General features: G+C 68.5%; 60 protein-coding genes and 1 tRNA gene (1 of these 61 cut by a window edge). 21 read left to right on the plus strand and 40 right to left on the minus strand.

Features of this window, described 5'->3' with window-relative positions; genetic code table 11:
• Both BLR21_RS19425 and BLR21_RS41680 read left to right on the plus strand, forming a co-directional pair.
• Positions 1–251: the end of an acetyl-CoA C-acetyltransferase gene (locus BLR21_RS19425; protein ID WP_090007246.1), read on the plus strand. Its footprint begins 970 nt before the window's first position; 251 of the gene's 1,221 nt are visible here — the last part of the coding sequence; its start codon lies beyond the left edge, outside the window; it ends in the stop codon at positions 249–251.
• Positions 252–414: 163 nt separating this feature from the next.
• Complete coding sequence (locus BLR21_RS41680; protein ID WP_143027773.1) at positions 415–624, plus strand: hypothetical protein; 210 nt, start codon at positions 415–417, stop codon at positions 622–624.
• Here BLR21_RS41680 and BLR21_RS19430 read toward each other — a convergent pair.
• Positions 621–1,031, minus strand: a complete 411-nt coding sequence (locus tag BLR21_RS19430) for a GNAT family N-acetyltransferase (protein ID WP_256334795.1) — start codon at positions 1,029–1,031, stop codon at positions 621–623. The genes BLR21_RS41680 and BLR21_RS19430 overlap by 4 nt on opposite strands.
• 92 nt (positions 1,032–1,123) lie before the next feature.
• Positions 1,124–1,930 (minus strand): Bax inhibitor-1/YccA family protein, encoded by an 807-nt coding sequence (locus BLR21_RS19435; RefSeq protein WP_090007247.1) that lies wholly within the window; start codon positions 1,928–1,930, stop codon positions 1,124–1,126.
• A gap of 319 nt (positions 1,931–2,249) precedes the next feature.
• Between BLR21_RS19435 and BLR21_RS19440 the strand changes: the two genes are divergently transcribed.
• The 3 genes from BLR21_RS19440 to BLR21_RS19450 all read left to right on the plus strand — a co-directional run bounded on the left by BLR21_RS19440 (position 2,250) and on the right by BLR21_RS19450 (position 5,546).
• A complete protein-coding gene (locus BLR21_RS19440; protein ID WP_090007248.1) occupies positions 2,250–3,638 on the plus strand; it encodes an MSCRAMM family protein in 1,389 nt (462 codons plus the stop codon).
• On the plus strand, positions 3,623–4,327 hold the full coding sequence (locus BLR21_RS19445) for a class F sortase (protein ID WP_090007249.1): 705 nt from the start codon (positions 3,623–3,625) through the stop codon (positions 4,325–4,327). The genes BLR21_RS19440 and BLR21_RS19445 overlap by 16 nt, the downstream gene beginning before the upstream one ends.
• A gap of 70 nt (positions 4,328–4,397) precedes the next feature.
• A complete protein-coding gene (locus tag BLR21_RS19450) occupies positions 4,398–5,546 on the plus strand; it encodes a polysaccharide deacetylase family protein (protein WP_256334796.1) in 1,149 nt (382 codons plus the stop codon).
• Here the strand turns inward: BLR21_RS19450 and BLR21_RS19455 are convergent.
• Positions 5,543–6,577: a PQQ-dependent sugar dehydrogenase gene (locus BLR21_RS19455; RefSeq protein WP_090007251.1), complete on the minus strand. Its 1,035-nt coding sequence runs from the start codon at positions 6,575–6,577 to the stop codon at positions 5,543–5,545. The genes BLR21_RS19450 and BLR21_RS19455 overlap by 4 nt on opposite strands.
• Positions 6,578–6,868: 291 nt before the next feature.
• Here BLR21_RS19455 and pqqA point away from each other — a divergent pair, with 291 nt between their 5' ends.
• The 6 genes from pqqA to BLR21_RS19485 all read left to right on the plus strand — a co-directional run bounded on the left by pqqA (position 6,869) and on the right by BLR21_RS19485 (position 11,150).
• Positions 6,869–6,991 carry a pyrroloquinoline quinone precursor peptide PqqA gene (gene pqqA / locus BLR21_RS41685; protein WP_143027774.1) on the plus strand — a complete coding sequence of 41 codons (123 nt, stop codon included), beginning with the start codon at positions 6,869–6,871 and terminating at the stop codon, positions 6,989–6,991.
• Between the two features lie 77 nt (positions 6,992–7,068).
• The gene (gene pqqC / locus BLR21_RS19465; protein WP_090007253.1) at positions 7,069–7,764 is read left to right on the plus strand and encodes a pyrroloquinoline-quinone synthase PqqC; all 696 of its coding nucleotides are present in this window, start codon (positions 7,069–7,071) and stop codon (positions 7,762–7,764) included.
• On the plus strand, positions 7,761–8,039 hold the full coding sequence (gene pqqD, locus BLR21_RS19470; protein ID WP_090007254.1) for a pyrroloquinoline quinone biosynthesis peptide chaperone PqqD: 279 nt from the start codon (positions 7,761–7,763) through the stop codon (positions 8,037–8,039). Before pqqC ends, pqqD begins: the two co-directional genes overlap by 4 nt.
• Positions 8,032–9,111: a pyrroloquinoline quinone biosynthesis protein PqqE gene (pqqE, locus tag BLR21_RS19475; RefSeq protein WP_090007255.1), complete on the plus strand. Its 1,080-nt coding sequence runs from the start codon at positions 8,032–8,034 to the stop codon at positions 9,109–9,111. Before pqqD ends, pqqE begins: the two co-directional genes overlap by 8 nt.
• Positions 9,108–9,983 carry a pyrroloquinoline quinone biosynthesis protein PqqB gene (gene pqqB, locus BLR21_RS19480; RefSeq protein WP_090007256.1) on the plus strand — a complete coding sequence of 292 codons (876 nt, stop codon included), beginning with the start codon at positions 9,108–9,110 and terminating at the stop codon, positions 9,981–9,983. Before pqqE ends, pqqB begins: the two co-directional genes overlap by 4 nt.
• Before the next feature lie 18 nt (positions 9,984–10,001).
• A complete protein-coding gene (locus tag BLR21_RS19485; protein ID WP_090007257.1) occupies positions 10,002–11,150 on the plus strand; it encodes a PucR family transcriptional regulator in 1,149 nt (382 codons plus the stop codon).
• On the opposite strand, the gene BLR21_RS19490 is transcribed toward BLR21_RS19485, so the two are convergent.
• Complete coding sequence (locus tag BLR21_RS19490) at positions 11,104–11,949, minus strand: SGNH/GDSL hydrolase family protein (RefSeq protein ID WP_176929701.1); 846 nt, start codon at positions 11,947–11,949, stop codon at positions 11,104–11,106. The genes BLR21_RS19485 and BLR21_RS19490 overlap by 47 nt on opposite strands.
• A gap of 117 nt (positions 11,950–12,066) precedes the next feature.
• Here BLR21_RS19490 and BLR21_RS19495 point away from each other — a divergent pair, with 117 nt between their 5' ends.
• The gene (locus tag BLR21_RS19495) at positions 12,067–12,807 is read left to right on the plus strand and encodes an inositol monophosphatase family protein (protein WP_218130908.1); all 741 of its coding nucleotides are present in this window, start codon (positions 12,067–12,069) and stop codon (positions 12,805–12,807) included.
• On the plus strand, positions 12,804–13,487 hold the full coding sequence (locus BLR21_RS19500; RefSeq protein WP_090007259.1) for an SDR family NAD(P)-dependent oxidoreductase: 684 nt from the start codon (positions 12,804–12,806) through the stop codon (positions 13,485–13,487). Before BLR21_RS19495 ends, BLR21_RS19500 begins: the two co-directional genes overlap by 4 nt.
• Positions 13,488–13,495: 8 nt before the next feature.
• Here the strand turns inward: BLR21_RS19500 and BLR21_RS19505 are convergent, their stop codons facing one another.
• From BLR21_RS19505 to BLR21_RS19560, 13 genes are all read right to left on the minus strand, one after another.
• Positions 13,496–14,596: an MrcB family domain-containing protein gene (locus BLR21_RS19505; RefSeq protein WP_090007260.1), complete on the minus strand. Its 1,101-nt coding sequence runs from the start codon at positions 14,594–14,596 to the stop codon at positions 13,496–13,498.
• Positions 14,597–14,896: 300 nt separating this feature from the next.
• Positions 14,897–14,973: transfer RNA gene (locus BLR21_RS19510), tRNA-Leu, on the minus strand.
• 118 nt (positions 14,974–15,091) lie between these two features.
• Positions 15,092–16,195, minus strand: coding sequence for an ATP-grasp domain-containing protein (locus BLR21_RS19515; RefSeq protein ID WP_256334797.1), 1,104 nt, complete (start codon positions 16,193–16,195; stop codon positions 15,092–15,094).
• Positions 16,192–16,314: a hypothetical protein gene (locus tag BLR21_RS43840; RefSeq protein ID WP_256238980.1), complete on the minus strand. Its 123-nt coding sequence runs from the start codon at positions 16,312–16,314 to the stop codon at positions 16,192–16,194. Before BLR21_RS43840 ends, BLR21_RS19515 begins: the two co-directional genes overlap by 4 nt.
• 199 nt (positions 16,315–16,513) lie before the next feature.
• Positions 16,514–17,839, minus strand: coding sequence for an NAD(P)/FAD-dependent oxidoreductase (locus BLR21_RS19520; RefSeq protein ID WP_090007262.1), 1,326 nt, complete (start codon positions 17,837–17,839; stop codon positions 16,514–16,516).
• Positions 17,840–17,981: 142 nt separating this feature from the next.
• On the minus strand, positions 17,982–18,443 hold the full coding sequence (locus BLR21_RS19525; protein WP_090007263.1) for a hypothetical protein: 462 nt from the start codon (positions 18,441–18,443) through the stop codon (positions 17,982–17,984).
• On the minus strand, positions 18,437–19,666 hold the full coding sequence (locus tag BLR21_RS19530) for a DUF58 domain-containing protein (RefSeq protein ID WP_090007264.1): 1,230 nt from the start codon (positions 19,664–19,666) through the stop codon (positions 18,437–18,439). The genes BLR21_RS19525 and BLR21_RS19530 overlap by 7 nt, the downstream gene beginning before the upstream one ends.
• Positions 19,663–20,604, minus strand: a complete 942-nt coding sequence (locus tag BLR21_RS19535; RefSeq protein ID WP_030482057.1) for an AAA family ATPase — start codon at positions 20,602–20,604, stop codon at positions 19,663–19,665. The genes BLR21_RS19530 and BLR21_RS19535 overlap by 4 nt, the downstream gene beginning before the upstream one ends.
• Positions 20,601–20,951, minus strand: coding sequence for a hypothetical protein (locus tag BLR21_RS19540; RefSeq protein WP_090007265.1), 351 nt, complete (start codon positions 20,949–20,951; stop codon positions 20,601–20,603). The genes BLR21_RS19535 and BLR21_RS19540 overlap by 4 nt, the downstream gene beginning before the upstream one ends.
• On the minus strand, positions 20,948–21,547 hold the full coding sequence (locus BLR21_RS19545) for a DUF4129 domain-containing protein (protein ID WP_090007266.1): 600 nt from the start codon (positions 21,545–21,547) through the stop codon (positions 20,948–20,950). Before BLR21_RS19545 ends, BLR21_RS19540 begins: the two co-directional genes overlap by 4 nt.
• A gap of 20 nt (positions 21,548–21,567) precedes the next feature.
• Positions 21,568–22,446 (minus strand): GSU2403 family nucleotidyltransferase fold protein, encoded by an 879-nt coding sequence (locus tag BLR21_RS19550; RefSeq protein ID WP_090007267.1) that lies wholly within the window; start codon positions 22,444–22,446, stop codon positions 21,568–21,570.
• Positions 22,443–23,576 (minus strand): type IV toxin-antitoxin system AbiEi family antitoxin, encoded by a 1,134-nt coding sequence (locus BLR21_RS19555; protein ID WP_176929702.1) that lies wholly within the window; start codon positions 23,574–23,576, stop codon positions 22,443–22,445. The genes BLR21_RS19550 and BLR21_RS19555 overlap by 4 nt, the downstream gene beginning before the upstream one ends.
• Before the next feature lie 41 nt (positions 23,577–23,617).
• A complete protein-coding gene (locus BLR21_RS19560; protein WP_338061057.1) occupies positions 23,618–24,232 on the minus strand; it encodes a uracil-DNA glycosylase in 615 nt (204 codons plus the stop codon).
• Between the two features lie 78 nt (positions 24,233–24,310).
• On the opposite strand from BLR21_RS19560, the gene BLR21_RS19565 reads away from it, so the two are divergent.
• The 3 genes from BLR21_RS19565 to BLR21_RS19575 are packed head-to-tail and all read left to right on the plus strand — an operon-like array spanning position 24,311 to position 26,753.
• A complete protein-coding gene (locus tag BLR21_RS19565; protein WP_090007269.1) occupies positions 24,311–25,768 on the plus strand; it encodes a S10 family peptidase in 1,458 nt (485 codons plus the stop codon).
• Positions 25,765–26,190, plus strand: coding sequence for a GNAT family N-acetyltransferase (locus BLR21_RS19570; protein ID WP_090007270.1), 426 nt, complete (start codon positions 25,765–25,767; stop codon positions 26,188–26,190). Before BLR21_RS19565 ends, BLR21_RS19570 begins: the two co-directional genes overlap by 4 nt.
• Positions 26,187–26,753, plus strand: a complete 567-nt coding sequence (locus BLR21_RS19575; protein WP_090007271.1) for a chloramphenicol phosphotransferase CPT family protein — start codon at positions 26,187–26,189, stop codon at positions 26,751–26,753. The genes BLR21_RS19570 and BLR21_RS19575 overlap by 4 nt, the downstream gene beginning before the upstream one ends.
• Positions 26,754–26,761: 8 nt before the next feature.
• Here BLR21_RS19575 and BLR21_RS19580 read toward each other — a convergent pair whose 3' ends face one another.
• The 15 genes from BLR21_RS19580 to BLR21_RS19660 form a co-directional block, all read right to left on the minus strand.
• Positions 26,762–27,757 carry an ABC transporter ATP-binding protein gene (locus tag BLR21_RS19580; RefSeq protein ID WP_090007272.1) on the minus strand — a complete coding sequence of 332 codons (996 nt, stop codon included), beginning with the start codon at positions 27,755–27,757 and terminating at the stop codon, positions 26,762–26,764.
• Positions 27,750–28,736 (minus strand): ABC transporter ATP-binding protein, encoded by a 987-nt coding sequence (locus BLR21_RS19585; protein ID WP_090007273.1) that lies wholly within the window; start codon positions 28,734–28,736, stop codon positions 27,750–27,752. Before BLR21_RS19585 ends, BLR21_RS19580 begins: the two co-directional genes overlap by 8 nt.
• Before the next feature lie 9 nt (positions 28,737–28,745).
• Positions 28,746–29,720, minus strand: a complete 975-nt coding sequence (locus tag BLR21_RS19590; protein WP_090007274.1) for an ABC transporter permease — start codon at positions 29,718–29,720, stop codon at positions 28,746–28,748.
• On the minus strand, positions 29,713–30,642 hold the full coding sequence (locus BLR21_RS19595; RefSeq protein ID WP_090007275.1) for an ABC transporter permease: 930 nt from the start codon (positions 30,640–30,642) through the stop codon (positions 29,713–29,715). The genes BLR21_RS19590 and BLR21_RS19595 overlap by 8 nt, the downstream gene beginning before the upstream one ends.
• A 119-nt stretch (positions 30,643–30,761) precedes the next feature.
• A complete protein-coding gene (locus BLR21_RS19600) occupies positions 30,762–32,387 on the minus strand; it encodes a peptide ABC transporter substrate-binding protein (protein ID WP_090007276.1) in 1,626 nt (541 codons plus the stop codon).
• A gap of 178 nt (positions 32,388–32,565) precedes the next feature.
• Positions 32,566–33,507: a Ppx/GppA phosphatase family protein gene (locus BLR21_RS19605; RefSeq protein ID WP_090007445.1), complete on the minus strand. Its 942-nt coding sequence runs from the start codon at positions 33,505–33,507 to the stop codon at positions 32,566–32,568.
• A gap of 2 nt (positions 33,508–33,509) precedes the next feature.
• Positions 33,510–33,683: a hypothetical protein gene (locus tag BLR21_RS42570; RefSeq protein WP_176929704.1), complete on the minus strand. Its 174-nt coding sequence runs from the start codon at positions 33,681–33,683 to the stop codon at positions 33,510–33,512.
• Positions 33,684–33,752: 69 nt separating this feature from the next.
• A complete protein-coding gene (locus BLR21_RS19615) occupies positions 33,753–33,911 on the minus strand; it encodes a DUF397 domain-containing protein (RefSeq protein WP_090007278.1) in 159 nt (52 codons plus the stop codon).
• Positions 33,912–33,924: 13 nt separating this feature from the next.
• A complete protein-coding gene (locus BLR21_RS19620) occupies positions 33,925–34,476 on the minus strand; it encodes a DUF5753 domain-containing protein (RefSeq protein ID WP_090007279.1) in 552 nt (183 codons plus the stop codon).
• 91 nt (positions 34,477–34,567) lie between these two features.
• Positions 34,568–34,756, minus strand: coding sequence for a helix-turn-helix domain-containing protein (locus BLR21_RS19625; protein ID WP_090007280.1), 189 nt, complete (start codon positions 34,754–34,756; stop codon positions 34,568–34,570).
• A 102-nt stretch (positions 34,757–34,858) separates the two neighbouring features.
• Entirely contained in the window at positions 34,859–36,139 is a 1,281-nt protein-coding gene (locus tag BLR21_RS42575; RefSeq protein WP_420843900.1) for a lytic transglycosylase domain-containing protein, read from the minus strand.
• A gap of 142 nt (positions 36,140–36,281) precedes the next feature.
• Positions 36,282–36,785, minus strand: a complete 504-nt coding sequence (locus tag BLR21_RS19645; RefSeq protein ID WP_256334798.1) for a DUF501 domain-containing protein — start codon at positions 36,783–36,785, stop codon at positions 36,282–36,284.
• Positions 36,761–37,255, minus strand: a complete 495-nt coding sequence (locus BLR21_RS19650; protein ID WP_245816708.1) for an FtsB family cell division protein — start codon at positions 37,253–37,255, stop codon at positions 36,761–36,763. The genes BLR21_RS19645 and BLR21_RS19650 overlap by 25 nt, the downstream gene beginning before the upstream one ends.
• A 13-nt stretch (positions 37,256–37,268) precedes the next feature.
• Entirely contained in the window at positions 37,269–38,555 is a 1,287-nt protein-coding gene (gene eno, locus BLR21_RS19655) for a phosphopyruvate hydratase (protein WP_030482071.1), read from the minus strand.
• A gap of 41 nt (positions 38,556–38,596) precedes the next feature.
• Positions 38,597–39,823 carry a cytochrome P450 gene (locus tag BLR21_RS19660; protein WP_090007283.1) on the minus strand — a complete coding sequence of 409 codons (1,227 nt, stop codon included), beginning with the start codon at positions 39,821–39,823 and terminating at the stop codon, positions 38,597–38,599.
• Between the two features lie 15 nt (positions 39,824–39,838).
• Between BLR21_RS19660 and BLR21_RS19665 the strand changes: the two genes are divergently transcribed.
• On the plus strand, positions 39,839–40,540 hold the full coding sequence (locus BLR21_RS19665; RefSeq protein ID WP_090007284.1) for an alpha/beta fold hydrolase: 702 nt from the start codon (positions 39,839–39,841) through the stop codon (positions 40,538–40,540).
• On the opposite strand, the gene BLR21_RS19670 is transcribed toward BLR21_RS19665, so the two are convergent.
• The 3 genes from BLR21_RS19670 to BLR21_RS19680 all read right to left on the minus strand — a co-directional run bounded on the left by BLR21_RS19670 (position 40,525) and on the right by BLR21_RS19680 (position 43,344).
• Positions 40,525–41,265, minus strand: a complete 741-nt coding sequence (locus BLR21_RS19670; protein ID WP_090007285.1) for an SDR family NAD(P)-dependent oxidoreductase — start codon at positions 41,263–41,265, stop codon at positions 40,525–40,527. The genes BLR21_RS19665 and BLR21_RS19670 overlap by 16 nt on opposite strands.
• 50 nt (positions 41,266–41,315) lie before the next feature.
• A complete protein-coding gene (locus BLR21_RS19675) occupies positions 41,316–42,833 on the minus strand; it encodes an AfsR/SARP family transcriptional regulator (RefSeq protein WP_176929706.1) in 1,518 nt (505 codons plus the stop codon).
• A 61-nt stretch (positions 42,834–42,894) separates the two neighbouring features.
• The gene (locus BLR21_RS19680; RefSeq protein ID WP_090007287.1) at positions 42,895–43,344 is read right to left on the minus strand and encodes an Lrp/AsnC family transcriptional regulator; all 450 of its coding nucleotides are present in this window, start codon (positions 43,342–43,344) and stop codon (positions 42,895–42,897) included.
• A 50-nt stretch (positions 43,345–43,394) separates the two neighbouring features.
• Between BLR21_RS19680 and BLR21_RS19685 the strand changes: the two genes are divergently transcribed.
• Genes BLR21_RS19685 through BLR21_RS19700 form a run of 4 tightly spaced genes read left to right on the plus strand, consistent with a single transcriptional unit; the run spans position 43,395 to position 46,704 of the window.
• Positions 43,395–44,549 carry a MalY/PatB family protein gene (locus tag BLR21_RS19685; protein WP_090007288.1) on the plus strand — a complete coding sequence of 385 codons (1,155 nt, stop codon included), beginning with the start codon at positions 43,395–43,397 and terminating at the stop codon, positions 44,547–44,549.
• Between the two features lie 11 nt (positions 44,550–44,560).
• Positions 44,561–45,454, plus strand: coding sequence for a DMT family transporter (locus BLR21_RS19690; protein ID WP_176929707.1), 894 nt, complete (start codon positions 44,561–44,563; stop codon positions 45,452–45,454).
• A 10-nt stretch (positions 45,455–45,464) separates the two neighbouring features.
• On the plus strand, positions 45,465–45,836 hold the full coding sequence (locus tag BLR21_RS19695) for a tetratricopeptide repeat protein (RefSeq protein WP_090007290.1): 372 nt from the start codon (positions 45,465–45,467) through the stop codon (positions 45,834–45,836).
• A gap of 49 nt (positions 45,837–45,885) precedes the next feature.
• On the plus strand, positions 45,886–46,704 hold the full coding sequence (locus tag BLR21_RS19700) for a lysozyme family protein (RefSeq protein WP_090007291.1): 819 nt from the start codon (positions 45,886–45,888) through the stop codon (positions 46,702–46,704).
• Positions 46,705–46,733: 29 nt separating this feature from the next.
• On the opposite strand, the gene BLR21_RS19705 is transcribed toward BLR21_RS19700, so the two are convergent.
• Genes BLR21_RS19705 through mfd form a run of 5 tightly spaced genes read right to left on the minus strand, consistent with a single transcriptional unit; the run spans position 46,734 to position 56,131 of the window.
• The gene (locus BLR21_RS19705; protein ID WP_143027775.1) at positions 46,734–47,462 is read right to left on the minus strand and encodes a hypothetical protein; all 729 of its coding nucleotides are present in this window, start codon (positions 47,460–47,462) and stop codon (positions 46,734–46,736) included.
• A 41-nt stretch (positions 47,463–47,503) separates the two neighbouring features.
• Entirely contained in the window at positions 47,504–50,674 is a 3,171-nt protein-coding gene (locus BLR21_RS19710) for a S41 family peptidase (protein WP_090007293.1), read from the minus strand.
• Positions 50,675–50,703: 29 nt separating this feature from the next.
• Positions 50,704–51,624 carry a nucleoside triphosphate pyrophosphohydrolase gene (locus tag BLR21_RS19715; RefSeq protein ID WP_090007294.1) on the minus strand — a complete coding sequence of 307 codons (921 nt, stop codon included), beginning with the start codon at positions 51,622–51,624 and terminating at the stop codon, positions 50,704–50,706.
• Entirely contained in the window at positions 51,621–52,562 is a 942-nt protein-coding gene (locus BLR21_RS19720) for a hypothetical protein (RefSeq protein ID WP_090007295.1), read from the minus strand. The genes BLR21_RS19715 and BLR21_RS19720 overlap by 4 nt, the downstream gene beginning before the upstream one ends.
• A gap of 14 nt (positions 52,563–52,576) precedes the next feature.
• Positions 52,577–56,131: a transcription-repair coupling factor gene (gene mfd / locus BLR21_RS19725; protein WP_176929708.1), complete on the minus strand. Its 3,555-nt coding sequence runs from the start codon at positions 56,129–56,131 to the stop codon at positions 52,577–52,579.
• Between the last annotated feature and the right edge of the window lie 25 nt (positions 56,132–56,156).

The following is a 56,156-nucleotide window of genomic DNA, read 5'->3' on the forward strand; positions in this document are numbered from 1 at the left end:
ACCTCGTGGAGATCAACGAGGCGTTCGCCGCCCAGGTCATCCCGTCCTACCAGGACCTCGGCATCGACCTCGACCGGCTGAACGTGAACGGCGGCGCCATCGCGGTCGGCCACCCGTTCGGCATGACGGGCGCGCGCATCACCACGACCTTGATCAATTCGCTGCAGTTCCACGACAAGCAGTTCGGTCTGGAAACGATGTGCGTGGGCGGCGGCCAGGGCATGGCGATGGTCATCGAGCGCCTGAGCTGAGCTTTCGCTCAAGATCTGCAAATTGAAGCTTGCAAGTGGCTCCGTATCACCCGAACGGAGCTACTTGCATGCCCCCTTTCTGCCGATGAGATGAATCGTCGCGCAATGGCGTCATCAGGCGAGGGGAAGTCCGTCCCCACTCACGAGCAAGGAGGGGTCGGACATGCCCTACGTGTGGTGGCAAAGCGAATACGACCTGCAATGTCATGCTTTCCCTCTCGATCAAGCCAACGGTTCGCGCAGCTTTTATGAGGCTGTCTGCGAACATTCGGTGCCCGACGAACGGGTGTCGCGCGCGCAGGCGGGCGCCCTCTGCATGGACTGCCTGATCAAGGTGGGCACCGAACTGCCGGACGTGCGCTGGCGGGCTTAGCGCCGCCACATCCCGATCGAGCTCGGTGCGCTCTCCACGAAGCCATGTCGTGCGTAGAGACGACGGCCGGGCGGATCGGCGAGCAGACTGACCTGAGCGCCTGGAGAGGATTCACGGATCCTCTCCAGCAGCGCGGTCATGATCGCGTCGCCGATGCCTTTGCGTTGATGCCGCGGCAGCACCGCCATGTCGATGATGACGAAGTACCAACCGCCGTCACCGAGCACGCGGCCCATGCCTGCGGTTTCACCTGATTCCACGTGAATGACACTGGCGGCGGCCCATGCGCCGTTGATGCCGTTCTCGGCTTCTTCCCTGGTGCGCGCGCTCAGCCCGGATTCCTTGCGCAGGCGCAGGTAGTCGTCGACTGACGGCGGTTGCATGACGAGCCGGTATGCGGAGTCCACGCATTCCCCCTGAAGTTGAGTTCTCCGAACTTCCCCGCAACGCCGAAGGGGCGCCCCGCCGCAGCGGAACGCCCCTCCAGCACACCCGGACGTCAGTCCGAGTTGAAGTACGACAGCAGGCGCAGGATCTCGGTGTACAGCCACACCAGGGTGACCGTGAGACCGAACGCGATCTGCCACGCGAACTTGGCCGGCACGCCGGCGCGGATCGCCTGGTCGGCGGCGTCGAAGTCGATCAGGAAGCTGAACGCCGCGAGGCCGATGCAGACGAGGCTGAAGATGATCGCGAGCGTGCCGCCCGAGCGGATGCCGAGGCCGCCGGTCGTGAAGAAGCTCATGATCAGGTTGAAGAGCATGAGGACGCCGACGCCGATGAGCGCGCCGGTGATCCACTTGGTGAACTTGGGCGTGACGCGGATCGCGCCCGTCTTGTAGACGACGAGCATGCCGAAGAACACGCCGAGCGTGCCGATGATGGCCTGGCCGATCATCACGACGCCCTGACCCGGGTTACCGGTCATGCGGTCGACCATGTTGCCGATGATCCCGCTGAACGCGCCGAGGAAGACACCTTCGACGGCGGCGTAGGCGATGACGAGCGGCGGGCTCGGCATGCGCTTGAACATGATGACAAGCGCGAGCACGAGGCCGATGATCGCGGCCGGGAACAGCAGGAACCACGCCTGCATGAGGTAGGTGACGACCGCGGTCGCTGCCACCACGGCGAGCGTGACGCCGGTCTTGGTGACGACGTCGTCGATCGTCATCGGCCGCTCGCTGGTCAGCGGCGGCGGGGCCTGCTGGTAGCCAGCCTGCTCTGGCTGGCCGAAGCCTGCGTAGCCTCCGTACCCGCCGCCGGTCGGCAGGTTACGGAAGGCCGGGTTGCTGCTCGAGCGCACCTGATCCTCCTGTGGCGTTGCTTTACGCCGTCACTGGGTTCAACGAGCACGCTCGGTGCCATGTTCCCCATCGGTAAAGGCGACTTTACCCCCGACGACGATCACACGTGTGCAAATACTGCGCCAACTCCAGAGCGTTATACGACTACGGCGTGTCGCGGCGTGTCCCACCCGAAGTGAGTAAGCCCCGTCACATTCCGATCACGTTCACACCCAGAGTAGCGAGAGACTTCCCCCTCGTGGCGGTTGTCCCCGGTGTGGGGGACCGACAAGCTCGCACGCGGGACATTCCGCAGGTCAGAGGGGATCAAGATCCATAATGGGCTGGAAACGTCTGGCCGCCGTGGCGATGGTTTCGGGGCTCGCGCTCCTGACCGTTCCCGCGACGGCGACAGCTGAAGGCGTCAAGGGCATCGGCCACAACGCGTCAGGGCTCCAGCCCAACGCCACACCGGGTAGCGAGTGGCACGGGTCATACATCTGGCAGGACCGGCAGGTGTGGTGCGTGCAGTACGCGCTGCCCGCGCCGGACAGCGGTGTCGGCTACCGCGAGGGTGACGAGCTGCTGACCAAGGCCGGCAAGAAGCTCGACGCCGGCATCGCGGCGAACATCTCCTACCTGCTGCTGCGCTACTCCACGACCAAGTCGCCGGAGGAGGCCGCCGCACTCGCGCACCTGCTGCACAGCTGGACGTCGGTGCCCGACGGCGACGTGCGGCTCGACACGACCGACCCGAAGTTCCTCGCCTACGACGCGCCCTTCTACGCCGCGCGGCTCGCTCCGCCGGTCATGGACGCGGTCGCGCGCCTGAAGGCCGACGCCGAGGCCAACCGCGGTCCGTGGACGCTCAGCGCCACCGCGCCGAAGGAACCGCTGATCATCGGCGCCGAGTCGACCTGGACGCTCGCGCTGGTCAAGGCCAACGACAAGGGCGTCACGAACGCGCCCATCACCTTCACCCTGACCGACGCCACGCTGCCGGACGGCAAGACCAGCGGCACGGCCACCACGGGTGCCGACGGCCAGCCGGCGACCGTGAAGATCGTCGCGACCGGTCCGAAGCCGTCGATCGCGGCCGTCGCGGACTCCCCCGCCGACCGGCCCGTCGTGCACTTCCCGATCCAGACGGCGAACATGCAGCGCATGGTCACCACCGGCGGCGAGAAGAAGCTGAACGCCGCCGCGAACGGCCAGGCCAGGACCGCTCCCGGAGCCGTGAGGATCACGAAGATCGACTCCGAGACGAAGAAGGCCATCCCGGGCGTCGCGCTGCGCGTCACCGCCAAGGACCAGACGACGGCGGCGAAGAAGCAGGACGACACCGACCTGGTCGGCACGGACGGCAAGCCGCTGGTGCTGCAGACCGGTCCCGACGGCACGGTCGAGGTGCCGGACCTGCGCACGCCGCAGGAGATCTGCCTCGTCGAGGTGACCGCTCCCAAGGGCTATGAGGAGTTCTTCGACCCGAAGGCGCCGCCGTCCGCGTGCGGCACGCTCGCGGCGGGTCAGACGCTCGCGCTCGAACTGGTGAACAAGCCGAACAAACCGGTCGTGCCGAGCACGATCCCCGCCGGCGCGGACGGCCAGACGCCGGTCGCCACCGCCTCGTTCGACATGGAGCTGCGTCCCGGACTGATGCTGGCGGCGGGTGGCCTGGTGCTGCTCGGCGCGGCGCTGGCAGGCTTCCTGGTGTGGCGCAGGCAGTGAGTCCCAAGGCTTTTCTGACCGGTGTGCTGGTGGCGGGTGTGGCCGCCGCCAGCGTGCTGGTCACCACGTCCGAGACCGTGGTCCTCCCCGGACGCGCGGTCGCGGACGAGATCCCGGTGGTGGGACCGGGGCCGGTCGCGGACAGCCTGAGCACCGGCCGCGGTCCCGACCTCACCGGGTTGATCGGCGGCGCGAACACGGCCAACGCCAGGCCCGCCGACCCCACCCAGCAACAGCCCGCGCCGCCCAAGGCCGGTCCGGGCTCGGTCCGGCTGCCCGCGGGCGGTTCGGCGACGCTGGTGCGCAGGGAGGTCAAGGACGGCGTGCTGCCGGTGCCCGACGGCATCGGCGAGGCGACCTGGTGGGGCACCGAGCTCGCGGGCGCCGAGGGTGCGACGGTGCTGGCCGGGCACGTCGACTGGAAGGGCGCGAAGGGCCCGTTCGCGGAGCTGTGGCAGGCGCAGAACGGCCGTGAGGTCGTGATCGCCGACAGCGCGGGCAAGGAGTTCAGGTTCCGCATCAGGCAGATCGAGACCATCCGGAAGGAGGAGCTCCCGGCACGCGCCGTCGAGTTCTTCGGCCCTCGCGGGCCGCACCGGCTGGTGCTGGTCACCTGTGGCGGCACGTGGGTCGGCGGTCAGCAGGGGTACGAGGCGAACCGAGTGGTCATCGCCGAACCCGTTCAGTGACCAATCGCGCACTTCGCGCAACCCGTTCGGGTAACCAGTCGTCTCCTAAGGTGTGAAACGGTGGGGATGGTTGACCACGGGCCTTGCTCTGGGACTGGTTCTGGCACTGGTGATGACGCTGGGGTCGCACGAGGGCCCGGCGAACCAGGCGGACACCGGCCCGTTGCCGATGGCACCGCGGCTGCCCGCTCCCAAGGACGCGGGTCCGACGCCGGCGGTCCCGGCGCCCACACCCGAGCAGGTCCAGAAGCAGCCGTGGATGCACAAGCTGACGCCGGGTGAGAAGCCGCCGCAGTTCGTGCTCTTCTCGTTCGACGGCGCGGTGTCGAAGCAGCACTGGGACAAGGTCCTGCCGATCGCGAAGGCCAAGAACGCGCACGTGACGGGTCTGCTGTCCGGCGTCTACATGCTGGCGGACCCGGACAAGAACCAGTACCAGCCGCCGGCGGGCCTCAAACGCGGCCTGTCCGACATCTCGTTCGGCGGCACCCGGCAGGACGTCGCGACCCGGATCGGTTACCTGAACCAGGTGATCGCCGACGGCCACGAGATCGGCACGCACTACAACGGCCACTTCTGCACCAGCGGCAGCCAGCCCTCGGTCGACAAGTGGGACACCGCGGCCTGGAACGCCGAACTCGCCCAGTTCAAGCAGATCGTCGACAAGGCGCGCGCCGCCGGACTCAACCTGCCCGCCGACGCCGTCCGGGGTGGACGGACGCCGTGCCTGGAAGGCGACTGGGACCAGGCTTTCCCGGCGATGGCCGCGAACGGGCTCGTCTACGACACCAGCAAGGTCGCGCTCGGCGTGCAGTGGCCGACCGTCCAGAACGGACTGTACGAGTTCCCGATGCCCGAGGTGCGCGTTCCCGCGCTGGGCAAGCAGGTCGTCATGATGGACTTCAACCTCTGGTACTCGCTCAACCAGGCGAAGGACGAACCCTCGCGCGCCGCGGACTTCGCCCAGATCGTCCTCGACACCTACAAGTCGGTGCACCAGGCCGCGTTGAACGGCAACCGCGCGCCGATCGTCGTCGGCAACCACTTCAACGAGTGGAACGGCAACGCGTTCTCGACGGCGATGGAGCAGTTCATGGAGTTCGTGTGCGACAAGCCGGAGACGGTGTGCGCCACCTACACCGAGGTGATCCAGTGGATGCAGCTGCAGGATCCGGCGGTGCTGGACCAGCTCCGCCGGATGCCCGCTGCCCGCAACTAGCCGTCGGTGGAGATGATCCGGTCGTCGTTCGCGCCCGGTGAGCCGTTGGCGTCCTGGTTCGACGTGCCCAGCCACAGCGTGCCGTCCGGCGCCGGAGCCACCGCGCGCACGCGGCCGTAGCTCGTGAACACCGCCTGCGGGGTGCCGAGCGTGGTGCCGCTCACCGGGATCTTCCACACGCGCCTGCCGGTGACGGCGCCGACGTACAGGGCGTTCTTGTAGAAGGCGATGCCGGTCGGACCGGCCTGGCTGGTGGACCACGTCTTGACCGGGTTGGTCATGCCCGGGGTGTTGCAGTTGCCTTCACACGTCGGCCAGCCGTAGTTCTTGCCGGCCTCGATCCGGTTGATCTCGTCGGTCCTGTTGTTGCCGAACTCGGTGGCGTACGCGGTGTTGCCGATCCACGTGATGCCCTGGACGTTGCGGTGACCGATCGAGTAGACGACGCTGCCGGCGCGAGGGTTGCCGGCAGCGGGCTTGCCCGTCGCGTCGAAGCGCAGGACCTTGCCGCCCAGCGAGTTCCAGTTCTGTGCGGTGCCGGTGTTCTGGCCGTCACCCGTGGTGGCCCACAGGAAGCCGTCCGGACCCCACTCGAGCCCGCCGCCGTTGTGGTAGCGGTTCTTGGGGATCCCGGTGACGATCGGCTGCGGTGTGCCACCGAGCTGGAGCTTGGCGACGCGGTTGTCGCTCGCCGTCGAGTAGTAGATGAAGACCGAGTTGTCGGTCGCGAAGCTCTTCGACACGGCGAGGCCGAGCAGTCCGCCCTCACCGCCGGTCGTCTGGGCCTGTTCCACCGTGTCCAGCTCGGTGACGGTGGTGCCCTTGATCTTCTTGATCTTCCTGGTGTCCCGCTCGGTGAAGATGCCGCTGCCGTCCGGCAGGAACTCGATGTCCCACGGGATGTCCAGCTTCGTGGCGAGTGTCCGTTCGGCGAGGACTGAGGGATCGTCCTGTGCCGATACGGGCATCGCGCAGAGGGTCGCGGCCATGGCAGTGCAGGCTGCCGCTGCTGCGATACGACGAGCACGCATGTGTGCTCTCCTTCGGGTCCGCTCGTGAGGGTCTGCGGCGGCGGCCTTGCAGGGCGTGTTTACGCAATCACAGATCGCACGCACCCGCAACAGTCGTCGGAGGTCCCGGTATTCCCAGCCGCCGGGCGAGTGAAACGGGACGGCATCGCTCCGATGACTTCAGGTCACTTTCTGTACGGTCTAGACCGTGGATGCCCTGACCACCTACCGTTGGGACGCCGCCGCGCCCCCAACGGAAAGCGCTTGCAGGCCCACTCGGGCATGCGGGCCGGACACCCGAGGAGTTGCGCCATGAACGTTGCCGTCACCACCGCCGAGACGAAGCTGCCCGAGGTCAGGCGCGAGTGGGTCAAGCCCGACTTCCGCGACTTCGAGACGCCGATGGAGGTCACCGCCTACGCGGCCCGCAGCTGACGTCAGGCATTGCGCCGGGGTTCCTGGCAGCCTGCCCGGAACCCCGGCCCCGCGCGTTCCCGGAGGAGTTCTCGCCCATGTCTGCCGTCGCCCCCGCGGAGTTCGTCGCCGAGCTGCGCGCCCTCGCACCCCGGTACTGGGACAGCCACCCGTTCCACCTGCGCATGCACGCCGGCCGGTTGAGCAAGCACGAGCTGCAGGCGTGGGCCGCGAACCGCTGGTACTACCAGCGTTGCATCGCGCAGAAGGACGCCGCGATCCTCTCCAACTGCCCGTCGCCGGAAATTCGGCGCCAGTGGCGGGAGCGGATCGTCTGGCACGACGGCACCCGGCCGGGCGAGGGCGGCGCGGAGAACTGGATCCGCCTCGCGGAGGCCGTCGGGCTGACGCGGGAGGAGGTGCTCGACGAACGTCACGTACTGCCCGGCACGCGCTTCGCCGTCGACGCCTACGTGAACTTCGCGCGCACCCAACCGTGGGTGATCGGGATCGCTTCCGGTCTCACCGAGATGTTCTCGGGTGCGTTGATGCGCAAGCGTTTGGCGGCGTTGCGGGAGCAGTACCCGTGGATCGCCGAGGAAGGCTTCGCCTACTTCACCGACCGGATCCAGGCGGTCGCCGGTGAAGGACAGGCCACTTTGGACATCGTGGTCGAGCATTCGGTCACCCGCGAGCAGCAGCTGGCTGCGGTGGCCGCGCTGTCGTTCAAGTGCGACGTGCTGCGGGCCGTGCTCGACGCCGTCGACTACTACTCCGGCAAGGGCAGGCCGTGACACCGGCCGTCGCGCTGGACACCGTGCCGCGGATCCGGCGCGGTGTGAAGTGCACCTACGACCAGATCCGTTCCGCGCACGTGGTGCTGTTCCCCGAAGGTGTGCTGGTGCTGAACGAGACCGCGGCTTCCGTTGTGGCGCTTTGTGACGGCGTTCGATCCGTCGGCGACATCGCCGTGGTGCTGGCCGACGAGTACGACGGCGTCGAGCCCGGGGACATCGCTTCGCTGGTAGCCCGCATGGTCGAACGAAGGGTGGTGGATGTCGATGGCTGAGGCGCCTTTCGGCCTGCTGGCCGAGCTGACGCACCGGTGCCCGTTGCAGTGCGGCTACTGCTCGAACCCGCTGGAGCTGGTCCGCCGCGACGCCGAGCTGTCGACCGAGGACTGGCGGCGCGTGTTCGACCAGGCCCGCGCCCTGGGTGCGTTGCAGATCCACCTGTCCGGCGGCGAACCGTTGCGGCGGCCCGATCTGCCCGAGCTCGTGGCGCACGCGAACAGCCTCGGCTGCTACGTCAACCTGGTCACGTCGGGGGTCGGTCTCTCGCGCGACCGGATGCGTTCGCTGGCCTCCGTGGGTGTCGACCACGTGCAGCTTTCCCTGCAGGACGCGACTCGTGCCGGAAACGACAGGATCGCGGGCATCAAGGCGTTCGACCGGAAGGTGGAGGCTGCTGCTTTTGTGCTCGACGAGGGCTTGCCGCTGACGGTCAACACCGTGCTGCACCGGCAGAACCTCGACAACATCGCCGGCATCATCGCGATGGCGGAGCAGATGGGTGCCGAGCGCCTGGAGCTCGCCAACACCCAGTACTACGGCTGGGCGCTGCGCAACCGCGCGGTGCTGCTGCCGACCCGTGCCCAGCTCGCGGTCGCCGACCCGATCGTGGCCGCGGCACAGGACCGTCTGCGCGGCCGGATGGAGATCGTCTACGTCATCGCGGACTACCACGAGGCCCACCCCAAACCCTGCATGTACGGGTGGGGCGCACGGCAGCTGACGGTGGCACCGAACGGCGACGTGCTCCCCTGCCCCGCCGCCACGGTGATCTCGTCGCTGGAGATCGAGAACGTGCGCGACTCCTCGTTGCACGAGATCTGGCACCACTCGCCGTCGTTCAACGCCTTCCGCGGCTTCGAGTGGATGCAGGACCCGTGCCGCTCGTGCCCGCGCAAGGAGATCGACTTCGGCGGGTGCCGCTGCCAGGCGTTCCAGCTGACGGGCGACGCCGCCGCGACCGATCCCGTCTGTTCCCTGTCGCCCGCGCGGTCCACTGTGGACTTGATCCTGGAGACCGAGATGGCGCCGTCCGAGGTACCCGCGATGGCGATGAGGAAGATGCGGTGAAGGCGGTCCTGCTCGGCACCACGGCAGGCGGCGGCTTCCCGCAGTGGAACTGCGCGTGCCCCCTGTGCGTGCGCGCTCGTTCCGGCGAGTTGCCCTCGCGGTCCCAGGACTGCCTGGCGATCAGCGGCAACGGCACCGATTGGTGGCTGGTCAACGCCTCCTCGGACATCCGGACGCAGATCGCCTCGTGTTCGTTGTTGAACCCTGGCCCTGGAGCCCGCGAGACCCCGTTGCGCGGTGCTCTGTTCACGGACGCCGAGCTCGACCACACGCTGGGGCTTCTGACGTTGCGGGGCGGCGCGGGCCTGACGGTGTGGGCGCCGGGCTCGGTCCTGCACGCGTTGAAGGACCAGTTCGACCTGCGCACCGTGATCGACGGCTACGCACCGGTGGCGTGGCGTCAGGTCGACCAGCCTTTCGACCTGGGTGGCCTGCGAGTCTCGGCGATCCCGATCAGCGGCAAGCGGCCGAAGTACGCCCGTTCGTCCACTATGGACGGCCCTTGGGTGGTCGCCTACCGCTTCGAGGATCCCGTTTCCGGTGGCGTACTGGTCTACGCGCCCTGCCTGGCGTCGTGGCCCGCCGGCTTCGACGAGGTGGTGGCCGGGGCCGACTGCCTGCTGCTCGACGGCACCTTCTACGCGGCCTCGGAGATGGGTTCGGCGACCGGCAGCTCGTCCGGACAGGCCGCGATGGGCCACCTGCCGATCACGGCGAGCCTGCCCGAGCTGCGGCGGTTTCCGGGGGTGCGGCGGATCTACACGCACCTCAACAACACCAACCCCGTGCTAGACCCGTCGTCGCCGGAGTCGGCCAAGTTGCGCGAGGCCGGGGTCGAGGTGCCGTTGGACGGCACGGTGATCGAGCTGTAGATCGGCCACAATCACCGGATGTCCTTCATCATCGGCGGCCGGCCGCTGGCGGCACGGCTCGTCACCGAGATGCCGTCGTTCGTGCGGCAGGTGATCGCGTCGCTGGTGGAGCGCGTGCCCGCGTACGCCCAGCTGCCCGCGGAAGAGCTCGCCGGCGACATCTACCGCGTCACCGAGCACGCCCTGCGCGCCTTCGCGGCCGTGCTGGCCACCGGTGAGCTGCCCACCGCCGACGAGCTGCGGTTCCTGCGCGAGTCGGCGGCGCGGCGGGCCGAGGAGGGCGTGCCGATCGACGTGGTGCTCACGGCCTACCACGTGGGCGTCCAGGTCGTGTGGGAGAGGCTGGTGCCCGAGGCGCGTCCCGAGGAGATCGCGGACGTGCTCGCGCTGAACGCGTTGGCGCTGCGGTACCTGCAGCTCGTGACACCCGTGGTGAGCGCCGGTTACCTCGACGAGCGCCAGACGATGTTCGACGACGAACGCTCCGCGCGCGCCACGTTGCTGACCGGCCTGCTGGCGGGAACCGCCGAGGCGCCAGGACCTTTCGTGGTGCTCGCCCTGGACGTGCCTCCGCATCCCGACGAGCTGCTGGCCGGCGTGGACGCGGCGGTCGCGTCCCGGCGCAAGCTACGCCGGCTGCGGACCGAACTGGAGCGGCACAGCCGGGAGCCGGTGCTGTCGTCGCTCACGCCCGACGGCGGCCTCGCGTTGCTGCCCGGCGAGGACCTGCCGCTGGAACGGATCGTGGCGGACGCGGCGCGGGCGTCCGGGGTGCCGTTGACGGTGGCGGCGGTCGCGGCCCCTCCCTCCGGGGTCGCGGCCGCCGCTGTACTGGCGCGCGAGGTGCTTCTCGTGGCGCGCGGATCAGGACCGGGCCTGTACCGGCTCACCGACGTCCTGCTGGAATACCAGCTTTCCCGGCCGAGCGCCGCCTTGGAGCCGTTGGCGGCCATCGTCGCGCCGCTGACCGACGAACTGGTGCAGACGCTGGAGGTCTACCTGCGACGTGGTTCGCGCAGACCGGCCGCCTCGGAACTGCACGTGCACCCGAACACCGTGGACTACCGGCTGCGGCGCGTAGCGGAACTGACCGGGCTCGACCCAACCCGGATCGAGCACGTCACGCTGCTGACAGCTGCCCTGGCCGCGCGGCGCGCGCGACCGTAGCCCCGAACGCCGCCATGCCCGCCGCGTTGGGGTGCAGTGGCGCCGCGATCGTCGTCGGGATCAGCCCCTCCAGATACCGGTCGGCGGGCTTGGCGCAGGTGTCGTGCCCGACGCTGACGGCCGCGAGATCAACGTAGGTAGCACCACGCTTCTCGGCCTCCGCCTTGGCCGTGGCACTGAGCAGGTCGACCGAGCCCTGCAGGTAGTCGGCGTCGCGCGCCCAGATCGGCTGGACCGGGTAGCAGCCACCGGGCCGGATGTAGGTGCCGTAGCCGGTGACGAGGATCTTCGCGTGCGGCGCCCGGCGCTTGACCTCGTCGAGGGCGGCCCCGAACTCGGGCGCCCACTCGCCGATGGCCGCGGCGACCTGGTCACCACCCGCGGTGAGCCGTGCCTTGCACGACAGTCCGACGGGCTCCGGCAGCAGGTTGATGCAGCTCAGCGCGGTCTGCACGAGCCCCACGTCGTTGCCGCCGATCGTGATCGACACCAGGTCCGTGGTGGACTTCAGCGCGTCGTACTGCGGCGCCACGAACCCGAACTGCCGCCCGGCGAAGTCGTCCGTCTTCGCCCCGGAGCACGTGACGTCGGTGAGCTTCGCGTTGAGGATCTTCGCGGCGATCTGCGGATAGTTGTTGTTGCTGCTGCGCAGGCACCACAGCGCCGGGTCCTGGTTCGGAATCAGCGGCCCGGCCGCCGCCGAGTCACCCAACGCCACGTACTCGAGCGTGTCCGCCTGTGCGGTGCTTGTTCCGGCGACCAACATCGCCGCGACAGCCAACCCGGCCACGATTCGCATCCCGATCCTCCAACGTCGTTGTCAGGTCAGCTCATCGTGGTGGCTCAGGTCACTTGTGCGGGTAGGACGTTGCCCAGAGTCATCCGGTCGTGTTTGTGACCGATCACAATGGGCGTCGTGACTCCTCCCGATCTCCTCTCGCTGGCCGCGCAGTCCTGCGTGGACGCCGCCGGTCTGCTGCGCGACATCCACGTCGACGTGTCTTCGAAGGGCACGTTCGACCAGGTCAGCTCCGCTGACGTCGAGGTCGAGGCGTTCCTGCGGTCCGTCCTGGTCGCGGGCGCGCCCGGCTCGGCGGTGGTCGGCGAGGAACTGGGTTCCGCCACCGCTTCCGTGACCTGGTACGTCGACCCGATCGACGGCACGCGGAACTTCGTGCGCGGCCTGCCCCTGTCGTGCATTTCGGTCGCGGCGGCGGTCGACGGCACGCTGGTCGCCGGTTGCGTGCTCGACCCGTTCCGCGACGAACTCTTCACGGCAGCCGTCGGCGTACCTTTTGCCGTTCAGTCGTCCGGCCTGGTGATCACTCCGGGCGTGAGCCCACGACCGTTGGTACTGACCGACATCCCGCTGCCCGGCAGCCCGTACACCGGCGAGATGGAGTTGCTGACCGACCTGCTGGCTCTGGCCGACGTCCGCCGCGTCTACTCGACGGCCCTGTCGCTCGCCTGGGTGGCGGCCGGCCGCGCGGATGCCGCGGCGAACATCGGCGTGTTCCCCTGGGACACGGCCGCCGGCGCGGTACTCGTACGTGAGGCGGGCGGGGAGTTCCGTTCGATCGGCACGAACGCTTTCGCCGCCGGCCGGGGTGAGATCGTCGACTGGCTGGCCGCACGCGTGGAGGGCATCGTCTCGTGATCGATCTCAACGGCAAGGTCGTCCTCGTCACCGGCACTTCCGGCACGATCGGCGCCGGGATCACGCAGCGGTTCACGGCCGCAGGCGCCACGGTGGTCCACCACCGCGGGCTGGACGACGGCGATCTGCGCACATCAGCCGAGCGCGTGGTTCTCCAGGCCTTCGAGCAGCACGGCCGCCTGGACGCGGTCGTCAACAACGCCGGCGTGCAGCCCGTGGAACCGTTGCCCGACATGACGACCGAGCAGTGGCGGTCCGTTGTGGACATCAACCTGACCGGACCGTTCGCCGTGACCCAGGCTGCCGTGGCGTATCTGCCTGTTGGTGGTTCGGTCACACACATCGCGTCGATCGAGGGCACCCACCCGGCACCGGGCCACGCCCATTACGCCGCCTCGAAGGCAGCTCTGATCATGCACGCCCGCGCAGCCGCGTTGGAGTACGGGCCGCGCGGCATCCGCGTGAACACGGTCTCTCCCGGGCTGATCGCGCGTCCGGGCATTGGGCAGCAGTGGCCCGAGGGTGTCGCGCGGTGGCAGGCCGCCGCGCCGTTGGGGCGGTTGGGCACGCCGGAGGACGTCGGCAACGCCTGCGTGTTCCTTGCTTCGGACCTGGCCTCGTGGATCACCGGGCACAACCTCGTGGTCGACGGAGGCGTGACGGCCCGCCCGACCTGGTAGCCCGGCCGTCACTCCCCGACGAGATACCGGTACGACACCGGCGTCAGGTTGGGCACCTTGACCTGCCACGGATGTATGACCCGCAGCGCACCACCTGAAGCCGTCGGCGGCGTGACCGAGTGGTCGAGCACGATGTGGCTGACGATCACCAGCATGTTGTTCGGGTACCTGTCCCGGTGGAGGTCGACCTCGTTCTTGGTCAGGATGATCTCGGAGGCGTCCGTCCACTTCGTCGTGGTGCCCTTGACCTCGACGTAGAGGTGCTCCTCGCCGCGCCGGGCATCGAGGTCGTAGGACTTGGTGGCACCGACGTCCTTGACCGAGAACCCCTCCGCTTCGAGGTACTGCGAGGCCAGGTCGACGGCGCGCCGTTCGATCGCGATCCGCTCCGCGGCGTCGAGCCGAAGCCCCTGCCCCCGCCGAGCCTTTCCCGCTGACCGTTCAGCCTCGACCTCCGCGTCGACGATCTCGGGGGCGGGGTCGCCAGGAGGAAGATCGACGACAGCGAGCTCGTACAACTCGCTGAGGACGGAGCAGAGGAAGACCAGATCGGCGGCGAGCACCTCGTCAGAAGGCAGCTCCTCCAACGAGTACTCGAACGCCACGACGTTCCCGTCCTCGTACGCGCGGCCCAGATTCGACTTGCGCGCCCCAAGCTCGATCTTCTCGACCAAGTCCGGACGCACCAGCAAACTCGCCGCCAACGCGGCCCGCGCCCACCCCGAGCGCTGCCAGAGGTCCTGGCGAGGCCGCGGCTGGAACTCCCCGTTCCGCCACAGGGTCGCCCCCTGCATCAACGACAGGTAGACCCGGTCGCCCCGAGCCCCGAACAGGTAGACGACGTACCAGCCCAACGTCGCGGACGGCGACAGGCTGGCCGAGTGCACGCGAGCCCAAGGAATCTCAGACTTGAGGCCCGCGCCGTCACTGCCCTCGGCGGCCCAGTCGTCGATCTCGTCCGGCACCGCCCGCTCGATGGCGGGCAACTGCGCCCGCAGCCAGTTCGCCACGTCGCGCCGAACCAGCCGGCCACGTTTCTCCATCTCGGGCGTGTTCTTGGAGTGCCACGCGGGCTGCAGCAACAGGACGTCACGGAGAAGCTCACGCATGGGGAGCGGGCCACCACCCTCACGCCGGCGAGAGGCCGACTGTTGGCACGGTCAGTGACCTCAAGATCGCATAGAGCCCCTCCAAGCGTTACGCGACAAGGCGCAGTCGCACATGCCGTACGTCGATCGCTTTCGGCATTCCGCTACAGCTGTGATCACGAACACAAGCGGCGTCGGCGACGCACCGGGGACTTCGGCATCACTTCGGCACTCACCGAACTCGGGCATCACCGCGCGTTACAAGATCATCGCCTAGCCGGGTCTCGCCTGCTCAGGCGATGGTCCGTATGAGGTGAACGATGGTGCCCCCGACGGGATTCGAACCCGTACTGTGATCCTTTTAAGGGACCTGCCTCTACCGATTGGGCTACGGGGGCGCGGTGAGCCTAGGCCTTGATCGTCCGCTTGTGTGAGCGGATGGTGGTTTCTCGCCCGAGCGGCCCAGCGAATTGGACTAGAGCGAGCATCCGGCTAAGCGTCGAACGGTCGCGAACATCAGCGTGCCCTCCCTGCGCCGAGCAGCTCCTTGAAGCGCAGCGCCACCCAGTCGTGCACGGCCGTGGAGACGTTGTTGTCGCCTGCCCTGTGCTCGAACCAGCGCCAGTCGCAGTTGACGTTGATCTCCAGGAACACGTGGTCACCACCGGTCACGAGCAGGTCGAACGCCGCCACCTGGACGCGCCAGTGCCGGGCGAGCGCCAGGAGTTTGTCCGAGAGGGACGCGGGGACCGTGGTGCGCGTGACGCGGACTGCGTCGGGATCCACCCAGAGTTGGGCCGGGTCCAGCTTGTCGACCTGGTAGGCCAGGCACTGCTCGCCCACGACGAACACGCGGAGCTCCGTCTCGGACGGCACGTACTCCTGGACGATCACTGGGGCCGGCTCTGGGGCGTCGGAGGCGCGGGAGGTTTCCAGCGGGCGCGGGAACAGGCCGTGTTGTACGCCTGGGCGTGGTTCCAGGAGGTGTCTGCCCGCCGTTTTGACGATGCAGGCGCCGCCGCCGGGGCGTGTGCGGCCTGGGCGGGTTGTTACGGCCGTGCGCGGCACACGTAGGCCGAAGGCTGACGCGTCGGAAAGCTGCGTCAGGCGGTCCAGGTGCGTCGAGAAGCGCGATGGGTTGACGTGAGCCCAGTCGGAGCGTGAGGACAGCCAGTTGGCCACTGAGGCCCATTGGTCGACGGCGTAGGCGCCGGCGAGGGTTCCTGGTTCTACTGGGACCGCGGAGAGTTCGAAGTGGCGGCGCCAGACCAGCAGGGGGCGCAGGAGCCAGCGGTCCAGTTCGAGCAGGGGCTGGTCGGTGTAGACCGAGAGCGGCAGGTCCACGCAGCGGTCGGCGTCGATTCTCGCCATCCGGATACCGCGCTCGGCCAGGGCGATGGAGAGTTCGTTCATCTCCATGTCGGCGGCGCGGGCCAGCACCAGCACGCAGGGTTGTGGGTTGCCGTCGCCCTCGTCGACCATGCCGAGGCGGTGGACCTGTTCCTGGAAGTCCAGGCACTTGGGCGGGGAGCGGAAGAGGTATTCCTGACCCTGCAGCAGAAGCGGTCTGGCAGCTTCGGACGGGGCACCTGGCACCCGCCCGTCAGCCGACCTGCTCAATCGTCCTTCTTGCTGCGGAAAACTTGCCCCGCCTGCGCGTACTCTGCGGCGTACTGCGCCAACGCGGGGTCCTCGATCTCACCGCGACGAAGCTGTGCGGCCAGCTCCTCGAGAGACATCGGGATCACCTCTCTCCCCACATGGCGAATCACGCATTCAGGTGATGCACCAGCCGTAGTCTCCGAAACACGTAACGCAATGTCAAGACGACCCTCGGAGCTTACTCCGATTGGGGGCTCAAGTTCCGCCCTGAGGTCAGACGAGTGCCCCGAACGAGGAGATCATCCGGGGCACGACGTCACTTACAGACAGTCAACCTCAGCTTTGCACTGCGCGATCGAAGTCCGACTTCGGGTCGTTGATCTGGCCGAGGGCAACGATCTCGCGGCCGTAGAACAGCGCCTGCGTCCAGTCCATCAGCACGCGGAGCTTGCGGTTCACGGTCGGCATGAACATCACGTGGTAGCTGCGGTGCATGAACCACGCGGGCAGGCCCTTGAAGCGCAGGCCGAACACGTCGGCGACGCCCTTGTAGAGGCCGAGGCCCGCGACCGAGCCGAGGTACTTGTGGAAGTAGTCCTTCGGCTGCTGGCCACGCATCTGCGCGACGATGTTCTTCGCGAGCAGCTTCGACTGACGGATGGCGTGCTGCGCGTTCGGCACGCACGTCGCCGTCGGGTCCTCCTCGGTGCGCGAGAGGTCCGGCACCGCGGAGCAGTCACCGGCGGCCCACACGCCTTCGAGGCCCTGGACCTGCATGGCGGCGGTGCACCGGACGCGGCCGCGCTCGTCGAGCGGGAGGTCCGTGTTGCGCAGCACCGGGTTCGCCTTCATGCCGGCGGTCCAGATGATCGTGTCCGAGTCGAACTCGGTGCCGTCGTCGAGGATGACGTGACCGCCCTCGAGCGACTTCACGCGGGTGTCGAGGTAGATCTTCATGCCGCGCTTCTCCAGCGCCTCGACGGTCCACGCGCCGAGCTTGGCGGACACCTCGGGCATGATCCGCCCGGCGGCCTCGACCAGGACCCAGTTCATCTCTTCGGGCTTGATGCCCTCGTAGTAACGAAGCGCATACCGCGTCATGTCCTCGAGCTCGGCGAGCGTCTCGATGCCCGCGAAGCCACCACCGATGACGACGAAGCTGAGCAGCTTCTTGCGCAGGTCCGCGTTGTTCGTGCTCGCTGCCTGGTCCAGGCGCGACAGCACGTGGTTGCGGACGTAGATCGCCTCGCCGATCGTCTTCATGCCGATGCCGACCTCGGCCAGGCCGGGGATCGGGAGCGTGCGTGAGATCGCACCCAGCGCGGAGACGAGCACGTCGTACTCGATCTCCTCGACGTGGCCGTCCGACAGCTCGGCGGTCACGATCTTGCGCGCGTGCTCGATCTTGGTGACGCGGCCGGTGACGACGTGGCAGCGCTTGAGCACCTTGCGCAGTGGAGCGACGACGTGGCGCGGCTCGATCGAGCCGGCCGCCGCCTCAGGCAGGAAGGGCTGGTAGGTCATGTGCGGCTGCGGGTCGATTACCGTCACGGACGCCTCACCGGAGCGCAGTTTCTTCTGCAGTCCGAGAGCCGTGTACATCCCGACGTACCCACCGCCGACAATGACGATCCGAGTGGGGTGCGACTTCACAGCAGCCATACACATATGGTCGCACCAGGACCGCCTTTTTCGCGCGTCCGAAGGGGCCGTTGTGACTACCGTCGCCGGGTGATGCGGGACACGATCGCGGCTGACCTGCGCCTCCGGTCGAACTCGAGCCGTTCTCCCTGAGAGAGTCGATTCAGATCCTCAGCGCGACGACCCCGATCACGACCGTCAGAGCGCCCAGTCCGAGCACCTCCACGAGCCGGATGCCGGCACCCGATGGGACGAACGCGGCGAAGGCCGTGACGGCGAATGTGATCACTTGGACAATGGCGAACCGGCGCGCCGGTGCTTTCAGCGCGGCGGGCTCGATCTTCGTTTTCGCCGGAACGACCGCCGCGAGCGCGGACGTCACGTGAATGAGGTGCAGCGCCGGAATCATGATCAGTACTCCGAGCCGCAACGGGTGCCCGTCGGCGAACGCCATCACCAGCGCGGCGTAGCCGATCAGCAACGCCGCCCCCGCGCTCCCCGGCATCAGCACGGTGAGCGCCGTCAGCACGGTGACGACCAGCAGCGGTGCGATCGACGTGGACTCCAGGTGCAGGACCAGCGCCACGGGCAACGCCGCGAGCACGATCGCCAGGCGCATCAGCATTCGCGCGTCACCGCCACCCCGTGCTCGGCCATGCGCCGCAGCCGCAGCCGGTGCTCCGCGGCGATCATCTCGGCCGCGACCTCACCCCACGGCGTCTCCGCGTCGGGTTCCAACGGCATCGGCAGCGTGTTGATCGCCAGCACGACGTGCCCGTGCTTGCGCGTCTGCACGGCCAGCTCCGCGATGTCGTCGTCGAGGAACGGCGACAGCACCACGACCACGCTCCCGTGCGGCAGCTTGCGCAACGCCACCCGCGACGACCACCCGGCGGCCTGCACGCACACGACGAGCTGCGTGCGGATGCGCATCAGGTGCCGCCGCCCGACGCCGGAACGCACGTTGAGCTGCGGCCGTGACAGGTCCATCAACGCCACCCGGTCGCCCTGCCGCAGGTAGCCCGCGGCCATCGACGCCGCCTGCCGCACCGCCCGGTCCAGGCTGCCGCCGGGCCGCGTCGTCGCCCCGTAGTGGGGAGAGGCCCAGTCCGAGACGTCCAGGCCGACGTCCGCGCGGGTGTCCAGGGCCAGCACGATCTCCGCGTCGGCCTCGGCGTGCCGTTCGCGGACGTGCACGGTGCCGGTGCGGGTCGTGACGCGCCAGTCGATGCGCTTGAGCCTGTCCCCCGGCTGGAACGCCCTGATGTCGCGCAGTTCGGTCGAGTCACCGGCGCGCGGCGACCGGTGGATGCCGACCAGCCCGGCCGGACGGGGCGGCAGCGGACCGGACGGGTGGTGCTCGACCGGTGGCAGGATCGTCCGGACGTGCTCGACCCCGACGATCGGCCCGTAGACGTGCATGCCGTCCGGGCCGGCGAACAGGTGGTCCAGCCGCAGGTCGACACCGGGACCCCACGCGTCGCGCCGGATCTCGACCGGCAGGTCGGGCGAGTGCGCCGGCACCGCGCGAGCGCCACCCGGCAGCTTGACCACGGCGATCTCCGCGTCCGCGCCGTCGAGGTGCGCGACGGTGTGCACGACACCCATGCCTGCCCCACGCGGCACGGGACGAACGTCGACCGTCGGTGTGCCACGGGGTTTCTGAGTGAGGAACACGGACAGGATCAGCGGCACGCCGAACAGCACCAGCTCCACCTGGTGCAGGAACATCCCGCCGACGACGAGCCCGACGCCCAGCCAGACGGCGCGCGTGTACGCGTCCGTCGGGTGCCAGTGCGCGCCGTGCGACTGGGCGAACGCCTCCCTGATCCTGTCCGCCCTGCTCATGAGCTGGGCGGGCCCGGAACCTTGCCGAGCAGCTCGGTGACGACCTGCACGCCGTTCACGCCGGACGTCCACGTCTCGGGCTTCATCACGAGCCGGTGCGCCAGCACGGCGACAGCGCACTCCTTGACGTCCTCGGGCGTCACGTAGCCGCGATCGTCCAAAGTGGCCAGTGCGCGGGCGACGAGCACGAGCCCTTGCGCGCCACGGGGTGACGCGCCCACCTCGACCGAGGAGTGGTTGCGCGTGGAGACCGCCAGATCGACGCAGTACCGCAGGAGATCGTCGTCCACTGTGGTCTGTTCGAGCTCGGCCTGCAGCTCGGCGAGCCTGCCGGGGGCGAGCACCGGCGCCACCTCGGCCTCCTCCCGCTGCCGCGCGAGCCGGCGGCGCAGGACCTCGACCTCCTCCTCCGGCGGCGGGTACCCGATGTCGAGCCGCACCAGGAACCGGTCGAGCTGCGCCTCGGGCAACGGGTAGGTGCCCTCGTACTCGACGGGGTTCGAGGTCGCGAGCACGTGGAACGGCCTGGGCAGCGGGAACGTGCGCCCCTCGACCGTCACCTGCCGCTCCTGCATGGCCTCCAGCAACGCGGACTGCGTCTTCGGCGGCGTGCGGTTGATCTCGTCGGCGAGCAGCAGCCCCGCGAACACCGGCCCCTGGTGGAACTCGAACTCACGGCTGCCGGGGTCGTAGAGGAACGACCCGGTGACGTCCGCCGGCAGCAGGTCCGGCGTGCACTGCAGGCGGCGGAAGTCGAGGCTGAGCGCCTGCGCGAGCGACCGCGCGATCAGCGTCTTGCCCAGGCCCGGCACGTCCTCCAGCAGCACGTGCCCGCCCGCCAGCACGGCCGCGAACGCGAGCCGCAGCGTGCGGGTGCGCCCGACGACGACCTTGCCGATCTCGTCGAGGACCGCCTTGGCCTCAAGCGAAATGGTCACTCGACCCTCCTGAGCCTCTCCGCGAGTTGCTTCGGATCCGGCATCTCGGACGCCTCGATCCCCAGTCGTGCGAACCGGGCGCGGAACCGTTCCCGGTAGCGCCTCGGGTCCTCCGCCGCCTCGGTGAGCCTGCTCGCGAGCGTGCTGGCGACTGCGGTGCTGATCGAACCGGGCGGCGGCGGTGCCGAACTCCAGACGATGTCGGTGGCCCGCGGCAGCCGCGTGACCAGCACACCGAACGCGGTGGGCGGCACGGCCAGCGCCGCGGCCCACGCCGGCGAGGCGCCGAGCCACCAGATCACGACGCCGATGATCACCCCGGCCACCAGTGCCAGCACGGTCTTCATGCGAGCTCCCGGACGATGCGGCTCAACTCTTGCCGTGCCTGCCGAGCCTGCGCGGCCGTCACGTCCTCGTGCCCGAACCGCGCGCGTTGGTAGAGGTCCTTGAGCACCACGGCATCCACACCGAGCTTCTCGGTGAACTCCGTGGGCGTCTGGTGCGGCAGCCGTTCCTCGGCGGCTTCGAGCGCGAGCCAGGCGGCGATCACAGCGTCCCGGGGCGGCCGGTTCGGGTGCTCGGTGAACTCCTGCAACGCCTTCTCGACGCGCTTCACCACCGCGGACTCCCCGATCTCGGCACCCTCGACCTCGACGCCGCGCACGCCTCCGCGACGGCGCCAGCGGGGCAGGTCGAACGCCAGGATGATCCCGATCAGTCCGAACAGGACGAGCCCGGCGAGCAGCACCAGGTACACGGTGAGCGGCACCGCGAACACACCCGGTAGCTCGGTCGGCAGCGGAACGTCCAGCTGCGGCGCGGTGTTCTGCGGCGGCGGGCGGTCGTCCAGGCGGTTGACGAACGTGACCGGCGACGTGCCGCCGGCCGCGACGACGACGATCAGCAACGCCGCCACCGCCACCCCTGCCCGCCACCACTTCATGGCGGTCAGCCTTACACGGGTCAGCGGGGTTCGGCTGATCCTTCGGCCAACTCGCTGGTGTCGGGCGGCCACTCCTGGATCATGCGATCGAACTCACGCAGCAGTTCGTCGACCAGAGCGACCATCGAAATCCTGATCTCGTCAGAATCTCCGAAGATCCCCTCCGCCTCGGCTGCGAGCTTCGGGAGCAGACCATCCGGTTCCGCCGCCAGCACACGAAGCTCCTCGGCAGCCTGTTTCGCCACCACGCCCGACAGCTCGTTCGAGACCAGATCACGCAGGCTCCGCGCCAATGCCCGGAAGTCTTCCTCTGCTCGGAGCAGGCGGAGCACGTCCAGCCCGTCCTTGGGCTTCAGACGGTGAGGCTGCTGGTGCCGCCTCTCTGCGATCTTGATGACCTTCGAGACGATGAGGGCCGCAGGACCAGCGACCTTGATCTCGAACGACCGCGAGTCGCCGGCATCCAGCGCACGAATCGTTCGAACGTCGTTGTCCACCACCGCGGCTTCCAACCCAGCTGTCCTGCGAGCGGTCATCTTGTCGTCGTGCGGTGGCTGAAGGCGTGCCGATCGGTGGCTTGAGCTCCCGCCGCACAACGCCTCGGGTGCCATCAGATCAACCGCGATCCCGCCACGTCCCAGCCAGCTGCCTGGCTGGTTGCCCGGTACGAAGCCGGCCGCACGCATGGCATCCACAACGGCGGGTTCACTCGCGAGCAGGTTCGGAATGAACGCGAGGTCCGCATCGGTCGTGGTCGGCGCGGTCGCGAAGTCGGCGGCCCCTGCGTGCAGATAGACCGCTTGCGCGCCAACGAGAACGACCGCTTCCCGGTGCGTCCCCAATCCGTCGAGCGCGTCCAACAGCACAGCCCGCGCCTGGACGTACTCCGGTGAGATCATTCTTTCCAACCTGCTTCACTGGTTTCGAGCACCGTCATCAGCTGCTGGGCCTCCTCTGCCGAACGGCCCGGCCCGGTCAGCAGATCCGCCACAACCTGTGCGGGAGCCGCGTAGTCAAGCCCTTCGATCCGTCGCGATCTCGCGTAGACGACCTCGTCATACGGCCGCATCACGAGCACGTTCATTCCTCGTTCGACGGATCTCAGGCCAAGACGGTCCATGAGTCCGACCGGGTCTTCGGCGTACAGGCTGAGCGAGACCAACGGCGACACCGCTGTCAAGCCATCCGGCAGGTACGCGCGTGCAGCAGCAGAGCCCGTCAGCACGACGCGCGAATCAACTGAAGGCAACGTCGCCAATGCATGGCTCAACCCACGCGGGTCCACTGTGGTGATGACCTCGTTGGAGGCCATGACCTTGTAGTCCTGGACCCAGCGATCGACCAGTGCTCGCTTGCGCACCGCGGTCACCGCCCCGTCCTCACCTCTCGTGAGGACCGCTTCTCGATCGAGAAGTTCGAGGACCCGCGCGCTTGTCGCGGCGCCGACCTGCGCTCGTCCGGCCAGGTCCCTCACTCCGACAGGCTCCGAGGTGTCGAACAGTTCAAGAACGACTTTTGCCGCCGCAGGGCCACGAAGAGACTTGAGCAACCGGTCAGCCGGATCACGGAACCCGTTGCGATCTGAGCCTGTTCGGTCGAGGAACAGGGCCGGCCGTTCGACTTGCAGGCGCAGGTTTCCAGTCAGGTCGAACCAGCCCACGAGGTGGTGCTGTTCCGCCTGCGCACGAGTCGTAGGCGACACGAAGGGGGCGGCCAGCATCAACCCACCGACTTCGATGCCGCGCTTTTCCGCCGCCTTGGCGTACGTTTTGAGCTGGTTCACCATCCCGGCGACATCTCTCGGCACTACGACGCTCTTGCATTCGAGCAGCACTGTTGCCTCGGCCCCATCCGGCGCCGTGATCACGAACTCGGCGTCCGGTCGGTACGCACGGCGTGAACCGCACTCGGCGACCTGCGAACCAGGTTCGACCGTCCAGGTAGATGGCAGGACGGAACGAATGGCCAGCAGAGCGGACCAGATGAGTTCCGCCTCGGTCGTTCCACGTTCTGCACCGTTCCGTGTCACATGGAACATGTTAGTTTGCGGAACACCCTCTGGGAAGCGCGTTACTGCGACACGTCTGGGTGACAGCTGACCGAACGACTCGGCGGCCAGGCGGAGGCCCGTTTCAGCACGTCCTGCAGCATCTCCTGGGTGAGCCTGCCGGTGTACGTGTTGTGCGGCGACACGTGATAGCACCCGAACACCCGCAACCCGCCCATCTCGACCTCCACCCCGTGCCCGAACTTCGGCCGCCCGGACCCCAGCAGCGGCAGGAACGCCTTCCACCCGAACCCGCCGAGCACCATGACGGACCGCAGGTTCGGCATCAGCGAGATCTCCTCCCGCAGGAACGGCGAGCACCGGTCCCGTTCCTCCGCAGTTGGCTTGTTGTCCGGCGGCGCACAGCGGACGGGCGAGGCCATGCGCACGCCGTACAGCTCCATGCCGTCGTCCCTGGCCCAGGCGCGGGGCTGTGAGGCCAGGCCGACCTCGTACAACGCCCGGTACAGGAAGTCGCCGGAGGGGTCACCGGTGAACATCCGCCCGGTCCGGTTTCCGCCGTGCGCGGCGGGGGCGAGGCCCACGATGAGCAGCGACGCGTCCATCGGCCCGAAGCCCGGGACCGGCTTGGCCCAGTAGTCCTGGTCCATGAACGCCGCGCGCTTCGTCACCGCCACGGACTCGCGCCACGCGACCAGGCGCGGGCACGCTCGGCAGGCCGTTATTCGATCGTCGAGTTCCGTAGTGTTGCTCCCATGTCCGAGGAGAAGACCGAAGAGAAGCCCGAGTCTCCCGCTGATGATCTGGTCACCACCCAGCACAGCATCGTCGTCAAGGGCCGCGAGCTGAACTACACCGCCACCACGGGGCGGATCGTGCTCAGGGAAGAAGTGCTCAAGGACGGCGTGTTCGAGGGCCACAAGCCCAAGGCCGAGGTGTTCGTGACCACCTACACGCTCGACGGCGCGGACCCGCTGAAGCGGCCCGTGACGTTCGCGTTCAACGGCGGACCGGGTTCCGCGAGCGTGTGGCTGCACATGGGACTCCTCGGGCCGCGCCGGGTCCTCAGTGGCGACGTCGGCGACCTCACCGCACCGCCGTACGGGATCGCGGACAACGAGGAGAGCCTGCTCGCCGAGAGCGACCTGGTGTTCATCGACCCGGTGTCGACCGGGTACTCCCGTGCCGCCGAGGGCGAGAAGCCCGGCAGCTACCACGGCTACCAGCCCGACATCGAGTCCATCGCCGAGATCATCCGGCTCTGGACCTCGCGCAACGGCCGCTGGATGTCCCCGAAGTTCCTCTGCGGCGAGTCGTACGGCACGCTCCGCGCGGCCGGTCTCGCCGAGCACCTGCAGAAGAAGTACGGCATGTACCTCAACGGGCTCATGCTGATCTCCTCGGTGCTGGACTTCGCGACGCTGGAGTTCAACGAGGGCCACGACCTCGCCTACACGCTCTTCCTGCCGACGTACGCGGCCATCGCCAACTACCACGGCCTGCACGGCGACCGGCCGCTCAAGGAGGTGCTCGCCGAGGCCGAGGAGTTCGCGGTCCGCGACTACCCCTACGCGCTCGCCCGCGGCAACCGGCTCAGCGACGTCGAGCGTGCCGCGACGATCGAGAAGCTCGCCCGGCTCACCGGCCTGTCCGAGGAGTACGTGGACGCGGTCGACCTGCGCATCGAGCACATCCGGTTCTTCACCGAACTGCTCCGCCGCGACCGGAGGACGGTCGGCCGCATCGACGCCCGCTTCACCGGCTGGGACACCGACTACGGCCGTGAGGGCATCTCCGCGGACCCGTCCATCGACGCGATTCTCGGCCCGTACTCGGCGGTGCTCAACCACTACGTGCACGCCGAGCTCGGCTACTCCAGCGACCTGCCGTACGAGGTGCTCGCGAGGGTCATCGACCAGTGGTCGTACAAGGAGTTCGAGGGCCGTCACGTCACGACGGCGGGCAAGCTCTCGGCGGCGATGCGGGCGAACCCGCACCTCAAGGTCCACGTCGCGTTCGGCTGGTACGACGGCGCCACGCCGTACTTCGCGGCCGAGCACCTCATCGCGCACCTGCAGATCCCGAAGGAGCTCACGGCGAACATCGAGTCGGCCTACTACCCCGCCGGCCACATGATGTACGTCCACGAGCCCAGCAGGATCCAGCAGTCCGAGGACCTGGCGGCGTTCGTGCGGAACTCCTCGAACACGTGATCCTCGACCTGTCCGACGGCACCGTCCTGCACGAGCTCTGGACGGTGCAACGGCTGGCGTACGCCGTCGAGGCCGAGCTCATCGGCTTCGACGGCATCCCGCCGCTGCACGAGTCGCTCGACGAACTCCGCGCCTGTGACGAGACCTTCCTGGGGCTCTACGACGAGGAAGGTCTCGCGGGCGCGGTGTCCTACCGGCTCGACGGGTCCACTGTGGACATCTGCCGGCTCGTCGTGCACCCGCGGGCACACCGCCGCGGCATCGCGTCGAAGCTGCTCGACGCGCTGCCGGAGGGGCCGCAGGTCGTCAGCACCGGCACCAGGAACGAGCCCGCGCTCGCGCTGTACCGCAAGCGGGGGTTCGTGGAGACCGGCACGCGCGAGGTCGCTCCGGGTGTCTCGCTCACCGACCTGAGCCGATGATCATCTTCCTCAACGGCACGTCCAGCTCCGGCAAGTCGAGCATCGCCGAGCAGCTGTTGCAGGTGCTGGACACCCCGTACTTCCACCTGGCCGTCGACGCCTTCGGTGCCATGCGCGCCGTCGAACGGACGCTGGAGCTCGACGGCCCGGAACTGGCCGAGGTCCTGCGCCGTACGAGGGCGGGATTCCATCGCGCCGTGGCGGGAATGGCGCAGGCGGGCAACGACCTGGTGGTCGACCACGTGCTGAGCGAGCCGTGGCGCCTGCAGGACTGCCTGGAGGTGCTCGACGGACTGGACGTCGTGCTCGTGGGCGTGCACTGCCCTCCAGACGAGCTGGAGAGGCGCGAACGGGCGCGGGGTGACCGGATGCCCGGGCACGCCGCCGCGCAGCTCCAGAGCGTCCACCAGCATGGGCTTTACGACTTCGAGGTCGACACGAGCGTGAACAGCCCGCGCGAGTGCGCGCTGGCGATCAAGGAGTTCGTGAGCCGGGAACCCACGACGAGGGCCTTCGACGAACTGAGGGGTCGTGCCCGCAGGCACGACCCCTCAACCGGCTGAAAACCCGATCAGACGACCGCGCGCTCCTCCGCGAAGTGACACGCGGCGGGATGACCGTCGTTGCGCACCACCAGCTCGGGAACCTCGGTCGCGCAGATGTCCTGCGCCTTCCAGCACCGCGTGCGGAACCGGCAGCCCGACGGCGGGTCGATCGGCGAAGGCACGTCACCCGTCAGGCGGATGACGTCGCGCCGGCCGCGCTGGGTCGGGTCCGGCACCGGCACGGCGGACAGCAGTGCCTGCGTGTACGGGTGCATCGGACGCTCGTAGATCTCGTCCTCGGTGCCGATCTCCACGATCTTGCCGAGGTACATCACCGCGACGCGATCGGACAGGTGGCGGACCACCGACAGGTCGTGCGCGATGAACACGTACGACAGGCCCATCTCGGACTGCAGGTCGCCCAGCAGGTTCATGACCTGCGCCTGGATCGAGACGTCCAGAGCGGACACCGGCTCGTCGCACACGATCACCTTGGGCTTCAGCGCGAGCGCGCGGGCGATGCCGATGCGCTGGCGCTGACCGCCGGAGAACTGGTGCGGGTACCGGTTGATGTGCTCCGGGTTCAGGCCGACGGTCTCCAGCAGCTCCTGGACCTTGCGCTGCCGGTCACCCTTGGGCGCGACCTCGGTGTGGATCTCGTAGGGCTCACCGACGATGTCGCCGACCGTCATGCGCGGGTTCAGCGACGTGTACGGGTCCTGCAGCACGATCTGGATGTCGCGGCGCAGCTTGCGCAGCTCCGCGCCCTTCATCGCGAACATGTCGCGACCTTCGAAGCGCGCGAGGCCCGACGTCGGCGGTTCCAGGCGCATCAGCACCTGGGCCAGCGTCGACTTGCCGCAACCCGATTCGCCCACGACGCCGAGGGTTTCGCCCTTGTTCAGCGAGAACGAGACGCCGTCGACGGCCTTGACGTGGCCCACGGTGCGCTTGAACAGCACGCCGACGCGGACCGGGAAGTGCTTGACGAGGTTCTCGACCTCGAGGATCGGCTCAGCCACGAGCGACCACCTCCTCCGCGATGTGGCACCGGCTGGTGCGGCCCATGCCGAGGTTGTGCGCAGCAGGCACCTCGGAGACGCACCGGTCGAACACGCGCGGGCAGCGCGGGTTGAACGGGCAGCCGGGCGGGATGTTGGTCAGCGACGGCGGCAGGCCCTTGATCGTCTTGAGCTCCTGGCCGCGCAGGTCCACGCGGGGCAGGGACTCGAGCAGCGACTCGGTGTACGGGTGCCCCGGCGCGCGGAACAGCTCGTAGACGTCGGCGTGTTCGACGATGCGGCCCGCGTACATGACCGAGATCCGGTCCGCGACGTCGGCGACGACGCCGAGGTCGTGGGTGATCAGGATCATGCCCATGTCGCGTTCCTTCTGGATCTCCGCCAGCAGGTCCATGATCTGGGCCTGCACGGTGACGTCCAGCGCGGTCGTGGGCTCGTCCGCGATCAGCAGCTCCGGGTCGAGAGCCAGCGACATCGCGATCATCGCGCGCTGCCGCATACCGCCGGAGAACTGGTGCGGGTAGTCGGAGACGCGACCCTTGGCGTTCGGGATCTTCACCTGGTCCAGGAGCTCGATCGCTCGCTTGCGCGCGTCCGCCTTGGACATCCCGCGGCGGACCTTCAGCTGCTCCTCGATCTGGAACCCGATCGTGAACACGGGGTTCAGGGCCGAAAGCGCGTCCTGGAAGATCATGGCGATGCCCTCGCCACGAACCTGGCGACGCTCTTCCGCCGACTGGGTCAGCAGGTCCTCACCGCGGAACTTGATCGTGCCGTTGGTGACGAACCCCGGCGGCGTGTCCAGGATGCCCATGATCGTCTGGGCGGTCACGGACTTGCCGGAACCGGATTCGCCCAGCACGGCAAGGGTTTCGCCCGCCGAGACGTGGTACGAAACGCCGTTGAGCACCTTCGCGACACCGTCGCGGGTGCGGAATTCCACGTGGAGATCCTCGACCTCCAGCAATGGCTGAGTCACAGGATTCCCCTAACGGGACTTGGGATCGAGGGCGTCGCGCACGGCGTCACCGAGCATGACGAAGGCCAGCACGGTGATCGTGACGAAGCCCGCGGGGAACAGCAGCATGTGCGGAGCCGACTGGAAGTAGTCGCGCGACTCGGAGATCATCACGCCCCACGACACGACCGGCGGACGCAGGCCGATGCCGAGGAACGCCAGCGTCGCCTCGGCGCCGATGAAGGCACCCAGGGCGATCGTCGCGTACACCAGCACGGGCGCCACGGTGTTCGGCAGCAGATGCCGGAACACGATCCGCAGCGGCGAGGCACCGAGACCGCGAGCGGCCTTGACGTAGTCCTGCTGCTTCGCGACCAAAGTCGCCGAACGCATGATGCGCATGGCCACCGGCCACGACAGCACGGCGATCGAGAGCACGACCTGCGTGATGATCTGGAAGACGCCGGGGTTCTCCGTGGGCGCGTTGAGCGTCGTCAGGATGACGATCGCACCGAGCACGAACGGGATGCCGGCGAAGATGTCGGCGAACCGCGACAGCAGGCTGTCGATCCACGTCTTCGCGTAGCCCGCGATGATGCCCACGGTCGACCCGATCAGCACGGTCAGCAACGTCGCGAAGATGCCGACCAGCAGCGACGCGCGAGCGCCGTGCATGGCACGGGCGTAGACGTCGTAGCCCTGCAGGTCGTAGCCGAACCACGCGTCACCCGAAGGTGACTGCAGTGACTTGTCGAGGTCGGCGGCGCGTGGGTCGACCGACGTGAACAGCGTCGGGAAGATCGCCATCAGCACGATGATCGCGATGATCACCAGCGAGATGATGAACGAGGGCTTGGTGCGCAGCTCGCCCCATGCGTCGCTCCAGAGCGAGCGTGGCTTCTTCTGCTTCTGCGACGAGTCGTCGATGTGGCTGGCCTGGTCGACGCCTGCCGCCGCGGACGCCTCGAGTCCGGTTCCGCCGGACACGGATCCTGGGTCACTCATAGCGAATCCTCGGGTCGAGAACGGCGTACAGGAGGTCGACGATCAGGCTCATCAGCAGGTAGACGAGGACCAGCAGGGTCACGATGCCCGTGACCATGATGCCTTCCTTCTCCTGGATGCCGCGGAAGATCAGGCCACCGATGCCGTTGATGTTGAAGACGCCCTCGGTGACGATCGCGCCGCCCATGAGGCTGCCGAGGTCGGTGCCGAGGAACGTGATCACCGGGATCAGAGAGTTGCGCAGCAGGTGGATGCCGACGACGCGGCTCTGCGGCTGGCCCTTCGCGATGGCCGTGCGCACGTAGTCCGCGCGCCGGTTCTCGACGATGCTCGACCGGGTCAGCCGGGCCACGTAGGCCATCGAGAGACTGCCGAGCACGAAGCCGGGCAGGATCAGCTCGCCGAACGTCGGATCGGAGCTGACCGAGGTGTCCATGAAGTCGAAGCCCTGCGGGCCGAGGTAGAGCCGCAGCACGAAACCGGTGACGAAGACCGGCAGCGAGATCAGGAACAGGGTCGACACCAGGACCAGGTTGTCGAGGAAGCCCTGCTTGCGCAGACCGGTGAGGACGCCGGCGATGATGCCGATGACGGCCTCGATGATCAGCGCGATGATGCCCATCTTGAGCGTGATCGGCCACGAGGTGGCGATCTGCTCACCGACGGAGACTCCGTTGAAGGTGGTGCCGAAGTCACCGACGAGCAGGTTGCCCAGGTACTTGAAGTACTGGACCACCAGCGGATCGTTGAGATTGAGCTTCTGGCTCATCTCGGCGATGTAGGCCGGATCACACGGCCGCTGGCCGCACTTGCCCGCGAAGGGGTCCTGCGGAATCGCCCAGACCAGGGCGTAGATCAGAAAAGTGGTCCCCAGGAAGACCGGTATCAGCTGCAGCAGACGGCGCAGCACATAGCGACCCATGAGGTCGGCTCCTTGCGTGGTGGGGGCGCCCAAGGTCCTGACACCGCACCGGCCCCGCGCCCGTAACGCTTGAGGGACGCGGGGCCGGACGGATCAGTCAGAACTCAGGTGTTCGGCAATCAGGCCTTGACGCGGAACGACTCCAGAGCGCCCTGACGCTTGAACGACATCTTGGCGGCGAGCAGGTTCTTGGAGCGGCCGCCGATGCCCTTCTCGTTCCAGGTCGGCATGGACGGCAGGTCCCTGGCGATGATGTCCTCTGCCTGCTGGTAGATCTTGATCGCCTCGTCCTCGTTCGCCGTCTCGTCGGCCTTCTTCAGAAGGGCGTCGACCTCGGGGTTCGAGTAGTTCGAGTCGTTCGACGAACCACCGGTGCGGTAGAGCGGGTTGAGGAAGTTCTCGATCGACGGGTAGTCGGCCGACCAGTCCGAACGGCTCATGCCGGTCAGCTGCTTGCCGTCGACGATCTGGCGGAACGCACCGAAGTTGGTGGCACCGACGAACTCGCAGTCAACGCCGAGCGCCTGCTTGATGCTGTTGCACGCCGCCTCGAGCGGCTCCTTGCGGCCACCGTCCTGGTTGGACTGGATGGTCAGCTTGGTGCCGGTGAAGCCCGACTCCTGGAACAGCTGCTTGGCCTTCTCCGGGTTGTACTTGCAGTACTCGCCGCAGGTGTCGGGGCGGTAGCCCTTGATGCCGGGCGACACGAAGCTGGTGGACGGCACGTACGAGCCGGCCAGCACCGTCTTCGTGATCTGCTCCCGGTTGATGGCCATCGAGACGGCCTGGCGCAGCTTGACGTTCTTGAACTCGGGGATGTACTGCGGGAACGCGATCGCGCTCTGGCCGAGCAGGTTGGCGTTCACGACCGCGTCACCGAGGTCGGCCTTGTACTTCTCGCCGACCTTGGCCGACGGGGGCAGGGCCTCCATGAAGTCCAGCTTGCCCGCGACCAGGTCCTGGTACGCGGTCTCCTGGGAGGAGTAGATCTTGTAGTCCAAGGTCTTGAAGTGGACCTTGTCCTCGCCCTTGTAGTCCTCGAAGCGCTCCATCTTGATCAGCGCGTTCGGCGTGCGGGAGACGAACTTCAGCGGGCCGTTGCCGATCGGCTTGGCCTCGGCGGCCTTCGGGTCCGCGAAGAACGAGTCGGCCATCGGCGCGAACGGCGTGTAGCCGATCATCGTCGTGAAGACCGAGGTCGGGCCGTTGAGGGTGACCTTGAACTCGTAGTCGCCCACCAGCTCGAGACCGGACATCTTGTCCTTGGCCGGCTTGGCGTTCTCGTCGGCCGGGTGGACGTCCTCGAAGCCCGCGATCGGGGAGAAGAACGATGCCGCCTGCTGCGCGTTCGGCGCGTACGCGGCCCAGTTCCAGGCGTCGACGAAGTTCTTCGCCTTGACCTCGGTGCCGTCGTGGAACTTCCAGCCCTGCTTGAGCTTGATCGTGTAGACCTTCGCGTCACTGGTCGTGATCGAGTCGGCCATCAAGTTGTAGGGCGCGCCGTCTTCGGTCTTGTAACCGACCAGCCGCGAGAACAGCGAGTCGGTGACCTTGCCACCGCCGGCCTCGGTCGTGTTGGCCGGGAACAAGGTGCTCTTGGGCTCGGTGCCGTAGATGGACACCGTGCCGTCCGGGTTCTCCTTGCCATCGGTGGCGTTGTTGCTACCGCCACCGCCGCCGCATGCGCTGAGCGTCATGGCGAGCGCAGTTGGCAGAACCACCCACGCAACCCGTGATCGCGACATCAGTCTCTCCCGCCTTTCCCCGGCGCCGCTCCGCAGATATTGCGTGCGCGCGCCTCCCCGGGAGGTCTCGTCCACCTCCCAAAACGTGAGAGGACGTTAACCGGGGCGTCCAGCAGTACGCGCACTGAAATCGGTCACAAAGTCGTCACGATCACCTCAAGCGCACCTTAATTCGGCGCTAGACCAGCGAAAACGCGATGCCGTCGAGGATGTCGTGCTCGCTGCACACGAGCGTGCGAATTCCCGCGCGATTCTCCAGTTCGTCGGCAATCGCACGCAGTACCACCGCTCCACCGCAGATCACATCCACTCGACCGGGGTGCATGGGTCCCAGCGAGGCACGCTCATCATGCGTCATGGAGAGGATACGGTCGGTGATTTCACGAACATTGTCAAGTGTGATGCGGCTGAGGTGAATATCGTCGCTGTTGTACACCTCCAGCCCTTGGACCAGGGCTGACAATGTCGTAACAGTGCCGGCGACGCCGATCCACGTCTTGGTCTTCTCGACCGGGACGACTTCGAATGCCTCTTTGATCGCCGCACGCGCAAACGCTTCCGCCTGTGCGATTTCGTCCGCGGCGGGCGGATCGGACGTGATGAACCGCTCCGTCAGCCGCACGCAGCCGATGTCCATCGACCTCGCGGCCTCCACCTCGGCGCCCGTGCCGAGGACGAACTCGGTGCTGCCACCACCCAGATCGGTGACGAGGAACGGTCCCTCGTCCGGGTCGAGGTCGGCCACCGCGCCGAGGTAGGACAGCCTCGCCTCCTCGTCCCCGGTGATCACCTCCGCGGGCGCGCCGAGGATCTGCTCGGTCATGCCGAAGAACTCGTCGCGGTTGCTCGCGTCACGCATCGCACTCGTCGCGACCATCCGTGCGACTTCCACGCCCTTGCGTTGCATCGTGCGCGCGTAGTCGAGGAGGGCTTGCCGCGTGCGCTCGATGGCGTCGGGGTGCAACCGCCCGGTCGCGTCCACGCCCTGCCCGAGCCGGACGATCTTCATCTCGCGCTGCACGTCCCGCAGCCACGCCGTGCCGTCGTCGCGCTTGGTCACGTCGGCGATCAGCAGCCGGATCGAGTTGGTTCCGCAGTCGATGGCCGCTACGCGCGACATGATCACTCCTCGGTGGTTCCGATGTTCCTCGGGTCGTGCACGTCCGCGGGCATGATCCCCAGGACCAAGCTTTCCAGCCCGGCGTCACCGACGCCGAAATAGGTCAGCTCCTCCATGCCGAGGAAGAACCTGCCGTGGTCGAGTTGGCTCCAGCGGAACCCGCTACTGCGCGACACCGACAGACCTGCCGGGATACCAGCCCGCACGCCTGAGCGTGCGTTCGCACTCTTCGGAGAACCTCGGGCTTAAGGCACTTTCACGAGGTGGAGGAACGCGGCCCACGCCTGCTCCGACACGGGGAGGTGGGTGGCGGGGGCCTTGCTATCACGGATGCCGACACCGTGCCCGACCTCGACGCACTCGCTTCCAGTTGCGCTGTAGCTGCTCTTGCGCCAGATCGACATCCGATACGCCTCCTCAGGACAACATGCTGTTGATCAGCCTCCTCGATTGTTCCGCGTCCAAGGCATCTCGATCCAGCCCTTTCAACGCGTCGGTGAAGGTGTCGAGCGAGCCCCTGTCCTCGAGGAACAGGCCCGCGTTGTAGTTGTCCAGATAGGCAACCGGTTCGTAGCTGTCGTACTCGATCAGGGTGAACGAGCTGGACAACCCCGCGTGCGCTCCGATCGCGATCGGAATGATCCGGAAGGTGATGTACTGCCGCACCAACATCACGTTGATGTGGTTCAGCTGCGCCTGCATGACGGCCCGGCCGCCGACCGGCAGCCGAAGCGCCTGCTCGTGCACGTAGAAGACGAACTTCCTGCCAGGCCTGACGATCGCTTGCCGTTCGAGCTTCGCCCTGATCAACGCGTCGATGTCCGCGGATTTCATCCGCGGCCACTTCTCCGCCACGGCTCGGATGTAACCGGCGATCTGCAGAAGGCCCGGCACGAGGTTCATCGACCACACGGTGATGGTGCTGGCGAGACGTTCCTGGTTGATGAGGCTGTGCAGCTGTTCCGGCACGCCGTCGTCAGGAAACTGCAGCCAGCCTCGCTGCCGTGACTCGCGGTAGAGCGCGACCAGGCGTTCGACTTCGGTGTAAGGACTGCGGCAGTTAGGAGAGCAGCCGGATCAGCTCGACCTCGGTGATGCCGCCCTTGCCGTTCACCGCGTCGGACATCTTGGCTTCCTGCCAGTCCAACAGTTCGGCGAGTCTGCGTTGGGTCATGCCGCTCTGTTCGATGGCGTCGCGGACGCCCTGACCGAACTCCCGGCCCACCACGCTTGAGTTGCGCTTCGGCATGCAGACGAAGCTAGGAGACCAACTCCCCTTCACTCCAACGTTTCTGCCCGAATCGCCCCGAACGAAGTACGAGTTGGAATCGTTCCAACCCGACACGCCGTGTCAGCTGGGCGTACTCGTTAGCAAGCTCTGCGACGTCGACGGCGCCGAACTGTTGGCGCTGCTGCCCGCGGACGACGACTGCTGCGGCGGAGTCGACGGCTCCGTCTGCGGCGGGTTGGTCGCCGTGGTCGTCGTGGTGGTGGTGGTCGTGGTCGTGGTTGACGGCGTCGTAGTGGTCGTCGTCGGGCACGTCGACGGCGGCGGCGTGGTGGTGGTCGTGGTCGACGACGTGGTGGACGAGGTGGTGCCTGTCGTCGTGGTCGGGCAGTTCGACGGAGGCGTAGTCGTCGTAGTGGTCGTGGTCGTGGTGGTCGTCGTCGGGTCGGTGGTCGGGTTGCCGGTGTTCCCGTTGCCGTTGTTCGGCGGGTTACCGGTGTTCCCGTTGCCTGGCTGCGGGTTCTGCACGTTGTTGCCGGTGTCCGGCAGCAGCGGCAGCGTGTCGACGTTCTCGCTGTACTGCTTGGCCCACTTGAGGACCGTCTCGACGTACGTCGTGGAGCGGTTGTAGCGGAAGACGGCGGCGGCGCGGTCTTCCTGCTTCGTCAGGTCGCCGCCGCCCGAGCAGAGGTAGCGGCCGGCGCCCAGGGCGGCGTCGTAGATGTTGTTCGGGTTGACGGTGCCGTCGTCGTTCAGGTCGCCGCCGAAGCTCGCCCACGTCGCGGGGATGAACTGCATCGGGCCGACCGCGCGGTCCCAGGTGGTGTCGCCGTCGAGGCGACCGCCGTCGGTGTCACGGATCGCGGCCATGCCGGGGGCACCGTTGAGGACCGGGCCGAGGATCTTGGGGTTGGCGTCGCCTACGGCGTTCACGCGGCCGCTGTTGGCGTGGTTCGACTCGACCTTGCCGATGCCCGCGAGCAGCGCCCAGTCGAGGTTGCAGCCGGGGACCAGCTCGGCCATCTTGTCCTCGGCGCGGAGGTAGGCCTCCACCATCACGCCCGGGATGTCGTGGACGCCGGCGACGTCGTCGAGCAGGCTGCCGTCGTCGAGGTCGCCCTCGTCGATGGTGCCGTCCTCGAGGTCGGCGAGCAGCGCGGCGCTCAGTTCCTCGGACAGCGGCAGGCGGCCGGTCGCGCCCAGCTCGGACGGGTCGCGGTGCAGGGCGCCGAAGACGTCGGCGGGGCCTAAGGAGACAGCGATGTCATCGTGCTTGGCGAGGTTGACCCAGTCGACGAGCTTGGTGCCGACGATCATCGCTGGGGCGAGCATCGCAGCCAGCGCGGCGACGGCGAAGCCCTTTTGCCTAGGGCTCAACGCCGACGGACCACGCAGTTTGGCCATTGCCACGAATACTCACCTCTCGTGCGTCATCGCGGCTCGCCGTCCTGCAGTTACGGCGAACGCCCCCGGTCCCACCCTGCCCCACTACGAAGCCTAGGTGTACCCAAGACGGAGTGAAGCGTGTGTTCGGTTCCGTTGACTGTTAACTCGCCGAACATTCACCTGCGGGCCACAGCCCCTGCTCGCCCAGGATCGCCAGTGCCTCGTCGCCCATGGGGTTGACCCCCGGGCCCTTCGCGAGGGCGTGTGCGACGTGCACGTGCAGGCACTTGACCCTGACCGGCATGCCGCCCGCGGTGACCTGGGTGCCCAGCGACTCGATGGCGTCGCGTTCCGCGAGGTACGACTCGTGCGCGCGCTGGTAGGCGGCCGCGAGGTCCGCGTCCGTGGCCAGGCGCTCCTGCTGCTCCTTCATCAGCCCGCCGCCTTCGAGCGTGCTGACCAGGGAGTTCAGCTTGGGACAGGTCAGGTAGTACAGCGTCGGGAACGGCGTCCCGTCGGGCAGCCGCGGCGCCGTCTGCACGACGTTCGGGTGCCCGCTGGGGCACCGCGAGGCGATCGCACGGGTCCCGCGCGGCGTGCGGCCGAGCTGCTGAGCGACCGTTTCCAGGTCAGCAGCACTTACTTGTGCGTCACCGATTCCCACAGTTCCTCGTACCAGGACCCTTCTGCCGCCTGCTTGCCCGACGGCCTCTCCGTCTCCGTGTTGCGACCTTCGTCACCCGGCAGTTGCACGATGTAGGGCGTCTCGCCCGGCCGCACCCAGTGCAGCCGCTTGCGCGCCTCGATCTCCACGTACGCCGGGTCCTGCAGTTCCGACTTGCGCTTCTCCAGCGCGGCGACCGTCTCGCGCAGCTTCTGCTGCTCGGCTCCCACGTCGCGCAGCTCGTCGCGCTGCGAGAGGTAGGTCCGCAACGGGACCGCGATGCTCAGCGCGAGTGCGCACAGCACCATCGCGAACATCGCGGCCCGCCGCGTACCGGTCATTCCGAACGCGCCACCCGTGCCCTCACTGCGCCGCGACGGCGCCTTGGGACGGGGAGGCTTCCGCGCGCGTGCGGGCCTCGCCTCCCGCTCTTCGCGGGGGCGGCGGGGACGACGCGCGCGCTCGGCCATGCCTTACAGCCTCTCAGCTCTCCGGCGTGTAGCGCGGGAACGCGAGCTCGCCCGCGTAGCGCGCCGCGTCGCCGAGGCTCTCCTCGATGCGCAGGAGCTGGTTGTACTTCGCGGTGCGCTCACCACGGGCCGGGGCGCCGGTCTTGATCTGGCCGGCACCGGTCGCGACGGCGAGGTCGGCGATGGTCGTGTCCTCGGTCTCGCCCGAGCGGTGCGACATCATCGACTTGTAGCCGTACGACGTGGCCAGCGAGACCGCGTCGAGCGTCTCGGACAGCGTGCCGATCTGGTTGACCTTCACCAGCAGCGCGTTGGCGGCGCGGCGGGAGATGCCCTCCTCCAGGCGCTCCGGGTTCGTGACGAACAGGTCGTCGCCGACGATCTGGACCTTCTCGCCCAGCTCGGCGGTCATCTGGACCCAGCCGTCCCAGTCGTCCTCGGACAGCGGGTCCTCGATGGACACCATCGGGTAGTCGCGGACCAGCTCGGAGTAGTAGCCGATCATCTGCTCGGCGGACCGCTTGTTCTTCTCGAACGTGTAGGCGCCGTCGGAGAAGAACTCCGTGGCGGCCACGTCGAGCGCGAGCGCGATGTCACGGCCCGCCCGGTACCCGGCCTTCTCGATGGCCTCGAGGATCAGGTCGAGCGCGTCGCGGTTGCTGCCGAGGGACGGCGCGAAGCCACCCTCGTCACCCAGACCCGTGGCGAGACCCTTGCTCTTCAGCACGGACTTCAGCGCGTGGTAGACCTCGGTGCCCCAGCGCAGACCCTCGCGGAACGTCTCCGCGCCGATCGGCGCGATCATGAACTCCTGGATGTCCACCTCGGTGTCGGCGTGCGAGCCACCGTTGAGGATGTTCAGCATCGGCACCGGCAGCACGTGCGCGTTCGGTCCGCCGATGTAGCGGAACAGCTCCAGGCCGGAGCTCGTCGCCGCCGCCTTCGCGACCGCGAGGCTCACACCGAGGATCGCGTTGGCCCCGAGCCGCCCCTTGTCCGGCGTGCCGTCCAGATCGACGAGCTTCTGGTCGACGATGCGCTGCTCGACGGCCTCGATGCCGACCAGCTCCGGGCCGATCTCGTCGAGCACCGCGGTGACCGCGCGCTCGACACCCTTGCCCAGGTACCGCTTGGCGTCGCCGTCCCGCAGCTCCACCGCCTCGTGCTCACCGGTCGAAGCACCGGACGGAACAGCCGCACGCTCCAGCGTGCCGTCGTCCAGCGCCACCTCGACCTCGACGGTGGGGTTGCCGCGCGAGTCCAGGATCTCGCGTGCTCCGACCTGTTCGATGACCGCCACTTGCGCTCCCTGTTTCTCCTGCGTCTCGTCTCGCGACGAGCCTACTTGGGCCAGCTGACAGGCAGGTGCTTGACGCCGTTTTGGAAGTTCGACCGCAGCCTGTCGACGCCGCCATCCAACTGAATCGTGCCAGAAAGGTCCAGGACCGCGTCGAAGATCGCCCGCATCTGGGTCCTGGCCAGCTGCGCTCCGAGGCAGAAGTGCGGCCCGTGCCCGAAGCTCAGGTGGTCGCCCTCCCGCCGCCCCACGTCGAACCTGGCCGGTTCGGTGAAAGCTCTCTCATCGCGGTTGGCGGACGAGAACCAGACGACGACCTTGTCCCCTGCCTTGATCTCCTGCCCGGACAACGACGTGTCCCGCGCAGCCGTGCGGCGGAAGTGCATGACCGGCGTCCACCACCGCAGCATCTCCTCTACCGCCGTGTCGAGCAGCGAACGGTCGGCGCGCAGGCGTGCGTACTGGCCGGGGTGTTCGAGCAGCGCGATCATGCCGCCGGGGATGCCGTTGCGCAGGGTTTCGTTGCCCGCCACGGAGAACAGCCAGAAGAGGTTCTCGAACTCCTCGATGGAGATGTCTTCCCGCATGAGGTTGCTCAGCACGTCGTCGGACGGGTGTGCGCGCTTGTAGGAACCCAGTGCGTGCGCATAGGCGTAGAGGTCGGGCATGCCATCCCGTGCGCGCGGGTCGCGGCCGTCGTCCGGGCGGAGTTGGAGCGCCTCCAACGCCATGTCGGTCATGCCGGCGGTGGAACTGGACGACAGGGCGTAGTCGGGGTCCTGGAAGCCGATCACGCGGTTGCTCCAGTCGTAGAGCAGCGCTCTGTCCTGACGCGGGACGCCGAAGACGTCGGCCAACGTCAGCAGCGGCAGGTCGGCGACGTCGTGCGCGAAGTCGCCGGACGGGTTGGCGATGATCTCGCGGGCGTTCGCGCGGATGCGGTCTTCCAGGCGCGCCACCGCGCGAGGCGTGAACGCCCTGGTCAGCATGCGTCTTAGCCGCGTGTGCGAGGGCGGGTCCTGGTTGAGCATCATGCGTTGGACGTAGGCCAGGTCCGAGGGCTGCGGGTCGCGGATCTGGGTGGCGCCGCGGTGCGAGGAGAAGACAGCGGGTGTCTTCAGCACCGTTCGGACGTCCTCGTGGCGGAAGACCGCCCAGAAGTCGTCGATGCGCACCACGTTCTTCTCACGCAGCCGGGTTAGTGCGTCGTGCGGGACTCCCGAGGTATACGTGTCCGGGTCGACGATGAGGTCGGCATCGGTCCTGGGCATAGAACGGATTCTGACGTGCTTCATGTCGAACGTGGTGGAAACGGGCCGTTGCTGGTGCTGCTGCACGGGCTGGGCGCGACCGGCGAGGTGTGGCAGGACGTCGTGGAGGACTGGGAAGGCAGCTGGCTCGTGCCGGATCTGCCTGGTCACGGCCGTTCGAACCGGCTCGGCCGGTACTCGTTCGGCTCACTCGCGGCGGCGGTCGCCGACGCCATCCCGCGCGAGCCCGTCACGGTGGTCGGGCACTCGCTGGGCGGCGTGGTCGGGCTGGCGCTGGCGAGCGGGTGGTTCGGGGTCGAGGTGACCACGTGCGTCGGCGTCGGGATCAAGGTGCGGTGGACCGACGAGGAACTGCAGAAGGCGGCCGCGCTCGCCGCCAAGCCCGGGAAGGTCTTCGCCACCGAAGAGGAAGCCGTCGAGCGGGCATCGAAGATGGCGGGTGTGCGACTGGAGCACGGCGTGTCCGAAGTGGACGGTGGATGGGCGCCGTCACTGGACATGGGGGCCTTCGGCGTGGGCCGGCCGGACATGGCCGGGCTGATCATGGCCGCGCAGGCCCACGTCGTGCTGGCGGCGGGCGAGAACGACCCGATGAGCCCCCAGGAACACCTGCGGGAGCTGGTGCCCGAGCCGGTGATGTTCCCCGGCGCAGGCCACAACGTGCACGTCGAGTCGCCCTCGTCCCTGCGGACCGTGCTGGCTCAGCTCGCGACGTAGCCGCCGTCGGCCGTGATGACCGAGCCCGTGATGAAACTGGCCTTCTCGGAAGCCAGGAACAGCACGGCTTCCGCGATCTCGTCGGGCTGACCGACGCGCTGGAGGGGAAGGTCCTTCGCGATCGCGTCGAACACCTCACCGGCTTCCGCCAGGGCCTTGTCGGTGGCGATCGGGCCGGGCGCCACGGAGTTCACGCGGACGCCGGCGGGACCGAACTCGACGGCCCACGAGCGGGTCAACGCGTCCATCGCGGCCTTGGAGGCGTTGTAGACGGAGCCGACCGGCGTGCCGACCACGGCCGCGATCGACGAGACGTTGACGATCGAGCCCTTGCCCTTGGCGACCATCGCCGGGGCGAGGGCGGCGGTGAGGAAGTAGGTGCCGCGGACGTTGACGTCGAACACCTGCTGGTAGACGTCGACGGACTGTTCGGCCGTCGGCGAGAACGGGAAGATGCCGGCGTTGTTCACGAGCACGTCGACGTCGCCGACCTCCTCGGCGAGCTTGCGGACGTCGTCGACGCCGGCGACGTCCGAGACGATGAAGTGACCGGTGCCGCCGGCCTGCTCGATCAGCGCGACGGTCTCCTTGCCGAGCTCCGCGCGGCGACCGGTGATGTAGACGGTGGCCCCCGCCTCCGCGAGCTTGACCGCGATGGAGCGGCCGATGCCGGAGGTGGCGCCGGTGACGAGGGCCTTCTTGCCTGCGAGTTCCTTGGTTGACATGTCTCCGAACTTGCCGACGCCGGATCGTCAGACCATAAATTCCGGATGAATCAGCTGGTCAGCGCGGGTGCACGCCACCCGAAGTACATCCGCACGAAATACGGCAGCCGGTACCGGCCGAGCACCAGCGGTTCGATCAGGTGCACGTCGGCGAGCGCCTCCAGCGCGTACTCGATCGAGCCGGGGTCGGCGCCCGACATCTCCGCCGCCTCGCACACGTCGATCACGTCCGCGTCGCGGCGCGCGAAGCACTGCAGCAGGTGGCGTTCCTGCTCGGTGAGCTGCTGCTCCGCCTTGATCATCGGTGCCAGCACGGCCATGCAGTCGGACGGAATGGCGTCGCCGAGCTGCGTCTCCCGCTTCATCTGGGCCAGCAGCATCGCCACGGTCCAGTTCGGGCGACCGGTGAGCTTGCCGCCGAGCACGCGGATGGGGTTCGGCAGGTACGAGATGCGCGCCAGCACCTCGTCCGTGACGCCGACCTCGACATCGGCCCTGGCGGGGTCGAGGACCTTGCGGAAGAACTGGTTCGCCTCCGCCTCGGTCAGTCCGGCGACCTTCAGCCAGGTCACGCCGGCCAGCTCGTTCCACCTGCGCACACTCGTGAAGATCATGGCCGAGCCGGGCGTGTGGAGCTCCGCGATCTGGGCGGGGTCGTGGACGTCGTCGACGACGATCAGGAACCGCTTGCCGCGCGTCTTTTCCCGCCACAGCGCGGCTTTGTCGCCGTGAGGGTTCTCGACGCCGACCGCACGCAGCAACTCGTTGGCGACGTCCTTGCCCCGGACGAAGATCTGCCCGTCGGGATAGCCGTGCTTGGCGAGATGCGCGACATGAGTGGCCAGCGCCGTCTTGCCGCTGCCGTGCATGCCGGTGATGCCGACCGTGCGCGGGAGGGTCCGCAGTGCCAGTGCGATCTCGGCCGTGCGGCCGGTGAAGTCGGGCAGGCCGGGCGGCAGTTGCTCGGGCCGGCGCGCCAGGTTCAGCTCGCCCCGGAGGATCTGCGCGTGCACCTCGCGTAACTCAGGCCCCGGTTCGAGGCCGAGCTGCTCGTTCAGGAGAGCCCGCGCCTGATGGAACTGCTCCAACGCATCGGCCTGCCTGCCGTCGCGGTAGAGGGCCTGCATGAGAAGAGCACGCGTCCGTTCCCTGAGCGGGAAGGCGGCGACGTGCTTCTGCAGTTCGAGGACGTCCATCTCGCGTTCGAGCATGGCTTCGCGGCACTGCAACCGCTCGTTGGCGATCCTGACCCGCTGGGCCTCGAAGTAGGTGCTGCTCAGGCCTTCGAGCGGCTCGTCGCGGCAGTCGTCGAAGATCTCGGCCCGGAGCGTGTAGCCGCCGTCCTTGGACTTCAGGTCGAGTTCGGGCACGGCCTTGCGGATCTTGTACATGTACGTCCGCAGCGCCATCACCGCGCTCGGCGTCGGGTCGTCCCAGACCATGCCGATCAGCTGGTCGTTGCTCAGCCGGATGCCGTTGTTCAGCAGCAACGCCGCCAGCACCGCCCGCTGTTGCCGCGGGCCCAGATCGATCTCCTCGTCGTCGCGCCAGGCTCGTACCGGACCCATCAGTGAGAAGCGCAGGCTCATGCAACGTGACAACGCCCGCGGGCATTCCGCGCTTCCCGTCTCACGAACTCGTCGGCAACGGGCGCGGCCCGATCACCTGCTTCATCACGATCGTCGAGGTCAGCCCGCGCACCCCGGGCAGCTTCGCCAGCGTCTCCTCGTACAGCCGCTGGTACGACGCCAGATCCGCGGTGACCACGCGCAGCAGGTAGTCGGGGCTGCCGAACAACCGTTGCGCCTCCACGACGTTCGGCACGTCGACCAGGGCGCTGTCGAAGTCGGCCATGGTGTCCAGGCGCACCTTGGCGAAGACGAGGGCCTCGAACCCGAACCCGAGCGCCGCCGCGTCCACCACCGCCCGGTAGCCGTGGATGACGCCGTCGCGTTCCAGTTCGCGCAGGCGGCGCTGGCAGCGCGAGATGCTGAGCTGCACGCGCTGGGCCAGGTCGGTGACGGTGATCCGTCCGTCGCGCTGCAGTTCGGCAAGAATCTTGCGGTCCACGGCGTCCATGAGCAAAGAACGCAAACACCTTGCCCCTGAGTTCCCCTAGCTTTTGCCCCATGAGCAGCGCGAATCCGTTACGTCAGCTGACCCTGGACCAACTGAGGCGCCGCACGAGCATGAAGTGGCGGCACTACCCCGAGGACGTGCTGCCCGTGTGGGTGGCCGAGATGGACGTCCTGCTCGCCGAACCCGTCGCCGAGGCGATCACCGACGCCGTGCGGCGAGGCGACACCGGCTATCCCAGCGGGACCGCCTACGCCGAGGCGCTGGCCGGGTTCGCGAAGCGGCGTTGGGGCTGGGAGCCCGCCGTCGAACGCACGGCGATCGTGCCGGACGTGATGCTCGGCGTGGTCGAGATGTTCCGGCTGGTCTCGCACCGGGACGCGCCCGTCGTCGTCAACTGCCCGGTCTACCCGCCCTTCTACCAGTTCGTCGAGTCGCTGGGACGCCAGGCGGTCGAGGCCCCGCTGGGGGCGGACGCGCGGATCGACTTCGCCGCGCTGGAGGCGGCGTTCGTGCGGGCCGGCCGGGGTGCGGTGTACCTGCTGTGCAACCCGCAGAACCCGACCGGCACCGTGCACACCGCCGCCGAACTGCAGGAAGTCGCGCGGCTGGCCCGTGCCCACGGCATCCGCGTGGTGGCGGACGAGATCCACGCGCCTCTCACCACCGCGGGCTTCGTGCCGTACCTCAGCGTCGCGGACGACGGGCTGTCGTTGATGTCCGCCTCGAAGGCGTGGAACCTCGCCGGGCTCAAGGCCGCGCTCGCCATCGCCGGGCCCGACGCCGCCGACGACCTGAAGAGGCTGCCCGAGGAGGTGAGCCACGGACCGAGTCACGTCGGGATCCTCGCCCACACCGCGGCGTACGAGAAGGGCGCCGACTGGCTGGACACCCTGCTGGAAGGCCTGCGGGAGAACCGGGAACTGCTCACCGGCCTGCTCGCCGAACAGCTCCCCGCCGTGCGCTACTCCCCCGGCCAGGGCACGTACCTCGCCTGGCTGGACTGCCGCGAACTCGGCGACGACCCGGCCAGGACGTTCCTCAAGCGCGGCAAGGTCGCGCTGAACTCCGGGATCCCGTTCGGCACGGGCGGTGCCGGTTTCGTCCGGATGAACCTCGCGACCTCACCGGAGATCATCACCGAGGCGGTTCGCCGGATGGCCGGGGCGTGGCACGAAAAGCTCGCTCCGAACCCATCCGGCTGGTAGTGCTGGGGGCCGTGCGGATCAAACCCGGCTTCGCGGCGGTGACGGTGCTGGTCTGGGCGTCCGGCTACCCGGTCGGCGCCCTCGCCGTGGCCGTGGCGCCGCCGTTCCTGATGACCACCATCCGGTTCACCGTCGCCGCCGCGCTGATGGCGGTCGTGGCCCTGGTGACCAGCGCGAGCTGGCCGCGCGGACGGCAGCTCGTGCACACCTGCGTCGCCGGGTTGCTGGTGCAGGCGTGTCAGTTCTCCGGCGTGTACCTCGGGCTGCGGATGGGCGTGCCGGCGTCCGTGACCGCGTTGGTCATCTCGTGCACGCCGGTGCTCACGGCGGTGGTGGCTGCCTGGGTGTTCCGTGTCCGAATTGGACTCAGGCAGGTCGCCGGCCTGCTGCTCGGCGTCGCGGCGGTGCTGGCGGCGTTGTGGGACCGGCTCGGGTCGTTCGGAACGGGCGCGGTGTTCACCGTGCTCGGCATGCTCGGGTTCGTCGCGGGTGGCGTGTACCAGCAGAGGTTCTGCCGCGACACGGACTTCCGCACCGGCAACGCCGTTCAGCATGCCGTGTCGGTGCCGGTGGTGGGGTTGCTGGCGCTGACCGAGAGCGCCGGCGTGACCGACTGGCGGCAACTCTGGCTGACGCTGGTGTTCCTCGTGCTCGTCAACTCGATGGGTGGGGCGTCGCTGTTCCTCGTCGGCGTCCGCACGGGCGGGGCGGCGGCGATGACCACGCTGTCCTCTGTGGTCCCGTCCGTCACGGCGTTGATCGCGTGGCCGCTGCTCGGGCAGGTGCCGACGGGCGGGGTCGTGGCCGGTCTGGTGCTCGGGTTCGGTGCGTGCTGGCTCGGCACGGCCACTCAATCGAGTTCTGTCGCCCGGACGGCAGTCGAAGAACCGGCAGGCGGTAGGTAGCGTTGATCGAATGACGGACGGCACCTTCGAGGCGTTTCGGAAGGCCGAGGCGTTGATGGCACAGCGCAGGCCGCTCGACGCGCTGCGCGAACTGCGGAAGGTGCTGGACGAGGCCGGCGAGGCGCCGTCCGTGCAGTTGCTCGCGGGCCGGGCCTATCTCGGGTCCGCGCAGCTCAACCGGGCCGAAGAGGCGTTCCGGAAGGTGCTCGACCTCGATCCGAGCGATCACTACGCGCGGTTCGCGCTCGGCAGGACGCTGCAACGCCAGAACCGTCTCACCGAGGCGCTCGCCCAGCTCCGGATGGCGGTGGCGATGAACCCGTCACCGGAGTACCAGGAAGCGCTCGGAGAGGTCAAAGCCCGGCTGGCCCTGGGGAACTGATCACGCTTCACCCCGTCGCCACTGGCGCGGAGCACGTAGCCTGGGTCCCGTGGTCCCGCCGCCCCCAGTCCAGGAATCCGCCCGCCGCAACCGCTCCGGCAACATCTTCGGCCGTATCGTCCTGGTGCTGCTGCTGATAGTCGTGGTCGCCGCAGGTGCGTGGGGTCTGGGCGCCCTGAACCGCAGGGACGCGGCCCCCTTGAGCCCACCCCCGTTCCCCGTCCCGATCCAGCAGGTGGAACCGGGCGCGGCAGCGCCGGGCAGCGCCGCCTCCCCTGGCACCACGGCAACCGCCGACCCGTTGGCCGAATGGGCGACGCGAGTGGCGTCGAAGACCGACATCCCGGCCCGAGCCCTGCACGCCTACGCGCAGGCAGACCTGGCGATGCAACGAGAGGCCCCGGCCTGCCGCATCAGCTGGGCGACCCTGGCGGGCATCGGCAGGGTCGAGTCGCACCACGGCAACATCAACGGCGCCCGCCTGCAGGAGAACGGCCTGCCGTCCCGGCCGATCATCGGCATCCCCCTGGACGGCGGTCCGGGCGTCAAGGCGATCAACGACACCGACGGTGGCCGCCTGGACGGCGACACCACCTGGGACCGCGCGGTGGGCCCGATGCAGTTCATCCCAGGCACCTGGAACCGCTGGGCGAAACGAGCGGCCGGCGACGGCCTCTCAGCCGACCCGCAGAACATCGACGACGCCGCCCTGACAGCAGCCCGCTACCTCTGCGGAGGCGGCGCGCGAGACCTGGGGACCGGGCAGGGCTGGTGGGCGGCAGTGCTCGCGTACAACAACTCCGTGGAGTACGGCCAAAACGTGTTCAGCGGAGCCGACGCCTACGCGCGGGCAAGCATCCCGCAGTAACGCACCAAACACGCTGAGGCAGGGCCCCCTCAACCACCCACGGGGGAAACCACCAACACCTCAACCAGAACCTCAGCCTCCTCAACAGGAGGCTCAGCCCGATCACAGGGCGGCACAACAGGTGAGGTGACCGGCGGCGTGACTGGCGAGGTGACCGGCGGCGTGACAACAGGCGAAACCGGATCCTCAGCCCGAGGCGTGGAAGAAGGCGGAGCCTCGACCGGCGGCGCGGAACCAGGCGACTCGGCAGGCGACTCGGCAGGAGGAGCAGGTTCCACACTGGACACAACCACGGAACTGGTGACCACCGGCGAAGCCGACGACGGAACCGGCTCTTCCTCCTCGGGCTCGCCAGGCTCATTCCGCCCAACACCAACAGACTTCGCCGAACTGACCCGAACAGTCTCGGTGACGGTGGACCCGACCACCCGAGTCTGCGTGGCAGTACGAGCAGCCCGAACCTCCCGAGCCGCCCCCTCCACCATCACGGTCTCGGTGACGGTGGACAACGAAATCCCATCCTCAAAGGGCTCGGTCCACCACTGGGAAGTAGGCCGGGAAGGCGGAGGCGCGGCCAACGGCGCCTCCGAAGGCGACCCCGTCAGCGCGATCAACGCGAACATGCCGCCCAGCGCCAGGAACGGCACGACGACCACGGCCCCGAAGCATCCACGGCCACTGCGCGGCTCTTCACGGTGACTCATCTCCAGCACACCCCCGAACGGTGAGAACTGTTCCATCTGGTTGATCGTCCACATGGAACAGTCCGTCACAGTTCTTTAGTCACACGATGGGGTGGTCATGCCAACGGCGGCAACTCCGGAGCGTGAGCTGCAGGCGAAGACGACAGGGTTTCCAGGGCCAGCGAGACGGCCTTCTCCAGCTGCGGGTCGCGTCCGGACACGCGGTCGGCGGGCGTCATGACCACCTCGATGTCGGGGTCGACGCCGTAGTTCTCCACCGCCCACCCGTGTCCCTTGAAGTAGGACGCGTACCTCGGCTGGGTGACCAGCGTGCCGTCGACCAGCGTGTACATCATGTCGATGCCGATGACGCCGCCCCAGGTGCGTACGCCGACAACCGGGCCGATCCCGAGTTCCTTGATGGCCACGTTGACGATGTCGCCGTCGGAACCGGCGTACTCGTCGGCCACCGCCACGACAGGTCCGCGTGGCGCGTCCTGCGGATAGGACTCGGACGCCGTGTACCCGCGGGCGACCGACCAGCCGATGACCTTGCGGCCGAGCTTCTCGATCACCAGCTGCGAGGTGTGCCCGCCGCCGTTCTCGCGGACGTCCAGCACCAGGGCCTCGCGAGTCAGCTCGACGCGCAGATCGCGGTGCAGCTGCGCCCAGCCGGCGCCCATCATGTCCGGAACGTGCAGGTAGCCCACACGGCCACCGGACTGCGCGTGCGTGAACGCACGGCGGTTGGCGACCCAGTCGTGGTACCGCAGTGGCTCCTCATCGGCCAGTGGCACCACCACGACCCGACGCAACTCGCCACCACCACCGGGGCGCACGGTCAGCTCGACGGGTTTGCCGGCGGTCCCGACCAGCAACGGGCCGGGGCCGGCCAAACCGACCGGACGACCGTCGACGGCCACAAGCGCATCCCCCGCGCGCACGGCCACACCAGGCGCGCACAGCGGTGAACGGGCGTGCGGGTCGGACGTCTCACCCGGAATCACGCGCTCGACGATCCAGTCCGAACCGGAGCGGACCAGGTCTGCGCCCAGCAGCCCCTGACGACGGGACGCGGGCACGTTCGGCGCCGAACTCCAGACGTAGGCGTGCGAGGTGCCCAGCTCGCCCTGCACCTCCCACAGCAGGTCGACCAGGTCGTCGTGGCTGCCCACCCCGGCCACCAGCGGGCGGTAGCGGTCGAGTTCGCCCTGCCAGTCGACGCCGCCCATGTCGGTGCGCCAGAAGTTGTCGCGCATGAGACGCCCGTTCTCGGCGTACATCTGCGCCCACTCGAGCGCGGGCTCGACGACGACCCGCACGCGGGAGAGGTCGATCTCCACGTAGTCGGCCGAGTCCTCGTCGGCCTTGCTGTCGGTCGGCACGACCCGCAGGTCACCGCGGTCCTCGACGACCATCCGCTTGCCGTCGCCGGACACCGCAAACGCTTCCGCGCTGTCCGCCAGGCACTCGGTCTTCTGCTTGCCGAAGTCGTAACGCTCCAGAGCGGTGCGCGGCGGGCGCGCGTCCGGCGAGGCCAGGTTGTCGCCCAGCACCCCGAGCAACGGCCGGCGCAGCCACAACAGACCGCCGCGAGCCGCCTTCAGGGACACGTAGTCGGCGGCCGCGACGGGCACCGGCACGACGCGGTCGGCGAGGCCTTCGAGGTCGACCTTCGTGACCGGGGCCTTGTCGTCGTCGTCCTCGGAGTCCTTGTCCTCGTCGCCGACCGGGCGCCCGCCGTGCATCGGGGCGAACGGCGACGGCGTGGTGGCGGCCAGCGGCACGAGGTGCGGACGGCAACCGGTCGGGAACGACAGGTCGAACACGTGCGCGTCGTAGATCGGGTCGAACGTCCGGATGGACAGGAACGCCAGGTACTTGCCGTCCTCGGTGAAGGTCGGCGCGAAGTCGGCGAACCGCAGCGGCGTCACGTCCACAACGGACAGATCCGCCGCGTTCACCATCTTGATGTGCCGCAACGGAGTCGGGCCGGGATCCGACCACGCCAGCCAAGCCGAATCGGGCGAGAACGCGAGATGCGTGACGTGCGCGTTCGCCCCGCGGACGACCTCGCGTACCTCACCGGAAGTGATGTCCACCAACAACAACCGGCCGTCGTGCGTGGCAACGGCGACCCGCGCACCGTCCGGCGCGGCGGCCAAAGACATGACGCGCCCCAGCGCGCCGGAAGCGATGCGGCGAGCGGTGTTGCCCGGCTCGACGCCGCCGACGGGCGCGATCTCCAGCGCCTCCTCGCCCTCGACGTCGGTCACCCACACCACGTGACCGGTCTCGCCGAGCACCTTCGGCAGCCGCGCCCGCACGTCGGAACGGTCGGCCAGCACCCGGACCGGGCCGTCGCGATGCGTCACCCAGTGCACGGAACCGCGGACCTCGACGGCCGACGCGCGGCCGGTGTGGTCGACGCTGAACGACTCGACGTTGCCGGAAGCCTTGATGTGACGCGGTTGCAGGCCGGTGCGCGGGCCGCCGAGCTTGATGTCGAGCTTGCGCAGGTCCTCCAGGCCGTCGAGCAGCCACAGTTCCCCGGCCTGGTGGAAGATCACCCGTGAGCCGTCGGTGGAGGCGTTGCGCGCGTAGAACTCGCCCTCCGAGTGGCGGCGCAGGCCGGTGCCGTCCGGCAGCACCGAGTACAGGCTGCCGACACCCTCGTGGTCGGAGAGGAACACGATCCGCCCGTCGACCCACATCGGGTTCGACAGTGGCGACTTCAGCTCGGACAGGATCCGGGTGAAGTCACCGGAGCCGTCGGCGTCGACCCACAGCTTGCCCGCCGTGCCGCCGCGGTACCGCTTCCACCACGCCGGTTCCTGCATGTAGCTGGACGACGTGACGACCTGGCCGTCCGGACCGAAGGAGACGTCGTTGACCCACCCGTACGGCAGCACCTCGGCAGGCCTGCCGTCCAGCGCGACGGCGTGCGCCTGCTTGCGGTGCCTCGACATCTGGCCTGTGGTCGACACGGCGAGCACTCGCCCGTCCGGCGTCCACCCGGACACGGCCGTCCGGGCCACGCCCCAGTGCGTCAACCGGCGTGCCGGGCCACCGTCCACAGGCGCCACGCGCACTTCCGGAGCGCCGTCGATCACGCTGGCCCACGCGAGATGCGTGCCGTCAGGGGAAAACCGGGGTGTCCGGGCCGGGACCTGATCAGCGGACGCGCGCCAGGCCCTTCCTCCGTCGACGGGCGCGAGCCACACGTCGTCCTCGGCCACGAAGGTCACCAAGTCACCGCGCAGGTGCGGATACCGCAGGTAAGTCACGAGATCGACGTTAGCCCACGCTCACCGTTTCAGGAGGGCAAAAAACGCCGCCAGTCCTCAGCCGCAAGAGAATCAAGACCTTCGGCCCGTGCCTTGGCCTCCGCCTCGCGCACGTTCGCGGCGAAACGGCGGCAGACCTGGCGCAGTTCGGTCTCCGGGTCCTCGCCCGCGAGCTTGGCCAGCGCGCTCACGGCGAACAACGTCGTGCCCGTGTCGTCGCCCTCCGGCAGCAGGTCGACGGGGAAGCCCGCGCGTTTGGTCCGCTGCACCAGCTTCGCGGCCAGCGCGACGGCCGGCTGACCCAGCGCGACACCGTCCACACTGGACTCACGTCGCTTCTCGGCCTGCTTGAGCTCCTCCCAGCGGTGCTGCTGCGAGGTGGCGTCGTGCACGGCCGGGTCGTTGCCCTCGAAGACGTGCGGGTGCCGGCCGACGAGCTTCGCGACCAGTTCGGATGCGACGGCGTCGATGTCGAACGGGTCCTCGGCGGCCTCGGCCGCGACCCGCGCGTGGAACAACACCTGCAGGAGCACGTCGCCGAGCTCCTCGCGCATCGCCGCGCGGTCGCCGTCCTCGATCGCCTCCAGCAGCTCGAAGGTCTCCTCCACGAGGTACTGGCGCAACGAGTCGTGCGTTTGCTCGGCGTCCCACGGACATCCGCCCGGCGAACGCAGCCGGTGCATGACCGCGGCCGCGTCGAGGAGCCCAGCTCCCAACGGCTCCGGCGTCGTGATCACGTGAGCGTCCGGGTAGGCGTCGGCCGAGGTGGCGATCACCACCGCGCCGGCCTCGACGACGGCGGGCGCGGGCCCGTCGACACCCAGCGCGGACCAGAACTCCAGGGGCACGCCCTCGCCCGCGTAGACGGCCTCGGCCGTGCGCAACGCGGGCAGGGCAGCGGCGGGCAGCACGGCGCCGAGCCGCTCGCTCAGGACGACGACGGTGATCAAGACTTGTTCTTGGCCTCGGTCACGCCGACGAAACCGGCCCGCTCACCGGCGTTGCCGACGACCTGCGCGTTGGTCGGGTCCCACACGCCGTAGCGGGGGTTGACCTCGATCTTCAGGTCCGCGGTCAGGAACTGCGCGATCCGCAGGCCGAACGCCGCGAGCAGCTGCGGGTCGATGCGCTCGATCAGGTCCTCCTCGCCCGGCGTCGGCGAGACCTTGTTGCGCTCCTTGACCAGCGCGACCATCCAGCTGGACTGCTGCTCGTCGGCCGGGAAGGCTACGACGGTGCCGGGCTGCACGCCCCACAGCATCGTGTGGACCAGCGACGGGTTCTCGGTGACGCGGACCCGCTGGTTCGTCGCGGACGCCTGCTGGCCGCCGGTGGTGCGCGGGGCCTCCTGCACGAACCTCGACATCTTCGAGGGGTCGGCCGTGACCTCCGCCGCCTTGTCCTTGGCTTCCTTCGGGTCCTGGACCTGGAAGAAGTCGATCACGATCTCGAGCGTGGAGAGGTTGCGGCGGGCGAGCTCACCCATCACCAGCACGTCGCGCTGACGGCGGTAGATCGTGGTCTCGTCCTGCTCGCTCTGCTTGGCGGCGGCCTCGGCGCCACCCTTCTCCCTGATCGCGTCGTACACCTTGGTCTCGTCGACCGTGATGTTCTCGCGCTGCGCCGCGGTGGCCGCGAGCCGGTGGCTGATCTCGTCGGCCAGCACCAGCTTCGAGACCTGGTCGAGCTTGCCCTGGTCCTGCATCTGCTGGGCCGCGGGCTCCTTCTTGAGCACCTTCACGGTGCGGTCCTGGACGGTCTGCAGGCCGATCGCCTGGTCACCGACGATCGCGGCCGAACTGGCCTTCGCGGGCCCGGTCGCGCATCCGGTGGCGAAGAGCGCCACAGCCACACCGACCAGCGAGAAACGCTTCAGAACAGTGCTCACGAGGATCTACCCTCTCACGCCTTGGTGACTCCGGTCACGGGAGTCCCCGCGAGTGAGTCGAGGAACGCACCGCACCAGTTCAACAGCTCCTGATCACGCAGCTGAGGTGCACCCATCCGGCCGCCGACCGCTCCCTCCGTCGGCCTAGGCAAGGTGACCGTGCCCATGGCCTGCTTGTAGACGGCCTTCGGGAACAGGCGCCGCAACCTGACCAGCTGCGAGTCGAGCAGGTCCAGCTTCGCGAACCTCAGGTTCTGACCCATCGCGATCACCTCGGTGACCCCGTGACGGCGGCAGGCGTGCCGCAGGCGGGCCACGCCGAGCAGGCGTTCGACGGGCTCCGGCGGCGTGCCGTAGCGGTCCTTGAGCTCGTCCCAGACGGACGTCAGCGCGGCCTCGTCGGAGGCGGCCGCGATCTTGCGGTACGCCTCCAGCCGCAGCCGCTCGCCCGGCACGTACTCGTGCGGGATGTGCGCGTCGACCGGGAGGTCCACGCGGACCTCGGCGAGATCCTCCTCGACCTCGCCGCCGTCCGCGCCGGCGTGCTTGCGGAACGCCTCGACGGCCTCGCCGACCAGCCGGATGTACAGGTCGAAGCCGACGCCCGCGATGTGCCCGGACTGCTCGGCGCCGAGGATGTTGCCGGCGCCGCGGATCTCCAGGTCCTTCATCGCCACGGCCATGCCGGCGCCGAGCTCGGTGTTCTGCGCGATCGTCGCGAGCCGGTCGTGGGCGTGCTCGGTGAGCGGCGTCTCCGGCGGGTACAGGAAGTACGAGTACCCGCGCTCGCGGCCACGGCCGACGCGGCCACGCAGCTGGTGCAGCTGAGCCAGGCCGAGCAGGTCGCCGCGCTCGACGATCAGCGTGTTCGCGTTGGAGATGTCGAGGCCGGTCTCGACGATCGTGGTGCAGACGAGCACGTCGTACTCGCGTTCCCAGAACCCCTGGATGAGGTGTTCGAGCTTGTCCTCGTTCATCTGGCCGTGGCCGGTCACGACCCTGGCCTCCGGCACCAGCTCGCGGATGCGCTTCGCGGCCTTCTCGATCGTCGAGACCCTGTTGTGCACGTAGAAGACCTGGCCGTCGCGCATCAGCTCGCGCCGGATCGCCGCGCCGACCTGCTTGTCGTCGTACGCGCCGACGTAGGTGAGGATCGGGTGCCGTTCCTCCGGCGGGGTCAGGATCGTGGACATCTCGCGGATGCCGGCGAGCGACATCTCCAGCGTGCGCGGGATCGGCGTCGCGGACATCGTCAGCACGTCGACGTGCGTGCGCAGGGCCTTGATGTGTTCCTTGTGCTCCACCCCGAACCGCTGCTCCTCGTCGACGATCACGAGGCCCAGATCCTTGTACCGCACGGTCTTCTGCAGCAGCCGGTGCGTGCCGATCACGATGTCGACCTCGCCGTCCGCGAGACCCGCGAGGGTCTGCGCGGACTCCTGGGCGTCGGTGAAGCGGCTCAGTCCCCTGACGTTCACTGGGAACTGGCGCATGCGCTCGGCGAACGTGTTGAGGTGCTGCTGGGCGAGCAGCGTCGTCGGCACCAGCACGACGACCTGCTTGCCGTCCTGCACCGCCTTGAACGCCGCGCGGACCGCGATCTCCGTCTTGCCGTAGCCGACGTCACCGCAGATCACGCGGTCCATCGGCACGGAACGTTCCATGTCGGCCTTGACCTCGTCGATCGCGGCCATCTGGTCCTGCGTCTCGGTGAACGCGAACGCGTCCTCCAGCTCGCGCTGCCAGGGCGTGTCGCTCGCGAAGGCGTGGCCGGGGGCGCTCTGCCGGGCCGCGTAGAGCTGCACCAGCTCGGCCGCGATCTGCTTGACCGCCTTGCGTGCCTTGGACTTCGTGTTCTTCCAGTCGCTGCCGCCGAGCTTGTTCAGCGTCGGCAGCTCGCCGCCGACGTACCGGCTGACCTCGTCGAGCTGGTCGGTCGGCACGAACAACCGGTCGCCGGGCTGGCCGCGCTTGCTGCTCGCGTACTCGAGGACCAGGTACTCGCGGGTGGCACCGGCGACCGTCCGCTGGACCATCTCCACGTACTTGCCGATGCCGTGCTGCTCGTGCACCACGTAGTCGCCGGCCCTGAGCGCAAGCGGGTCGACCGCGTTGCGCCGCTTGGACGGCATCTTGCGCATGTCCTTCGTGGACGTGCCGCCGCGACCGCCCGTCAGGTCGGTCTCGGTGAGCACCACCAGCGCGAGGTCCGGCAGCACGAACCCGTCTTCGAGCGACCCGCGCACGACCGTGACGGTGCCCGCTTTCGGTGCCTCGTCGAGTGATTCGACGCAGACGGCCGGGACTTCGGCTTCCTTCAGCCGTTCGACGGCACGCTGCGCGGTACCGGCGCCAGGCACGACCAGCACGGCCGCGCCGCCCGTCGCCGTGTGCGCCTTCAGGTCCGCGAACGCCCGCTCGACGTCGCCCTGGTAGGCCTCGACCGGCTTGACGTCGAGGTGCACGACGTCCTGGGCGTCGGTGGTGAGCTGGGTGAGCGTCCACCAGGGACGGTCGTTCGCCCTGGCGTGCTCGGAGATCTCGCCGATGCCCTGGTAGCCGCTGCGGCCGAGGTCGATCGGCGCCTTGCCACCCGAGGCGGCCGCCATCCAGGACGCCTCGAGGAACTCCTGCCCGGTGCGCACCAGGTCGGCCGCGCGCGCCCGGATCTTCTCCGGGTCGTTGAGCAGGACGTGCGTGCCCTTCTCGACCACGTCCGTGAGCAGCTGCAACTCGCCGGGGCACAGCGCCGGGATGAGCGCCTCCATGCCCTCGACCGCGATGCCGCCCGAGATCTTCTCCAGCATCTCCGCGAGGTGCGCGTCCGACCGGTGCTCCTCGGCCAGCTCCGCCGCGCGGTGCCGGACGTCGTCGGTCAGCAGCAGCTCACGACAAGGCGGCGCGACGAAGCCGGTGACCTCCTCGGGCAGCGACCGCTGGTCCTGCACCGAGAACGGCCGGATCTCGCTGACCTCGTCGCCCCAGAACTCGACGCGGAACGGGTGCTCGGCCGTCGGCGGGAAGATGTCGAGGATGCCACCGCGCGTCGCGTACTCGCCGCGCTTCTCGACCATGTCGACGCGGCTGTAGGCGTTCTCGGCCAGCCTGGTGAGCAGCTCGGCGAAGTCCTGCTCCTCGCCGACCTTCAGGTGCACCGGCGCGAGGTCGCCCAGACCCGGCGCCATCGGCTGGATGAGGCTGCGGACCGTCGTGACGAGCACCCTGATCGGGTTGCCCTCGGGGTGCTTGAGGCGGCGCAGCGTCTGCAGCCGCGCGCCGACCGTGTCCGCCCGCGGACTCAGGCGCTCGTGCGGCAGCGTCTCCCAGCTGGGGAAGAACGCCACCTTGTCCGGACCGATCAGGTCCTTGAGGACGTTCGTCAGCTCTTCGGCTTCCCTGCCCGTGGCGGTCACGGCCAGCACCGGCCTGACCGTGGACAGCGCGGCGGCGACGAGCGGGCGGGCGGCCAGCGGACCGTCCAGCTCCAGCTCGGGGACACCGGCCGAGTCGATCAACGTGCGGAGGGCTTTGTCGGGCAGGACACCATCGAGCAGGCCGAGCAGCGGCATGTGAGAAACCCCGGTCGAGTGCGGA

The organism is Lentzea albidocapillata subsp. violacea, from assembly GCF_900100275.1.
Taxonomy (GTDB): domain Bacteria; phylum Actinomycetota; class Actinomycetes; order Mycobacteriales; family Pseudonocardiaceae; genus Lentzea; species Lentzea violacea.

Coding starts and splice junctions, on each gene's coding strand:
- BLR21_RS41680 (WP_143027773.1), top strand. CDS start 415: ATGCCCTACGTGTGGTGGCAAAGCGAATACGACCTGCAATGTCATGCT.
- BLR21_RS19440 (WP_090007248.1), top strand. CDS start 2,250: ATGGGCTGGAAACGTCTGGCCGCCGTGGCGATGGTTTCGGGGCTCGCG.
- BLR21_RS19455 (WP_090007251.1), bottom strand. CDS start 6,577: ATGCGTGCTCGTCGTATCGCAGCAGCGGCAGCCTGCACTGCCATGGCC.
- pqqA (WP_143027774.1), top strand. CDS start 6,869: ATGAACGTTGCCGTCACCACCGCCGAGACGAAGCTGCCCGAGGTCAGG.
- pqqC (WP_090007253.1), top strand. CDS start 7,069: ATGTCTGCCGTCGCCCCCGCGGAGTTCGTCGCCGAGCTGCGCGCCCTC.
- pqqE (WP_090007255.1), top strand. CDS start 8,032: ATGGCTGAGGCGCCTTTCGGCCTGCTGGCCGAGCTGACGCACCGGTGC.
- BLR21_RS19485 (WP_090007257.1), top strand. CDS start 10,002: ATGTCCTTCATCATCGGCGGCCGGCCGCTGGCGGCACGGCTCGTCACC.
- BLR21_RS19490 (WP_176929701.1), bottom strand. CDS start 11,949: ATGCGAATCGTGGCCGGGTTGGCTGTCGCGGCGATGTTGGTCGCCGGA.
- BLR21_RS19505 (WP_090007260.1), bottom strand. CDS start 14,596: ATGCGTGAGCTTCTCCGTGACGTCCTGTTGCTGCAGCCCGCGTGGCAC.
- BLR21_RS43840 (WP_256238980.1), bottom strand. CDS start 16,314: ATGTCTCTCGAGGAGCTGGCCGCACAGCTTCGTCGCGGTGAGATCGAG.
- BLR21_RS19520 (WP_090007262.1), bottom strand. CDS start 17,839: ATGGCTGCTGTGAAGTCGCACCCCACTCGGATCGTCATTGTCGGCGGT.
- BLR21_RS19525 (WP_090007263.1), bottom strand. CDS start 18,443: ATGCTGATGCGCCTGGCGATCGTGCTCGCGGCGTTGCCCGTGGCGCTG.
- BLR21_RS19530 (WP_090007264.1), bottom strand. CDS start 19,666: ATGAGCAGGGCGGACAGGATCAGGGAGGCGTTCGCCCAGTCGCACGGC.
- BLR21_RS19540 (WP_090007265.1), bottom strand. CDS start 20,951: ATGAAGACCGTGCTGGCACTGGTGGCCGGGGTGATCATCGGCGTCGTG.
- BLR21_RS19545 (WP_090007266.1), bottom strand. CDS start 21,547: ATGAAGTGGTGGCGGGCAGGGGTGGCGGTGGCGGCGTTGCTGATCGTC.
- BLR21_RS19550 (WP_090007267.1), bottom strand. CDS start 22,446: ATGATCTCACCGGAGTACGTCCAGGCGCGGGCTGTGCTGTTGGACGCG.
- BLR21_RS19565 (WP_090007269.1), top strand. CDS start 24,311: ATGTCCGAGGAGAAGACCGAAGAGAAGCCCGAGTCTCCCGCTGATGAT.
- BLR21_RS19575 (WP_090007271.1), top strand. CDS start 26,187: ATGATCATCTTCCTCAACGGCACGTCCAGCTCCGGCAAGTCGAGCATC.
- BLR21_RS19590 (WP_090007274.1), bottom strand. CDS start 29,720: ATGAGTGACCCAGGATCCGTGTCCGGCGGAACCGGACTCGAGGCGTCC.
- BLR21_RS19595 (WP_090007275.1), bottom strand. CDS start 30,642: ATGGGTCGCTATGTGCTGCGCCGTCTGCTGCAGCTGATACCGGTCTTC.
- BLR21_RS19600 (WP_090007276.1), bottom strand. CDS start 32,387: ATGTCGCGATCACGGGTTGCGTGGGTGGTTCTGCCAACTGCGCTCGCC.
- BLR21_RS19605 (WP_090007445.1), bottom strand. CDS start 33,507: ATGTCGCGCGTAGCGGCCATCGACTGCGGAACCAACTCGATCCGGCTG.
- BLR21_RS19615 (WP_090007278.1), bottom strand. CDS start 33,911: ATGTCGATCTGGCGCAAGAGCAGCTACAGCGCAACTGGAAGCGAGTGC.
- BLR21_RS19625 (WP_090007280.1), bottom strand. CDS start 34,756: ATGCCGAAGCGCAACTCAAGCGTGGTGGGCCGGGAGTTCGGTCAGGGC.
- BLR21_RS42575 (WP_420843900.1), bottom strand. CDS start 36,139: ATGGCCAAACTGCGTGGTCCGTCGGCGTTGAGCCCTAGGCAAAAGGGC.
- BLR21_RS19650 (WP_245816708.1), bottom strand. CDS start 37,255: ATGGCCGAGCGCGCGCGTCGTCCCCGCCGCCCCCGCGAAGAGCGGGAG.
- BLR21_RS19660 (WP_090007283.1), bottom strand. CDS start 39,823: ATGCCCAGGACCGATGCCGACCTCATCGTCGACCCGGACACGTATACC.
- BLR21_RS19670 (WP_090007285.1), bottom strand. CDS start 41,265: ATGTCAACCAAGGAACTCGCAGGCAAGAAGGCCCTCGTCACCGGCGCC.
- BLR21_RS19675 (WP_176929706.1), bottom strand. CDS start 42,833: ATGGGTCCGGTACGAGCCTGGCGCGACGACGAGGAGATCGATCTGGGC.
- BLR21_RS19680 (WP_090007287.1), bottom strand. CDS start 43,344: ATGGACGCCGTGGACCGCAAGATTCTTGCCGAACTGCAGCGCGACGGA.
- BLR21_RS19685 (WP_090007288.1), top strand. CDS start 43,395: ATGAGCAGCGCGAATCCGTTACGTCAGCTGACCCTGGACCAACTGAGG.
- BLR21_RS19695 (WP_090007290.1), top strand. CDS start 45,465: ATGACGGACGGCACCTTCGAGGCGTTTCGGAAGGCCGAGGCGTTGATG.
- BLR21_RS19705 (WP_143027775.1), bottom strand. CDS start 47,462: ATGTGGACGATCAACCAGATGGAACAGTTCTCACCGTTCGGGGGTGTG.
- mfd (WP_176929708.1), bottom strand. CDS start 56,131: ATGCCGCTGCTCGGCCTGCTCGATGGTGTCCTGCCCGACAAAGCCCTC.